Annotated in this window: 64 protein-coding genes (1 of these 64 running past the window's edge); 50 read left to right on the top strand and 14 right to left on the bottom strand. The window is 45.8% G+C overall.

Annotated features, from left to right (window positions below; all coding sequences use genetic code 11):
- The 3 genes in view from L1D23_RS18975 to L1D23_RS18965 are tightly spaced (at most 11 nt apart) and all read right to left on the bottom strand, a layout consistent with a single transcriptional unit that may run on beyond the window.
- Positions 1-801, bottom strand: the 5' portion of a protein-coding gene (locus L1D23_RS18975; protein ID WP_239870459.1) for a hydrolase. It extends 177 nt beyond the left edge of the window; only the first 801 of its 978 coding nucleotides appear in the window; the start codon lies at positions 799-801; its stop codon lies beyond the left edge, outside the window.
- Between the two features lie 11 nt (positions 802-812).
- A complete protein-coding gene (locus tag L1D23_RS18970; RefSeq protein WP_239870456.1) occupies positions 813-1,289 on the bottom strand; it encodes a TIGR02444 family protein in 477 nt (158 codons plus the stop codon).
- Positions 1,286-3,208, bottom strand: coding sequence for an ABC transporter ATP-binding protein (locus tag L1D23_RS18965; RefSeq protein ID WP_239870453.1), 1,923 nt, complete (start codon positions 3,206-3,208; stop codon positions 1,286-1,288). Before L1D23_RS18965 ends, L1D23_RS18970 begins: the two co-directional genes overlap by 4 nt.
- Before the next feature lie 167 nt (positions 3,209-3,375).
- On the opposite strand from L1D23_RS18965, the gene kefG reads away from it, so the two are divergent.
- The 7 genes from kefG to L1D23_RS18930 all read left to right on the top strand — a co-directional run bounded on the left by kefG (position 3,376) and on the right by L1D23_RS18930 (position 10,108).
- Positions 3,376-3,969 (top strand): glutathione-regulated potassium-efflux system ancillary protein KefG, encoded by a 594-nt coding sequence (gene kefG, locus L1D23_RS18960; protein WP_064488782.1) that lies wholly within the window; start codon positions 3,376-3,378, stop codon positions 3,967-3,969.
- Positions 3,959-5,755, top strand: coding sequence for a glutathione-regulated potassium-efflux system protein KefB (kefB, locus tag L1D23_RS18955; RefSeq protein ID WP_239870377.1), 1,797 nt, complete (start codon positions 3,959-3,961; stop codon positions 5,753-5,755). Before kefG ends, kefB begins: the two co-directional genes overlap by 11 nt.
- A 67-nt stretch (positions 5,756-5,822) precedes the next feature.
- Positions 5,823-6,017, top strand: a complete 195-nt coding sequence (locus L1D23_RS18950) for a YheV family putative zinc ribbon protein (protein WP_029236219.1) — start codon at positions 5,823-5,825, stop codon at positions 6,015-6,017.
- A gap of 96 nt (positions 6,018-6,113) precedes the next feature.
- On the top strand, positions 6,114-6,680 hold the full coding sequence (gene slyD / locus L1D23_RS18945) for a peptidylprolyl isomerase (RefSeq protein ID WP_006963227.1): 567 nt from the start codon (positions 6,114-6,116) through the stop codon (positions 6,678-6,680).
- A 126-nt stretch (positions 6,681-6,806) separates the two neighbouring features.
- Entirely contained in the window at positions 6,807-7,748 is a 942-nt protein-coding gene (locus L1D23_RS18940; protein ID WP_099609054.1) for an isoaspartyl peptidase/L-asparaginase, read from the top strand.
- 133 nt (positions 7,749-7,881) lie between these two features.
- On the top strand, positions 7,882-9,198 hold the full coding sequence (locus L1D23_RS18935) for an adenylosuccinate synthase (protein ID WP_239870374.1): 1,317 nt from the start codon (positions 7,882-7,884) through the stop codon (positions 9,196-9,198).
- Positions 9,199-9,469: 271 nt separating this feature from the next.
- Positions 9,470-10,108: a tetratricopeptide repeat protein gene (locus L1D23_RS18930; RefSeq protein WP_239838657.1), complete on the top strand. Its 639-nt coding sequence runs from the start codon at positions 9,470-9,472 to the stop codon at positions 10,106-10,108.
- An 84-nt stretch (positions 10,109-10,192) separates the two neighbouring features.
- Here the strand turns inward: L1D23_RS18930 and L1D23_RS18925 are convergent, their stop codons facing one another.
- Entirely contained in the window at positions 10,193-11,596 is a 1,404-nt protein-coding gene (locus L1D23_RS18925) for an amidohydrolase (RefSeq protein ID WP_239838658.1), read from the bottom strand.
- A 253-nt stretch (positions 11,597-11,849) separates the two neighbouring features.
- Here L1D23_RS18925 and rnr point away from each other — a divergent pair, with 253 nt between their 5' ends.
- The 30 genes from rnr to rplQ all read left to right on the top strand — a co-directional run bounded on the left by rnr (position 11,850) and on the right by rplQ (position 29,154).
- Entirely contained in the window at positions 11,850-14,306 is a 2,457-nt protein-coding gene (gene rnr, locus L1D23_RS18920) for a ribonuclease R (RefSeq protein WP_239870371.1), read from the top strand.
- A gap of 12 nt (positions 14,307-14,318) precedes the next feature.
- Complete coding sequence (gene rlmB, locus L1D23_RS18915) at positions 14,319-15,056, top strand: 23S rRNA (guanosine(2251)-2'-O)-methyltransferase RlmB (RefSeq protein ID WP_239838660.1); 738 nt, start codon at positions 14,319-14,321, stop codon at positions 15,054-15,056.
- Positions 15,057-15,502: 446 nt separating this feature from the next.
- Positions 15,503-15,814 (top strand): 30S ribosomal protein S10, encoded by a 312-nt coding sequence (gene rpsJ, locus L1D23_RS18910; protein WP_001181007.1) that lies wholly within the window; start codon positions 15,503-15,505, stop codon positions 15,812-15,814.
- A 14-nt stretch (positions 15,815-15,828) separates the two neighbouring features.
- The gene (gene rplC, locus L1D23_RS18905; RefSeq protein ID WP_006963219.1) at positions 15,829-16,458 is read left to right on the top strand and encodes a 50S ribosomal protein L3; all 630 of its coding nucleotides are present in this window, start codon (positions 15,829-15,831) and stop codon (positions 16,456-16,458) included.
- A gap of 17 nt (positions 16,459-16,475) precedes the next feature.
- Positions 16,476-17,078: a 50S ribosomal protein L4 gene (gene rplD / locus L1D23_RS18900; RefSeq protein WP_006963218.1), complete on the top strand. Its 603-nt coding sequence runs from the start codon at positions 16,476-16,478 to the stop codon at positions 17,076-17,078.
- Positions 17,075-17,377 carry a 50S ribosomal protein L23 gene (gene rplW / locus L1D23_RS18895; RefSeq protein ID WP_093278415.1) on the top strand — a complete coding sequence of 101 codons (303 nt, stop codon included), beginning with the start codon at positions 17,075-17,077 and terminating at the stop codon, positions 17,375-17,377. The genes rplD and rplW overlap by 4 nt, the downstream gene beginning before the upstream one ends.
- Positions 17,378-17,393: 16 nt before the next feature.
- A complete protein-coding gene (rplB, locus tag L1D23_RS18890) occupies positions 17,394-18,218 on the top strand; it encodes a 50S ribosomal protein L2 (RefSeq protein ID WP_006963217.1) in 825 nt (274 codons plus the stop codon).
- A gap of 21 nt (positions 18,219-18,239) precedes the next feature.
- Positions 18,240-18,518, top strand: a complete 279-nt coding sequence (rpsS, locus tag L1D23_RS18885) for a 30S ribosomal protein S19 (RefSeq protein WP_004745876.1) — start codon at positions 18,240-18,242, stop codon at positions 18,516-18,518.
- A gap of 10 nt (positions 18,519-18,528) precedes the next feature.
- The gene (gene rplV / locus L1D23_RS18880) at positions 18,529-18,861 is read left to right on the top strand and encodes a 50S ribosomal protein L22 (protein WP_006963216.1); all 333 of its coding nucleotides are present in this window, start codon (positions 18,529-18,531) and stop codon (positions 18,859-18,861) included.
- Between the two features lie 19 nt (positions 18,862-18,880).
- Positions 18,881-19,579 (top strand): 30S ribosomal protein S3, encoded by a 699-nt coding sequence (gene rpsC, locus L1D23_RS18875; RefSeq protein ID WP_005471060.1) that lies wholly within the window; start codon positions 18,881-18,883, stop codon positions 19,577-19,579.
- Positions 19,580-19,590: 11 nt separating this feature from the next.
- A complete protein-coding gene (gene rplP, locus L1D23_RS18870; protein ID WP_004410459.1) occupies positions 19,591-20,001 on the top strand; it encodes a 50S ribosomal protein L16 in 411 nt (136 codons plus the stop codon).
- Positions 20,001-20,192 (top strand): 50S ribosomal protein L29, encoded by a 192-nt coding sequence (gene rpmC / locus L1D23_RS18865; RefSeq protein ID WP_004410456.1) that lies wholly within the window; start codon positions 20,001-20,003, stop codon positions 20,190-20,192. The genes rplP and rpmC overlap by 1 nt, the downstream gene beginning before the upstream one ends.
- On the top strand, positions 20,192-20,446 hold the full coding sequence (gene rpsQ / locus L1D23_RS18860) for a 30S ribosomal protein S17 (protein ID WP_206371606.1): 255 nt from the start codon (positions 20,192-20,194) through the stop codon (positions 20,444-20,446). The genes rpmC and rpsQ overlap by 1 nt, the downstream gene beginning before the upstream one ends.
- 164 nt (positions 20,447-20,610) lie before the next feature.
- Positions 20,611-20,982 carry a 50S ribosomal protein L14 gene (gene rplN / locus L1D23_RS18855; protein ID WP_004745883.1) on the top strand — a complete coding sequence of 124 codons (372 nt, stop codon included), beginning with the start codon at positions 20,611-20,613 and terminating at the stop codon, positions 20,980-20,982.
- A gap of 13 nt (positions 20,983-20,995) precedes the next feature.
- A complete protein-coding gene (gene rplX / locus L1D23_RS18850) occupies positions 20,996-21,313 on the top strand; it encodes a 50S ribosomal protein L24 (RefSeq protein ID WP_045974710.1) in 318 nt (105 codons plus the stop codon).
- 23 nt (positions 21,314-21,336) lie between these two features.
- Positions 21,337-21,876 carry a 50S ribosomal protein L5 gene (gene rplE / locus L1D23_RS18845; RefSeq protein ID WP_008072340.1) on the top strand — a complete coding sequence of 180 codons (540 nt, stop codon included), beginning with the start codon at positions 21,337-21,339 and terminating at the stop codon, positions 21,874-21,876.
- 17 nt (positions 21,877-21,893) lie between these two features.
- On the top strand, positions 21,894-22,199 hold the full coding sequence (gene rpsN / locus L1D23_RS18840; protein WP_006963211.1) for a 30S ribosomal protein S14: 306 nt from the start codon (positions 21,894-21,896) through the stop codon (positions 22,197-22,199).
- 29 nt (positions 22,200-22,228) lie between these two features.
- A complete protein-coding gene (gene rpsH / locus L1D23_RS18835; RefSeq protein ID WP_045974708.1) occupies positions 22,229-22,621 on the top strand; it encodes a 30S ribosomal protein S8 in 393 nt (130 codons plus the stop codon).
- A gap of 12 nt (positions 22,622-22,633) precedes the next feature.
- The gene (gene rplF / locus L1D23_RS18830) at positions 22,634-23,167 is read left to right on the top strand and encodes a 50S ribosomal protein L6 (RefSeq protein ID WP_045974707.1); all 534 of its coding nucleotides are present in this window, start codon (positions 22,634-22,636) and stop codon (positions 23,165-23,167) included.
- Positions 23,168-23,176: 9 nt separating this feature from the next.
- A complete protein-coding gene (rplR, locus tag L1D23_RS18825; protein WP_045974706.1) occupies positions 23,177-23,530 on the top strand; it encodes a 50S ribosomal protein L18 in 354 nt (117 codons plus the stop codon).
- Between the two features lie 14 nt (positions 23,531-23,544).
- Entirely contained in the window at positions 23,545-24,048 is a 504-nt protein-coding gene (rpsE, locus tag L1D23_RS18820) for a 30S ribosomal protein S5 (RefSeq protein WP_004745894.1), read from the top strand.
- Positions 24,049-24,055: 7 nt separating this feature from the next.
- Positions 24,056-24,232, top strand: a complete 177-nt coding sequence (rpmD, locus tag L1D23_RS18815; protein WP_006963207.1) for a 50S ribosomal protein L30 — start codon at positions 24,056-24,058, stop codon at positions 24,230-24,232.
- Between the two features lie 5 nt (positions 24,233-24,237).
- Positions 24,238-24,672 carry a 50S ribosomal protein L15 gene (gene rplO, locus L1D23_RS18810; RefSeq protein ID WP_006963206.1) on the top strand — a complete coding sequence of 145 codons (435 nt, stop codon included), beginning with the start codon at positions 24,238-24,240 and terminating at the stop codon, positions 24,670-24,672.
- 20 nt (positions 24,673-24,692) lie between these two features.
- Complete coding sequence (gene secY / locus L1D23_RS18805; protein WP_239838662.1) at positions 24,693-26,027, top strand: preprotein translocase subunit SecY; 1,335 nt, start codon at positions 24,693-24,695, stop codon at positions 26,025-26,027.
- Positions 26,028-26,054: 27 nt separating this feature from the next.
- Positions 26,055-26,168, top strand: a complete 114-nt coding sequence (gene rpmJ, locus L1D23_RS18800) for a 50S ribosomal protein L36 (RefSeq protein ID WP_000868186.1) — start codon at positions 26,055-26,057, stop codon at positions 26,166-26,168.
- Positions 26,169-26,317: 149 nt separating this feature from the next.
- The gene (rpsM, locus tag L1D23_RS18795; RefSeq protein ID WP_005383154.1) at positions 26,318-26,674 is read left to right on the top strand and encodes a 30S ribosomal protein S13; all 357 of its coding nucleotides are present in this window, start codon (positions 26,318-26,320) and stop codon (positions 26,672-26,674) included.
- 18 nt (positions 26,675-26,692) lie between these two features.
- A complete protein-coding gene (gene rpsK / locus L1D23_RS18790; RefSeq protein WP_001118870.1) occupies positions 26,693-27,082 on the top strand; it encodes a 30S ribosomal protein S11 in 390 nt (129 codons plus the stop codon).
- 27 nt (positions 27,083-27,109) lie between these two features.
- The gene (rpsD, locus tag L1D23_RS18785) at positions 27,110-27,730 is read left to right on the top strand and encodes a 30S ribosomal protein S4 (RefSeq protein WP_006963204.1); all 621 of its coding nucleotides are present in this window, start codon (positions 27,110-27,112) and stop codon (positions 27,728-27,730) included.
- A 24-nt stretch (positions 27,731-27,754) separates the two neighbouring features.
- Positions 27,755-28,747: a DNA-directed RNA polymerase subunit alpha gene (rpoA, locus tag L1D23_RS18780; protein ID WP_004410407.1), complete on the top strand. Its 993-nt coding sequence runs from the start codon at positions 27,755-27,757 to the stop codon at positions 28,745-28,747.
- 26 nt (positions 28,748-28,773) lie between these two features.
- The gene (gene rplQ, locus L1D23_RS18775) at positions 28,774-29,154 is read left to right on the top strand and encodes a 50S ribosomal protein L17 (protein WP_005383141.1); all 381 of its coding nucleotides are present in this window, start codon (positions 28,774-28,776) and stop codon (positions 29,152-29,154) included.
- Between the two features lie 71 nt (positions 29,155-29,225).
- Here the strand turns inward: rplQ and L1D23_RS18770 are convergent, their stop codons facing one another.
- Entirely contained in the window at positions 29,226-29,705 is a 480-nt protein-coding gene (locus L1D23_RS18770) for a DUF2780 domain-containing protein (RefSeq protein ID WP_239870367.1), read from the bottom strand.
- Between the two features lie 96 nt (positions 29,706-29,801).
- The gene (locus L1D23_RS18765) at positions 29,802-30,422 is read right to left on the bottom strand and encodes an FKBP-type peptidyl-prolyl cis-trans isomerase (protein ID WP_239838664.1); all 621 of its coding nucleotides are present in this window, start codon (positions 30,420-30,422) and stop codon (positions 29,802-29,804) included.
- Between the two features lie 234 nt (positions 30,423-30,656).
- Between L1D23_RS18765 and L1D23_RS18760 the strand changes: the two genes are divergently transcribed.
- On the top strand, positions 30,657-31,226 hold the full coding sequence (locus tag L1D23_RS18760; protein ID WP_239870349.1) for a LysM-like peptidoglycan-binding domain-containing protein: 570 nt from the start codon (positions 30,657-30,659) through the stop codon (positions 31,224-31,226).
- On the opposite strand, the gene L1D23_RS18755 is transcribed toward L1D23_RS18760, so the two are convergent.
- The 4 genes from L1D23_RS18755 to cpdB all read right to left on the bottom strand — a co-directional run bounded on the left by L1D23_RS18755 (position 31,227) and on the right by cpdB (position 35,264).
- A complete protein-coding gene (locus L1D23_RS18755) occupies positions 31,227-32,090 on the bottom strand; it encodes a DMT family transporter (protein WP_239870346.1) in 864 nt (287 codons plus the stop codon). It abuts the gene before it with no gap.
- 2 nt (positions 32,091-32,092) lie between these two features.
- The gene (locus L1D23_RS18750) at positions 32,093-32,545 is read right to left on the bottom strand and encodes a GNAT family N-acetyltransferase (RefSeq protein ID WP_239870329.1); all 453 of its coding nucleotides are present in this window, start codon (positions 32,543-32,545) and stop codon (positions 32,093-32,095) included.
- A 70-nt stretch (positions 32,546-32,615) separates the two neighbouring features.
- On the bottom strand, positions 32,616-33,185 hold the full coding sequence (locus L1D23_RS18745) for a Crp/Fnr family transcriptional regulator (RefSeq protein WP_239870326.1): 570 nt from the start codon (positions 33,183-33,185) through the stop codon (positions 32,616-32,618).
- A 117-nt stretch (positions 33,186-33,302) separates the two neighbouring features.
- Complete coding sequence (gene cpdB / locus L1D23_RS18740; protein WP_239870323.1) at positions 33,303-35,264, bottom strand: 2',3'-cyclic-nucleotide 2'-phosphodiesterase; 1,962 nt, start codon at positions 35,262-35,264, stop codon at positions 33,303-33,305.
- Between the two features lie 262 nt (positions 35,265-35,526).
- Between cpdB and cobA the strand changes: the two genes are divergently transcribed.
- The 5 genes from cobA to cysC are packed head-to-tail and all read left to right on the top strand — an operon-like array spanning position 35,527 to position 41,166.
- The gene (gene cobA, locus L1D23_RS18735; protein WP_239870730.1) at positions 35,527-36,393 is read left to right on the top strand and encodes a uroporphyrinogen-III C-methyltransferase; all 867 of its coding nucleotides are present in this window, start codon (positions 35,527-35,529) and stop codon (positions 36,391-36,393) included.
- A 34-nt stretch (positions 36,394-36,427) separates the two neighbouring features.
- A complete protein-coding gene (gene cysD / locus L1D23_RS18730) occupies positions 36,428-37,360 on the top strand; it encodes a sulfate adenylyltransferase subunit CysD (protein WP_227495665.1) in 933 nt (310 codons plus the stop codon).
- A gap of 17 nt (positions 37,361-37,377) precedes the next feature.
- The gene (gene cysN / locus L1D23_RS18725; RefSeq protein WP_239870320.1) at positions 37,378-38,790 is read left to right on the top strand and encodes a sulfate adenylyltransferase subunit CysN; all 1,413 of its coding nucleotides are present in this window, start codon (positions 37,378-37,380) and stop codon (positions 38,788-38,790) included.
- A gap of 23 nt (positions 38,791-38,813) precedes the next feature.
- Positions 38,814-40,538, top strand: coding sequence for an SLC13 family permease (locus tag L1D23_RS18720; protein WP_239870727.1), 1,725 nt, complete (start codon positions 38,814-38,816; stop codon positions 40,536-40,538).
- 10 nt (positions 40,539-40,548) lie between these two features.
- The gene (gene cysC / locus L1D23_RS18715) at positions 40,549-41,166 is read left to right on the top strand and encodes an adenylyl-sulfate kinase (RefSeq protein ID WP_239870317.1); all 618 of its coding nucleotides are present in this window, start codon (positions 40,549-40,551) and stop codon (positions 41,164-41,166) included.
- Positions 41,167-41,215: 49 nt separating this feature from the next.
- On the opposite strand, the gene L1D23_RS18710 is transcribed toward cysC, so the two are convergent.
- The 4 genes from L1D23_RS18710 to L1D23_RS18695 form a co-directional block, all read right to left on the bottom strand.
- Entirely contained in the window at positions 41,216-41,677 is a 462-nt protein-coding gene (locus L1D23_RS18710) for a chemotaxis protein CheX (protein ID WP_006963190.1), read from the bottom strand.
- A 15-nt stretch (positions 41,678-41,692) separates the two neighbouring features.
- Entirely contained in the window at positions 41,693-42,151 is a 459-nt protein-coding gene (gene zur / locus L1D23_RS18705) for a zinc uptake transcriptional repressor Zur (RefSeq protein WP_239838671.1), read from the bottom strand.
- 166 nt (positions 42,152-42,317) lie between these two features.
- Positions 42,318-45,935 carry a response regulator gene (locus L1D23_RS18700; RefSeq protein ID WP_239870301.1) on the bottom strand — a complete coding sequence of 1,206 codons (3,618 nt, stop codon included), beginning with the start codon at positions 45,933-45,935 and terminating at the stop codon, positions 42,318-42,320.
- Between the two features lie 21 nt (positions 45,936-45,956).
- Positions 45,957-46,994 (bottom strand): two-component system response regulator, encoded by a 1,038-nt coding sequence (locus L1D23_RS18695; RefSeq protein WP_239870299.1) that lies wholly within the window; start codon positions 46,992-46,994, stop codon positions 45,957-45,959.
- Positions 46,995-47,990: 996 nt separating this feature from the next.
- Here L1D23_RS18695 and dusA point away from each other — a divergent pair.
- The 7 genes from dusA (at position 47,991) to L1D23_RS18660 (ending at position 55,005) form a co-directional block, all read left to right on the top strand.
- Entirely contained in the window at positions 47,991-48,992 is a 1,002-nt protein-coding gene (dusA, locus tag L1D23_RS18690) for a tRNA dihydrouridine(20/20a) synthase DusA (RefSeq protein WP_239870296.1), read from the top strand.
- 170 nt (positions 48,993-49,162) lie between these two features.
- Entirely contained in the window at positions 49,163-49,372 is a 210-nt protein-coding gene (gene pspG, locus L1D23_RS18685) for an envelope stress response protein PspG (RefSeq protein ID WP_006963183.1), read from the top strand.
- Positions 49,373-49,462: 90 nt separating this feature from the next.
- A complete protein-coding gene (locus L1D23_RS18680; protein WP_239870276.1) occupies positions 49,463-50,137 on the top strand; it encodes a TIGR04219 family outer membrane beta-barrel protein in 675 nt (224 codons plus the stop codon).
- A gap of 146 nt (positions 50,138-50,283) precedes the next feature.
- Positions 50,284-50,514 carry a hypothetical protein gene (locus L1D23_RS18675; protein WP_239838676.1) on the top strand — a complete coding sequence of 77 codons (231 nt, stop codon included), beginning with the start codon at positions 50,284-50,286 and terminating at the stop codon, positions 50,512-50,514.
- Positions 50,515-50,640: 126 nt separating this feature from the next.
- The gene (locus L1D23_RS18670) at positions 50,641-52,500 is read left to right on the top strand and encodes an assimilatory sulfite reductase (NADPH) flavoprotein subunit (protein ID WP_239870273.1); all 1,860 of its coding nucleotides are present in this window, start codon (positions 50,641-50,643) and stop codon (positions 52,498-52,500) included.
- Entirely contained in the window at positions 52,500-54,236 is a 1,737-nt protein-coding gene (gene cysI, locus L1D23_RS18665) for an assimilatory sulfite reductase (NADPH) hemoprotein subunit (RefSeq protein ID WP_239870239.1), read from the top strand. The genes L1D23_RS18670 and cysI overlap by 1 nt, the downstream gene beginning before the upstream one ends.
- Positions 54,229-55,005 (top strand): phosphoadenylyl-sulfate reductase, encoded by a 777-nt coding sequence (locus L1D23_RS18660; protein ID WP_004743371.1) that lies wholly within the window; start codon positions 54,229-54,231, stop codon positions 55,003-55,005. Before cysI ends, L1D23_RS18660 begins: the two co-directional genes overlap by 8 nt.
- Positions 55,006-55,607 lie beyond the last annotated feature (602 nt).

The following is a 55,607-nucleotide window of genomic DNA, read 5'->3' as shown; positions in this document are numbered from 1 at the left end:
GTCTTTGGCATGAATGATTTGTGTCGGTATGCGAATGTCTTTGAGTCGATGAATACCGGAGCACCTCTGATAGTAATCCTGTGCGTCTTTAAAGCCATGTAAAGGAGCGGTAATCAAATCATCAAATTCAAACAGTTTGGTGACTCGCTTTATGCTTTGGTAAGAGACATCGAGCTCGCCTTTAATTAGGTGATGTTTACGCAGAGCATTTTTCTTCAAAGATGAGAGCAGGTACGTTTTATACACCTTGGAGAATCCTTTCTCGATGCGCTCTGAACAGGCCGATAGATCGAGTGGTGCCGAGACGATGGTCGCCGCAGAAAGTAGTGGCTCTTGATTGTATTGCGCGAGATAGTTAGCCAGCATGTTGCCACCAAGAGAAATCCCTACCGCGACTTTGGTTTGATTTGGTAGTTGTTGATTTAGCTGCTCAAGGAACAAGCGTGCGTCTTCTACTTCCCCTGAATGATACGCACGTGCACGGTGGTTCGGTTTGCCGCTGCAGCCGCGAAAATGCATCATCACAGACAGCCAGCCATGTTGAGAAAATGCGTGCATCAGGCCATTGGCATAAGGGCTGTAAAAGCAGCCTTCTAGCCCATGAAACAAGACAAAAACAGGTTTTTTCTTAGCCTTCTCAGTTTGCCAGTCTTCACTCCAAGCGAGATCGAGAAAATCACCATCCGGAGTATTCAGGGTCTGCCAAAGCGGTTCAAACAGTGCTTTCTTACGAATGAAACGCGGTGCCAGAGTTTGCAGATGCGGATTGGCTAATCCTTTGGCAGCAATAAATTGAGTCATAAGAACGCCTATCAGTGGGTGAGGTCATCGATGGAATGGGTAAAAATGTCGTGCAAATGTTCTCCGCCAAGCTGACGACAATATCTCAACGTCAGCGGCTCAGCTTGGTTAGTCTGTAATTCTATACTGTTGATGCAATCGACCAGATCAGACTGCTGTTGCTTTTCGAGTTGTAATTCGAACTGTAAGGATTCTCTGTAGAGGGTGTCTGGGACGTGGGATTTGAGTTTACGGCGTAGGTCTCGATAGCTGTGTAACAGGGTTTCTGAACGACCTAAACATTCTTCAACCTTGTGCCAGTCCTCATCGAGAAAGGTAGCCTGCTGCTCATCAAGCCATTTGAGTAGCAGCAGCAGGTTAACATTACCTTTGAACTGGTTTTGTAAATTGAGGCACGCATCTTTCACTTCTCGAACACTGTAATATTGCAGGCTGAACTGCCATAAGCGTTCTAGGGTTAGCGAAACTGATACGTGCTTTGAGCTCATTGACCGTTAAACTCCTGTTCCATCTGCTCCAGCTCTTCCTGCAGTGCCATCCATTCCATTTCGACGTCTTCCAGTTCGGCTTTAGCCTGACTCTGAGCAGTTAATACCTGATTAAGTTTAGCTTTATTTTCCGCTTCATACAGTGAGTTATCAGATAATTGCGTTTCTGCTTCCGCTAATTGATGACCTAGGGTCTCCATCTTAGCTTCAAGCTTGGTGAGTGTTTTGCGAACAGGAGCAGTCTGTTTACGGAATTCTGCTTCACGACGCTTCTGCTCTTTCTTGGCGGCAGCACTGTTGGTAGTGCTCTTGTCTGGTTGCACAGATTGTGCTTCGCGGCGTTCAGCTTTCTGCTGCTCTGTCAGCCATTTGTAGTAATCATTGAGATCGCCATCAAACGGTGCGACCTGATGATCATGCACCAAATAGAGGTCATCAGTGGTCGCACGCAGCAAGTAACGGTCGTGCGAGACAATTACCATTGCGCCTTCGAATGTTTGTAGCGCCAGCGTCAGGGCTTGGCGCATGTCCAAGTCCAAGTGGTTGGTCGGTTCATCAAGCAGTAATAAGTTTGGCTTTTGCCAGACAATCAACGCCAACACGAGGCGAGCTTTCTCACCCCCGGAGAAAGGAGCCACTTTTTCCAGCGCTTTGTCACCTTGGAATCCAAAGCTACCCAGATAGTTGCGCAGCTCAAGTTCGTTCTTGTCTGGCGCAATTTGCATCATATGCTGGAGGGGTGTTTCTTCTGGGTGTAAGGTTTCTAGCTGGTGCTGAGCGAAGTAACCAATCTTAACTCCTTGAGAGTAAGTCAGATCACCACCTTGTGGGTTCAACTCACGAGAAAGCAGTTTGATCAGAGTTGATTTACCTGCGCCGTTGCGTCCGAGTAGGCCTATGCGACTGCCAGGAACCAGATTGAGGCGGATTTTCTCTAAGATCAGGTTGTCACCATAACCCGCTGAGACCTCATCCATCATAATGATAGGGTTGGGCAACGCATCCGGGTCACGGAACTCAAAGCTGAACGGGTTATCAAATTGCGCAGGGAGAACCTTCTCCATTTTCTCCAGTGCCTTTATGCGGCTTTGTGCTTGGCGGGCTTTGGAGGCTTTATAACGGAAACGGTCGATATACTTCTGCATATGCGCCATTTGCTTCTGCTGTTTCTGAAATTGCGCTTGTTGCAGGAGCAGTTTCTGGGCACGTTGGTCTTCAAACGAGGAGTAGTTGCCGGTGTACTCATTCATCTGCTCATTTTCGATATGAATAATGCGGCCAACGATTGGGTCGAGGAAGTCTCGGTCGTGCGAAATCAGGACGAGTGTTCCCGGGTAGTTTTGCAGCCAGCGCTCTAACCACATCACGGCATCAAGATCTAAGTGGTTGGTTGGCTCATCGAGCAACAATAAATCTGAGCGACATAACAGGGCTTGGGCAAGGTTGAGGCGCATACGCCAACCACCTGAGAACTGAGTCAGATTCCAATTCATCTGTTCTTGGCTAAAGCCTAAACCATCAAGTAATTCAGCTGCGCGAGCGCGAATGCTGTAGCCCCCAATAGTTTCAATCTTGCCGTGTAATTCGGCTACGAGTGTACCGTTATCGGCTTGCTCTGCTTGGAGGAGCTGCGCTTCCAGTGCACGATATTCACGATCACCATCAATGACGTATTCCAGCGCCGGACGTTCCAGTGCTGGTGTTTCCTGTGCTACCCAGGCCATCTCCCAATGCGAAGGCTTACTGAAGTTACCGGCATCAATCGACAATTCGTCTTTAATTAATGCGAATAGGGTAGATTTACCGCAGCCGTTTTTTCCCACTAAACCGACTTTGTCGCCCGGTTGAATGGTTGCTGAGGTTTGATCCAGTAGTGGCTTACCGCCACGCAACAGCTGGATGTCAGAAAAGGTAATCATAATCTTGCGCTTTATTCTTGCTCGTATCGCGTCGAATAGTAGGGGGAATGAGATAAAATGTCGATCATTGCGTTATGCTTAACAACAACGTATAACAAACTGATAACGATAAAATTGTACCTAAGCCCAGCTTAGGTATTGAAAACAAAAGGATGGCTGCTTACGGAATGGCTGTAAACGATTTAAATACTGAGTCGCCTGAAAAACCGAAAGTGCTTGTGATTTATGCTCACCCTGAATCGCAAAGCTCTGTCGCGAACCAAGTGATGATTAAGAAGATAACTGCGCTTGATCACGTCACTGTGCATGATCTCTATGCTTATTACCCAGACTTTTTTATTGATGTGGATGCCGAACAGCAGCGTCTACTTGATCATGATGTGATCGTTTTTCAGCATCCTTTATATATGTATTCTTGCCCAGCGCTGCTTAAAGAGTGGATGGACCGCGTGTTGGGTAAGGGGTTCGCTTATGGAAAGGGCGAAGCATTGAAGGGTAAATATTGGCGCAGTGTGATTACCACGGGCGGTAATGAAGAGGCTTTTGGCAGCGAGGGATACAACAAGTATCCACTGTCAGAGATTTTACAACCGTTTGAGTTGACTGCAGCCTTGTGTCAGATGGCGTGGATTGAGCCTCTGGTGCTCTACTGGGCCCGCAATGTTTCTGATATGGACCGTTATCAGCACGCAGAGAAGTATCGCCAGTGGCTGCTCAACCCGACTATGACTTCAACCTCAGGAGAAATTCATGGCACTTGAAAATGATTTTCTTCAGAGCAGCGTGATCTTTCTTACCTCAGCAGTCGTTGCAGTGCCATTAGCCCAACGCTTAGGTCTCGGCTCAGTACTGGGTTATTTGCTGGCAGGCATTATTATCGGCCCATGGGGGCTAGGCCTTATAAGCGATGTTGAAGCGATTCTTCACTTTGCGGAATTTGGTGTCGTTCTACTACTGTTTTTGATCGGTTTAGAACTGAACCCCAAAAAATTGTTGCAGATGAAAGGGCCTATTCTTGGGCTCGGCGGTGCGCAAGTGGTGATTACCACCGCGGTGCTGGCAAGCGTGACTAATCTAGCCGGGGTCAGTTGGCAAACGAGCTTAGTCATCGGTATGGGGCTGGCGTTATCGTCAACCGCTATTGCTCTGAAAGTGATTGAAGAGCAGGGCTTGGCAGGCAGTGAAGCGGGGCAGTCAGGGTTTGCCGTTCTGCTGTTTCAAGATATTGCGGTCATCCCCATGTTGGCAATTCTCCCCGTTCTGGCAGGAAACACCGCAGGCGACTGGCTCGATGCGATGTGGATGCTCGGTGGTGTTATTGGTCTTCTGGTTGGCGGCCATTTTCTACTTCGCCCCTTATTCCGCTATGTAGTGCTAAGTGGAGTTCGTGAACTATTTACCGTTGCAGCACTGCTGTTAGTTATCGGAATTGCACTGCTGATGCAGCAACTCGGCCTGTCTATGGCACTGGGTACTTTCCTTGCTGGTGTCCTCCTTGCAGAGAGTGAGTATCGCCACGAGTTGGAGATCGCTATTGAACCATTCAAAGGGCTACTGCTAGGTTTATTCTTTATTGCGGTCGGTATGGCGGTGAACTTAGGCTTGCTAGCTCTGGAGCCATGGAATGTACTGATGGCGGTGTTCGGGCTAGTGGCTGTCAAGGCGGTCATTCTTTACTTCTTAGCCCGCTTGGCAGGTAGTAAACCCAAAGCTCGTAGTAAGATGGCGGCCATTCTTAGTCAGGGTGGTGAGTTTGCCTTTGTCATTTTTACCGCCGCAAGCGCGGAAGGCTTATTGGCACAGGAACAAACCGCTTTCCTACTGGTTGTGGTGAGTCTGTCTATGGTCACCACTCCGCTGTTATTGATGGCGCAAAGCAAGTGGTATGCCCGTGGCTTGAACTTTGATGAATCAGGAGCGTTACGCACTGATGTCGTTAACCGTGAACCAAGAGTGATTATTGCTGGATTTGGTCGTTTTGGTCAGATCGTTGGCCGACTGATGTACGCCAACAAAATTCGCGTGACGGTACTTGAAAGTGACGCCAGTCAGATCCAATTACTTAGGAAGTATGGTTACAAGGTATTTTATGGTGATGCCACGCAGCTAGACTTACTGCGCGCTGCTGGAGCGGATAAAGCGGAAGCTATGGTGATTTGTACCGACTCGCCGGATGAGATCATGAAGATCGTCGATTTGTGTCAGTACCATTTCCCACATCTTAAATTACTGGCGCGGGCACGAAGTCGGGTTGAAGCCTATCAGCTTCTGAGCCACGGGGTAGATAACTACTCAAGGGAAACTTTCCTTGGGGCGTTGGACCTAGGCCGTCAAGCGTTAACCGAGCTCGGTATGCATCCATATCAGGCCAAGCGAGCCGAAGCGCACTTTAGAAAGTTAGATAATGCGATGCTGAAAGAATTACTGCCTCAGCATCATGAAGACAAGCAATTGGCCATGAGAGCCAAAGAAGCCCGAAAAGAACTGGAAGAAATCTTTGGTCGCGAGATGGAAAAAGATCAGCAATCAAAGAACTTCTGGGATTAAATCCAAACCTTCCCCGAGCATGGTAAACATTTAACGCTGGTGAAGGTTTATGTTGTGGAATGAACAAATGAAAAAAAGATTTATCGCTGGAGCGAGCTGCCCAAAATGTTCTCAGCAAGACACCTTACGCTGGTGGATAGAAAATAATATTGAGTTAGTTGAGTGTGTTGAATGTGAATATCAGGATCAGCGCAAACCGCAGTCTGTGGAGAAAACTGAACACTCGCAACAAGAGATGATCGGTATTTTTAAGCCGGATTGATTGAGTTTCTTTATTTGATCCCCATAATACCCTACATAGAAAATTGTTATTCGGAGCAATTCAATTGCTCCGTTTCTTTATCTCCTTGGAGTCATTATGAAAATTGAAAAGAACGTAGTAGTAAGCCTTGCTTACCAGGTGAAACTGGAAGATGGCGCAGTGGTTGATCAGTCAACAGCAGAAGCACCACTGGATTACCTACACGGCAACAACAACCTGATCACAGGTCTTGAAACTGCACTGGAAGGTAAAGAAGCGGGCGCTCAGTTTTCAGTAACAGTGTCTCCAGAAGAAGCGTACGGCGATCATAACGACGCGCTTGTTCAACGTGTACCAGCGAATGTTTTCCAGGGTGTTGACCAGATTGAAGTGGGCATGCGTTTCCTAGCGGATACGGACCAAGGTCCAATCCCAGTAGAAGTGACAGAAGTTGACGGTGATGAAGTGGTGGTTGACGGCAACCACATGCTTGCAGGCCAAACGCTGACATTTGACGTTGAAGTTGTTGCTACACGTGAAGCGACAGCAGACGAGATCGAACATGGCCATGTTCACCAAGCGGGTGCACACGATCACGAAGGCGGTTGTTGTGGCGGTGACCATGACCACGCTGAAGAGAAGAAAGATGGCTGCTGTGGTGGCGGTAGCTGCGGTTCTCACTAACAGAGAAAAGACCGCCTGAGTACTGTGCTCAGGTGTTGATTTTAAAGCGCAAGCTAAGTGATTAGCTTGCGCTTTTTGTTTATCTAAGGTGTGATGAGAGCAAAGCACACTGCAAAGGAGTAGGACGTGAGCAAACCATTTTCAATCGCTATTCATGGCGGCGCGGGAACAATTTTACGTGAACAGATGAGTGACGAGTTAAAGGCGGACATTCTCAACGATTTAGAAAAGTCCGTTCGTGCTGGTCATGAGGTTCTTGCTCGTGGCGGTGATGCTTTGGATGCCGTCGTTGCCGCAGTGAAGGTGCTGGAGGATTCGGTCAACTTTAACGCTGGTCGAGGCTCAGTGTTAACGCACAAGGAAATTGTTGAGATGGACGCCTCTGTCATGCACGGTAAAGACGCAAATGCAGGCGCAGTGGCAGGCGTGCGCCATATCCGTAACCCGATTGAGCTCGCTCGTGATGTGATGACAGACAGTAACCATGTGCTATTGATCGGAGAAGGGGCCGAAGAGTTTGCCTTTGAGCAGGGCCATCAATACACCGAACAAGATTACTTCTTCACTGACCGACGCTATGACCAGTTGCAGTCCATGAAAGAGAAAGGCTTATTTGCCTTATCCGAGTCGAAATACCCAGATGACAAGAAATACGGCACAGTCGGTGCTGTTGCGCTGGATAAGCAAGGCAATTTAGCAGCAGCCACCAGTACTGGTGGTGTGACCAACAAAAAGTACGGTCGAGTGGGGGATTCGTCCATCATTGGCGCGGGTACGTTTGCGGAAAATGGTAACGTGGCGGTATCGACCACCGGAATGGGGGAATACTTTATTCGCAAGACTGTCGCGAGCGATGTGGCAGCGCGAATGCGTTACCTCAAGGAAGATGTGCATACGGCCTGCGAGACTGTGGTCCAAGGCGAGTTGAAAGCCATGGGTGGCGAAGGGGGGCTGATCGCCATTGATGGTGATGGACGTGTTCACTTTGCAATGAACAGCAGTGGTATGTACCGAGCGAGCATTGGCACAGATGGCAGCCTGCTAGTGAAGATTTATGCCGATGAGTAGGGTCAAAACGACCCCTAATAGTAGTACTAACAAAGGGTTAGTGCTTCATTACACTTCTATGATTAAAAAATGACTGCAAGAAGTGTGATTCAGTGCTAGAATCCATTTTTAACTAGCAATCAGACTTGGAAAGATGGGAAATAACGTAGTCGTTCTGGGCACCCAATGGGGTGACGAAGGTAAAGGTAAAATCGTAGACCTTTTAACTGAAGATGCAAAATACGTGGTTCGCTACCAAGGCGGTCACAACGCAGGTCACACTCTAGTCATTGACGGTGAAAAAACCGTTCTTCACTTAATTCCATCAGGTATTCTTCGCGATAACGTAAAATGTGTTATCGGTAATGGCGTAGTACTATCGCCTGAAGCTCTCCTTAAAGAAATGAAGCCTCTTGAAGAGCGCGGTATTCCAGTACGCGAGCGTCTTTTCGTTTCTGAAGCTTGTCCTCTAATTCTTCCGTACCACATCGCTATCGACAACGCGCGTGAAATCGCTCGTGGCGCGAAAGCTATTGGTACAACGGGTCGTGGTATCGGTCCAGCTTACGAAGATAAAGTGGCTCGTCGTGGTCTACGCGTTGGTGACCTGTTCGATAAAGAGATGTTTGCCGAGAAGCTAAAAGAAGTGATGGCTTTCCATAACTTCCAGCTAGAGCACTTCTACAAAGCGGAAACAGTGAGCTACGAAGAAGTCCTTGAGCAATGCATGAGCTACGCAGATCTTCTTACTTCAATGGTTATCGACGTCACTGACGAACTAGACGCAGCACGTAAGCGCGGCGACAAGATTATGTTCGAAGGCGCTCAAGGTACGCTACTTGATATCGACCACGGTACTTACCCATACGTAACGTCTTCTAACACGACGGCTGGTGGTGTTGCTGCGGGTTCTGGTTTCGGTCCTCGTCACATCGGTTACATCCTTGGTATTACTAAGGCTTACTGTACTCGTGTTGGTTCAGGTCCATTCCCAACTGAGCTTTACGATGGTCAAGACAAGCAAGACCCAGTAGGTAAGCACCTAGGTGATGTCGGTCATGAGTTTGGCGCAACAACGGGTCGTCTACGTCGTACAGGTTGGTTCGATGCAGTGGCAATGCGCCGCGCAATCCAAATCAACTCGCTAACAGGTATGTGCCTAACTAAGCTAGACGTTCTTGATGGTCTGAAAGAGATCAAGATCTGTACTGGTTACAAGATGAAAGATGGCTCTATCCTAGAAGTTTCTCCAATGGCTGCAGAGTCATTCGAAGAAGCAACGCCAATCTACGAAACTATGCCAGGTTGGTCTGAGACAACCTTTGGTGCTAAATCTTTAGAGGCGCTTCCACAAGCAGCTCTGGATTACATCAAGCGTATTGAAGAACTTACGGGTGTTCCGGTAGACATTATCTCTACAGGTCCAGACCGTAACGAGACAATCATCAAGGTTCATCCTTACAAAGCTTAATTCTGGTCGCTTTCTGTGATTTAAAAACCAGCGTGGAAACGCTGGTTTTTTTATGCTCAATATTTATGCATTATCTATACTGACAGTGGCAAGTTTTTGCCAGTCTTCGGCAATTTTGATTAAAGAGTTAGCAGTCATTGCCGATACAGGTATCAAGATTGCCGTTTGTACGGTTAATCCTCAATATACAGGTTGCTAAGAACCCAGCTTGTATTGCCTGTCGTGGTGAGTAGACGGGTGGAGACATTATCGAAGTCAAAGAGTGCAGACAATGAAGCTAAGAAAGTTAGCTGCTTCGATGGTATTTTTGTTTGGGGCCTCCATGGCTAATGCCAATGAACTTACTGAGATTGGTGAGCCGATTCCCATCTATACCGAAGCTGAACTGATTAAACTGATCAACGAAAATAAACATTTAGAACAGGTCAAAGCAGACAGTTGCCAATTGGTTGAAGACATTGTTGCTCGTGCAACGAGGATCAGCCTGCCATCGTACGAATTTTTGTATGGGGATATGTTAGCGTGGGGTGTCTGTGTCGAGCAGGATGTCGAACTGGGCTTGTACTATATGGAAAATGCAGCGCATCAGGGCTTGCCAGCAGCACTGGAACAGCTCGGGCGTTATTATTCGCGCGGTACCTTAGTTCAGCAGGACAAAGAGCGTGCGATCCCCTATTTGCGTGAAGCGGCTGCAATGGGTAACCTTAAGGCACGTATTCACTTAGCGGAGCTGTTACTGCGTGACTATGGCAGTCCGCTGGATTACGAAGATGCCTATCGCTGGCTATACAACTCAGTGACAGCTGATCAGCGCACGCACAAACGTATTTCGATTCTGCGCCAAGGCTTAGAGCGGAGAATGCCACAAAATATTATTGCCAGAGCCAAAAAACGCGATACCTTCTGGTAACTCATCGACCTGACTGCACTCAGAGCGTGAATGAAAAGAAAATGCCCAGCACTTGCTGGGCATTACTGCTTTAAGATAGGGGGATTATTGTACGACTTCCCCTGATTCAATCACGGTCTCTCGTACGACTTCTGTAAACTCAAGCGCTTCTTTACGAATCGCTGCTTCATTTACGGTTAGCATCTTGCGATCTTCCATCAGGATTTTTCCGTCAACAATGGAATGGCGGACGTTGCCAGAATTTGCAGAATAAACCAATGCAGAGTATGGATTGTATACGGGCACCATGTTTGGTGCTTTGGTATCGACCACGATGATATCCGCTAGCTTTCCTTCCTCTAGTGAGCCGATTTTGTCTTCCATATGCAGTGCTTTTGCTGCGCCCATGGTCGCCATATCGATCACTTTAATTGGTGGCATAGCTGCACGGTCTTTGTTAACCAGCTTATGCACTTTAGCGACCTGATTGAATTCATCAATGGTGCTTAGCGTGTTGCCAGACATTGGGCCATCAGTGCCTAAACCAATACGAACGCCTTGATCGTACATCTTAAGCGCTGGTGATACGCCTTTCGCTGACTTAATGTTGGCACTCATGTTATGGGCAACGCCCATATCCGATTGCTTGACCAATTCAATGTCTTTGTCATCGACGAGAATCATATGTGCGCCAACTAAGTTTTTGTTGAGTGCGCCAATGCTATCCATGTACTCAACGGGAGACATTCCTTCAGCACGCTCAGCGATTTTTTCTTCTTCACGATGCGATTCTGCAAGGTGAATCATGACTGGAACATCCTTCTCCAGTGATAGTTTGGCAATTTTCTGCAGAGTTTCTGTTGTATTGGTGTAAGGTGCATGCGGGGCGAATGCGGGTGTAATGCGAGGGTGGTCTTTGTACTCTTCAATAAAGTTGAGCGCGTACTGAATACCTTCTTCTGCATTGGCTGCATCAGCAACAGGGAATTTAATCACTGTTTCGCCAAGAATGGCTCGCATGCCGATTTTATCGACAGTTTTAGCCACTTCGTCTTCAAAGTAGTACATGTCGGCATAAGTCGTCACGCCGCCTTTGACCATTTCGACGTTACCTAGGTTGGCACCAATGCGTACCATATCACGGGAGACGAGCTTAGCTTCAAGCGGGAAGATATAACGGTGTAGTCGGTCAGGAACATCGTCCGCTAGCGAACGAAAGACAGTCATTGATACGTGAGTGTGCGTGTTAATCAGGCCTGGCATCACGATATCACCATCAACATCGAGTGTTTTCTTAGCTTGGTATTGTGATTCAAGCGATTGGTCACCAACGGCCAAAATCTTATTATCTTTGATCACAACAGTGCCTTTTTCATACACCTGCTTGTCATGATTCATGGTTAATACCATCGCATCTGTGATCATCAGATCGACTTTCTCGGCGGCAGAAACGGATAAGGAACATAACCCTGCAACTGCAGCGGAAAGTAAAGTACGCTTAATACTCATAACGAAACCTAAATAAAATATAAACAGTAAAATTTGACTGGATAATAGAGTGAAATTTCACTTTTGCAATCGTTTGCTTTGTCATTTTCATCAAAGTGTGATCTTTGAATTTTGTTGTAAAAGATCGTGATCAAAGATGTTAACAGATGAAAACACAATAGAATTTGGCTTTTTAATCTATCTATCCTGTAGCTTAGTAAGTGAGTCGGATATACTAGCTTTAATTACCTTCCTTGTTTAATTAGGCGCGCCTATGTCAGAAAGCACACCAAACGATCCATTTGCAGCTCGTGAATCAGAAAATTATGAAAACCCTGTTCCAAGCCGGGAGTTCATTCTTGAGTTTCTCGCACAGGCGGGTGTTCCCTTGAATCGCAATGACTTGTTTGAAGCCCTACATTTAGAAGGCGAAGAGCAGTATGAAGGTTTACGTCGTAGACTGAGAGCGATGGAGCGTGATGGTCAATTGGTGTTTACGCGTCGTCAATGCTACGCCTTGCCGGAAAAGCTCGAAATGGTCAAAGGCTACGTGATTGGCCACAAGGACGGCCACGGTTGGGTTCGTCCAGAAGGCAGTGTTGGTAAAGATAATGACATAGTGCTGCCACATCATCAGATGAAGAACATCATTCATGGTGACTATGTACTGGTGCAACCAACGGACAACTCTAAGCGAGGGCGAAAGGAAGGGCGACTTGTTCGCGTTTTAGAAGAGCGAGCAACGCAGATTGTGGGTCGTTTCTTCCTTGAGTATGGCTACTCATACGTTGTCCCTGATGATTCACGTATCAGCCAAGATATTCTGATTCCAAATGATCAGCGAGCCGGGGCTCGTATGGGGAACGTTGTGGTGATTGAAATCACTGACCGTGGCTCTCGCTCTCGCGGCATGATGGGAAAAGTCATTGAGGTGCTAGGTGAAAATATGGCACCGGGCATGGAAACACAAATCGCAATCCGCACTCACCAAATTCCCCATGAGTGGCCTGAAGCTGTCGACAAGCAAATTGAGGGGCTGGGTGAAGAGGTTCCAGAAGAGGCGAAACAAGGCCGTGTTGATCTTCGTGAGCTACCACTAGTGACTATCGATGGTGAAGACGCGCGTGATTTCGATGATGCAGTTTTCTGTCAGAAAAAGAAAAGTGGCGGTTGGCGCCTATGGGTGGCGATTGCCGATGTGAGTTATTATGTCCGCCCTGATAGCGCTTTAGATAAAGAAGCGATTAACCGCGGTAACTCGGTTTACTTCCCATCGCAAGTGGTGCCTATGCTTCCGGAAGTATTGTCTAACGGCTTATGTTCTCTTAACCCGCAAGTTGATCGCTTATGTATGGTGTGTGAGATGACCATCTCTGAGACGGGTAAGTTATCTGGCTATAAGCACTACGAAGCGGTGATGAACTCACATGCTCGTCTGACTTACAACAAGGTGAGCGATATCCTTGAAGGAGATGAGGAACTGCGTCAAAGATATGAGCCATTAGTTCCGCACTTGGAAGAGCTGCATAAGATGTACAAAGTGCTTAAGCACGCTCGAGATAATCGTGGTGCTATCGAGTTTGAAACGGTCGAGACTAAGTTCATCTTTAATGCTGAGCGTAAGATTGACAGCATCGAACCGGTAATCCGTAATGATGCGCATAAGATTATCGAAGAATGTATGATTCTTGCCAATATTGCTTCTGCTTCCTTGGTTGAAAAAGCAAAAGAGCCAGCACTGTATCGCATTCACGAATCTCCGGGTGAGCTGAGATTACAAGGTTTCCGTGACTTCTTAGGCGAATTAGGTTTACATCTCAATGGTGGTTTAGAGCCTTCACCGACAGACTATGCAGATTTGGTCAAGCAGATTGGTGAACGTGCGGATAAAGAGTTGATTCAAACCATGTTGCTTCGCTCAATGAAGCAGGCGGTGTACAACGCCGATAACTGTGGTCACTTTGGTTTGGCATTAAAACGCTACGCGCACTTTACTTCCCCTATTCGCCGCTATCCGGACCTCTTGCTTCATCGGGCAATCAAATACCTGATTGCAAAAGAGAATGGCACGCTGAAAGATCGTTGGACACCTACAGGTGGCTTCCATTACTCCTTTGATGATATGGACTTCTATGGTGAGCAGTGTTCGATGACAGAGCGTCGTGCTGATGATGCAACGCGTGAAGTGTCTGACTGGCTTAAGTGTGAATATATGCAAGATCATGTCGGAGAAGAGCTGGATGGTGTAATAGCCAATGTCACCGGTTTTGGTTTCTTCGTGCGTCTGACAGAGTTACATATTGACGGGTTGGTGCATATTTCGACGCTTGCTAATGACTATTATCAATTTGACCCTATTGGCCAAAGACTTATTGGTGAAAGCTTTGGCGCTATTTATCGGCTTGGTGATGCTGTTAAAGTCAAAGTACTTTCCGTCAACCTCGATGATCGACAAATAGACTTTGAATTGATCGAAACAAATCGTAAGCTACGCGGCAAAGGAAAAACCGCTAAGAAGCGTGCTGCTGAGGCGCAGAAAAAAGCCAAAGCGAAAAAGAATGCGGCTGCGACTGGTCGACGTTCAGTAGATAAGGCCAAACCTTTGGTTGAACCAACCAAACGCCCAGACGCAGGCCCCGAAGAAGGTAAAAAAGCCTCGAAGCAGTCAGATAAAGCACGTAAGAAAAAGCCACGTAATAAAGCTAAGAAAGCACGTAGCAAGAAACAGTAATCGGATAAAGTAATGAGTAACGAATTTATTTACGGGATTCACGCAGTAAAAGCGGTATTGGCAAAAGAGCCAGAGCGCTTTGTTGAAGCCTTTGTATTAAAAGGTCGTCAAGATGACCGTTTAATGCCAATCCTAAATGAGCTCCAGATGTGTGGCGTGTCGATTCAACAAATGACACGTAAGACTCTTGATGATAAAGCTCGTGGCGCTAACCACCAGGGCATTATGGCCAAGGTGAAGCCGGCCAAGCAGCTAAATGAAAATGATCTCGATGACATCCTTGCCCAACATTCTGCACCATTATTACTGGTATTGGATGGGGTCACCGATCCGCATAACCTCGGCGCGTGTTTACGAAATGCCGATGCGGCTGGTGTAGCTGCGGTGATCGTCCCTAAAGATAAATCAGCAAACATTAACGCGACAGTCAGCAAAGTTGCTTGTGGCGCAGCAGAAACGGTGCCTTTGGTTCGCGTAACCAACCTTGCTCGGACTATGCGTGCGTTGCAAGAGCAGGGGATCTGGTTTGTCGGTACGGCCGGTGAAGCGACACATGACATCTACCAAGCTAAGTTAACTGGGCCTCTTGCTATCGTCATGGGAGCAGAAGGTGATGGCATGCGTCGCCTGACACGTGAAACCTGTGATGACCTAATTAAAATCCCAATGGCAGGCAGTGTGTCGAGCTTGAACGTTTCTGTTGCTTCTGGAGTGTGTCTGTTTGAAGCGGTGCGTCAACGACTCGTTTGACTTTACACACAGGACTACCTTCCTAATAACAAAACGCAGATCGGCTAGCTCCGTCTGCGTTTTTGCTTCTGAAATCCACCTTCATATCTGTTCTGGTTTATTTTTCAAACAAACCTTGCACATAAAATTGTGATCTGTATAATGCGTCGCACTGGTTAAGCCAGTTGTGAACCAATGAGCAATGAGGAGCGAGCAAATCAGATTGATTTGCAAGGTAATGTAAACTCAGCTTATGTTCGCGGTTAATACAATTAGCTATCTTTTCTTCGGAAAAACTATCCCCAAAGGTGACTTTGGCATGTAGGGGTAGTTAATCGAAAATTAACTGACAATGCGTCCTAATCTTGGATGCTACGGTTTCACATAAATCAATCGGCATTCTCTCGCTTTTGCGAGTTTGAGTGGCGATATTGTTTGTGTAATATTTAATTTTGGAGCTCTGTCTCATGCAGAACCAACGTATCCGTATCCGCCTAAAAGCTTTCGATTACAAACTGATCGATGCTTCAACAGCGGAAATCGTTGAAACAGCTAAGCGCACTGGCGCACAGGTTCGTGGTCCAATCCCACTACCTACTCGTAAAGAGCGTTTCACAGTTCTTATCTCTCCACACGTTAACAAAGATGCTCGTGATCAGTACGAAATCCGTACTCACAAACGTCTAATCGACATCGTTGAGCCAACAGACAAAACTGTTGATGCTCTGATGCGTCTAGACCTTGCTGCGGGCGTTGACGTACAAATTAGCCTAGGTTAAGGGAGATTAGAAGAATGATTGGTCTAATCGGTCGTAAAGTGGGCATGACCCGCGTATTTACTGAAGAAGGCGTTTCTATCCCAGTAACAGTTGTTGAGGTTGAAGCTAACCGTGTTTCTCAAGTGCGTACACTTGAAACTGACGGCTACGCAGCAATCCAGGTAACTACTGGTGCTAAGAAAGCTAACCGTGTTTCTAAGCCAGAAGCTGGCCACTTTGCGAAAGCAGGTGTTGAAGCTGGTCGCGGTCTTTGGGAATTCCGTTTGGAAAACGGTGAAGAGTTTGAAGTTGGTGCTGAACTAACTGTTGAACTGTTCAACGAAACTAAGAAAGTAGACGTTACTGGTACATCTAAAGGTAAAGGCTTCCAAGGCGCTGTTAAGCGTTGGAACTTCTCTACTCAAGATATGACTCACGGTAACTCATTGTCTCACCGTGCTCCTGGTTCTATCGGTCAATGTCAGACTCCAGGTCGCGTATTTAAAGGCAAGAAAATGGCAGGTCACATGGGTGCTGAGCGTGTAACGACTCAAAACCTAGAGATCGTACGTGTTGACGCTGAGCGCAACCTGCTTCTTATTAAAGGTGCAGTCCCTGGCGCAACAGGCGGTAACGTGATCGTTAAACCAGCTGTTAAAGCATAACGTCTCAGGAGTAAGTAATGGAACTAATGGTTAAAGGTGCTGATGCACTAACTGTTTCCGAAACTACTTTCGGACGTGAGTTTAACGAAGCTCTTGTACACCAAGTAGTTGTTGCGTATGCAGCAGGTGCTCGTCAAGGTACTCGTGCTCAAAAAACACGTTCAGAAGTTGCAGGCGGTGGCGCTAAGCCATGGCGTCAAAAAGGTACTGGCCGTGCACGTGCTGGTACAATCCGTAGCCCAATCTGGCGTACAGGTGGTGTTACTTTTGCTGCGAAACCACAAGATCACAGCCAAAAAGTAAACAAAAAAATGTACCGTGGTGCTATGAAGAGCATTCTTTCTGAGCTTGTTCGTCAAGAGCGTCTAATCGTTGTTGATAACTTCTCAGTAGAAGCACCTAAAACTAAAGAGCTTGTAGCTAAGCTTAAAGAGCTTGAGCTAACTGACGCGCTTATCGTGACTAGCGAAGTAGATGAGAATCTATTCCTAGCTGCTCGTAACCTATACAAAGTTGACGCACGTGACGTTGCTGGTATCGACCCAGTATCGCTAATTGCGTTTGACAAGGTTGTAATTACTGCTGAAGCAGTTAAGCAAGTAGAGGAGATGCTAGCATGATCACTGAAGAGCGTATCCTAAAAGTTCTACGTGCACCGCACATCTCTGAAAAAGCAACTATGGCAGCTGAGAAAGCGAACACTATCGTTTTCAAAGTAGCTAAAGATGCTACTAAAAAAGAGATCAAAGCAGCTGTAGAAAAGCTATTTGAAGTTGAAGTTAAGTCTGTGAATACTCTTATCAATAAGGGTAAGACCAAACGTCAAGGTCTACGCCAAGGTCGCCGCAGCGACGTTAAGAAAGCGTACGTTACTTTGAAAGAAGGTCAAGATCTTGACTTCGTTGGCGGCGCGGAATAACAGGAGTAGTTGAGAAATGGCTATTGTTAAATGTAAGCCGACTTCCCCTGGTCGTCGTCACGTTGTTAAAGTTGTTAACGCTGACCTACACAAGGGCAAGCCATACGCACCTCTTCTAGAGAAAAACTCTAAGAACGGTGGTCGTAACAACAACGGTCGTATTACAGTACGTCACATCGGCGGTGGTCACAAGCACCACTACCGTGTCATTGACTTCAAACGTACTAAAGACGGTATCCCAGCGAAAGTTGAGCGTCTAGAATACGATCCAAACCGTAGCGCTAACATCGCTCTAGTTCTGTACGCAGACGGTGAGCGTCGTTACATCCTAGCACCTAAAGGTGTTCAAGCTGGTGATGCTATCCAGTCTGGTGCAGATGCACCAATTAAAGCTGGTAACGCACTTCCAATGCGTAACATCCCAGTAGGTTCAACTGTACACAACGTTGAACTTAAGCCTGGTAAAGGTGGTCAGCTAGCTCGTTCGGCTGGTGCATATGCTCAAATCGTTGCTCGCGACGGTGCATACGTAACTATCCGTCTACGTTCTGGCGAAATGCGCAAAGTACTTTCTGAAGGCCGTGCAACAATCGGTGAAGTTGGTAACTCTGAGCACATGCTACGTGAACTTGGTAAAGCTGGTGCTAGCCGCTGGCGTGGTGTTCGTCCAACCGTTCGTGGTGTTGTGATGAACCCAGTAGACCACCCACACGGTGGTGGTGAAGGCCGTACTTCTGGTGGTCGTCACCCAGTTTCACCATGGGGTCAGCCAACTAAAGGCTTCAAGACTCGTAAGAACAAACGCACCGACAAGTACATCGTACGTCGTCGTAACAAGTAATCTATATAAAGAGGAATCGCCATGCCACGTTCTCTCAAGAAAGGTCCATTTATTGACCTACACTTGCTGAAGAAGGTAGAGAAAGCGGTGGAAAGCGGAGACAAAAAGCCTATTAAGACTTGGTCCCGTCGTTCAATGATCATCCCTACGATGATCGGTTTGACCATCGCTGTCCATAATGGTCGTCAGCACGTACCAGTTTTCGTTACCGAAGAAATGATCGGTCACAAACTGGGTGAATTTGCACCAACTCGTACTTACCGCGGCCACGTCGTGGATAAGAAAGCTAAGAAGCGTTAAGGAGTAGATGATGGAAGCACTAGCTAAACATAACTTTGCTCGCATTTCGCCTCAGAAAGCTCGCTTAGTTGCGGATCAAATCCGTGGTAAATCAGTTGACCAAGCTCTAGAAATCCTAACTTTCAGCAACAAAAAAGCTGCTGACCTAGTTAAGAAAGTTCTTGAGTCAGCTATCGCGAACGCGGAGCACAACGAAGGTGCAGATATTGACGATCTAAGTGTCGCAAAGATCTTCGTAGATGAAGGCCCTATCATGAAGCGTATTATGCCTCGTGCTAAAGGTCGTGCGGATCGTATCTTGAAGCGTTCAAGCCACATCACTGTTGTTGTAGCAGATCGCTAAGAGACTAGGAGAGTAAGCAATGGGTCAGAAAGTACATCCAAATGGTATTCGTCTTGGCATCGTTAAGCCTTGGAATGCTACATGGTTTGCTAACACCAAAGATTTCGCTGACAACCTAGACGGCGACTTCAAGGTACGTCAGTTCCTTACAAGTGAACTGAAAAAAGCGTCTCTATCACGCATCGTTATCGAGCGTCCTGCTAAGAGCATCCGTGTGACTATTCACACTGCTCGTCCAGGTGTTGTTATCGGTAAGAAAGGTGAAGACGTTGAGAAGCTACGCGCAGCAGTAGCTAAAATTGCAGGTGTACCAGCGCAAATTAACATCGCTGAAGTACGTAAGCCTGAACTAGATGCGCAACTTGTTGGTGACAGCATCGCGTCTCAGCTAGAGCGTCGTGTGATGTTCCGTCGTGCTATGAAGCGCGCGGTACAAAACGCTATGCGTCTAGGTGCTAAAGGTATCAAAGTAGAAGTAAGTGGTCGTCTAGGCGGCGCTGAAATCGCACGTTCAGAGTGGTACCGTGAAGGTCGTGTACCTCTACACACTCTACGTGCTGACATTGATTACGCAACTTCTTCGGCTCACACTCAATACGGTGTAATCGGCATTAAAGTTTGGATCTTCAAAGGTGAGATCCTAGGCGGTATGCCAGCAGCTAACGCTGTAGAGCCTAAAGGCGACAAGCCTAAGAAGCAGCGCAAAGGCCGTAAGTAAGGAGTCGACAGATGCTACAACCTAAACGTACTAAGTTCCGTAAGGTTCAGACTGGTCGTAACCGTGGTCTAGCTAAAGGTACTGATGTAAGCTTCGGCGAATTCGGTCTTAAAGCAACTGGCCGTGGCCGTCTAACTGCTCGTCAAATCGAAGCGGCACGTCGTGCAATGACACGTCACGTTAAGCGTCAAGGTAAAATCTGGATCCGTGTGTTCCCAGACAAACCTATCACAGAAAAACCACTTGAAGTTCGTCAAGGTAAGGGTAAAGGTAACGTTGAGTACTGGGTAGCCCAAATCCAACCTGGTAAGGTTATGTACGAAATGGGTGGTGTACCTGAAGAATTGGCTCGTGAAGCGTTCCGTCTAGCGGCGCGTAAACTGCCATTCAAAACTACGTTTGTAACTAAGCAGGTGATGTGATGAAAGCACAAGATCTACGCGAAAAAAGCGTTGAAGAGCTTAACGCTGAGCTATTGAATTTGCTACGCGAACAGTTCAACTTGCGCATGCAAGCTGCAACTGGTCAGCTACAGCAAACTCATACTCTGAAAGCTGTACGTCGTGATATCGCACGTGTGAAAACCGTATTGACTGAGAAGGCAGGCGCATAATGAGCGACAAAATTCGTACTTCATTTGGTCGTGTAGTTAGCAACAAGGCTGACAAGTCTATCACTGTTGCTATCGAGCGCATGGTTAAACACCCAATTTACGGCAAGTTCGTAAAGCGCACGACTAAAGTTCACGCACATGACGAGAACAACGAGTGTGGCCTAGGCGATACTGTTGAAATTCGTGAATGTCGTCCACTGTCTAAGACTAAGTCTTGGACTTTGGTTAAAGTTGTAGAAAAGGCGAAGATCTAATCTTCACTATTCTATAAACAAAAAAACGGCTCCAAAATTATTTTGGGGCCGTTTATTTTTTGACTACCCAATCACAGAAAAGGGTGGTACAATTCGCGTCCCTTTTAAAGAGGCAGCCCGACCCGTGATGGGTCTAGTTATTAATATTTAGCGGAGCACTAACAATGATCCAAATGCAAAGTACACTTGACGCAGCTGATAACTCTGGCGCGCGCAAGGTAATGTGTATTAAGGTCCTGGGTGGCTCACACCGCCGTTATGCACATATCGGTGACGTCATCAAAGTTACTGTTAAGGAAGCAATTCCTCGCGGTAAAGTTAAGAAAGGTGACGTTCTGAAGGCGGTAGTAGTGCGCACCCGTAAAGGCGTACGTCGTCCAGACGGTTCTGTCATTCGCTTCGACCGTAATGCTTGCGTATTGTTGAACGACAACACTGAGCAACCAATCGGTACACGTATCTTTGGCCCTGTGACGCGTGAACTTCGTGGCGATAAGTTCATGAAGATCGTTTCACTGGCTCCAGAAGTTCTGTAAGGAGCACGTAGAAATGGCAGCTAAAATCCGTCGTAACGACGAAGTAATCGTTCTTGCTGGTAAAGACAAAGGCAAGAAAGGTAAAGTAACTAAGGTTCTAGCAACTGGTAAAGTTATTGTTGAAGGTATCAACCTTGTTAAGAAGCACCAAAAGCCGGTTCCGGCTCTAGGTCAACAAGGTGGCATCGTTGAGCAAGAAGCAGCTATTGATGCTTCTAACGTTGCAATCTTTAACTCAGCTACTGGTAAAGCTGACCGTATCGGTTTCCGTTTTGAAGATGGTAAGAAAGTACGTTTCTTTAAATCTAACAACGAAATCGTTTCTAACTAATAGAAGTAATTTGGAGTTCTACTATGGCGAAACTGCATGATTACTACAAGTCGTCTGTAGTCGCTGAACTGACCAAAGAGTTCAGCTACACAAGCGTCATGCAAGTCCCTAGAATCGAGAAAATCACCCTAAACATGGGTGTTGGTGAAGCAATCAACGATAAGAAACTGCTAGAAAACGCAGCTGCTGATATGGCAACGATCTCTGGTCAAAAGCCACTTATCACTAAAGCGCGTAAATCTGTTGCAGGTTTCAAAATCCGCGAAGGCTACCCTATCGGTTGTAAAGTAACCTTGCGTGGCGAACGTATGTGGGATTTTCTTGAGCGTTTAATTAACATCGCTCTTCCACGTGTACGTGACTTCCGTGGTGTTAGCGCTAAGTCTTTTGACGGACGCGGTAACTACAGCATGGGCGTTCGCGAGCAAATCATCTTCCCGGAAATCGACTTTGATAAAGTTGATCGAGTACGCGGTCTAGACATCACTATTACGACGTCTGCTGGTACTGATGAGGAAGGCCGTGCTCTGCTGGCTGCCTTTAACTTCCCATTCCGTAAGTAAGGTGAAGGGTTACTGTTATGGCTAAAAATTCAATGAAAGCACGTGAAGCAAAACGTGCGAAGCTAGTAGCTAAGTTCGCTGAAAAGCGCGCTGCGCTTAAAGCTATCATCAGCGATGTAAACGCATCTGAAGAAGATCGTTGGAACGCAGTTCTTAAATTGCAATCTCTTCCACGTGATTCAAGTGCATCACGTCAGCGCAACCGTTGTAACCAAACTGGTCGTCCACACGGTTACCTACGTAAGTTCGGTCTAAGCCGTATCAAAGTTCGTGAAGCTTGCATGAAAGGCGAGATTCCTGGACTTCGTAAGGCTAGCTGGTAATTGCCACTTAATCATTTGGAGTAAATCATATGAGCATGCAAGATCCGATTTCGGATATGCTGACCCGCGTTCGTAACGGTCAGGCAGCAAACAAAGTTGCTGTTAAAATGCCTTCTTCAAAGCTTAAAGTTGCAATTGCTGCACTACTAAAAGCTGAAGGTTACATCACTGATTTCGCTGTAGAAGGCGAAGCTAAACCTGAGCTAGAAGTTACACTTAAGTACTTCCAAGCTAAACCAGTAATCGAGCAACTTAAACGTGTTTCTCGTCCAGGTCTACGTGTTTACAAGAAGAAAGATGAGCTTCCTTCTGTAATGGGTGGTCTTGGTGTTGCTATCGTTTCAACTTCCAAGGGTCTTATGTCAGACCGCGCTGCACGTAAAGCAGGTCTTGGTGGTGAAATCATCTGCTACGTAGCTTAATAGGAGTAGACTATGTCTCGTGTTGCTAAAGCACCTGTCGCTATTCCAGCTGGCGTAGAGGTGAAACTAAACGGCCAAGAAATCACTGTAAAAGGTGCTAAAGGCGAACTATCTCGCGTTCTTAACGATGCGGTAGTTGTTGCTCAGGAAGAAAACAATCTTACTTTCGGTCCACGCGAAGGTGTTGCTAACGCATGGGCGCAAGCAGGTACTGCTCGCGCTCTAGTTAACAATATGGTTGTTGGCGTTACTGAAGGCTTTACTAAGAAGCTAACTCTTAAGGGTGTTGGTTACCGTGCTGCTATCAAAGGCAACGCTGTAGGCCTAACTCTTGGCTTCTCTCACCCAGTTGAGCATGAATTGCCAGCGGGTATTAAAGCTGAGTGTCCAAGCCAAACTGAAATCGTGATCACTGGTTGTGACAAACAACTTGTTGGTCAGGTTGCGGCTGACATTCGTTCTTACCGTGAGCCTGAACCTTATAAAGGTAAAGGTGTTCGTTACGCAGATGAAAATGTGCGTACTAAAGAAGCTAAGAAGAAGTAAGGTAACACTATGGATAAGAAAGCATCTCGCATCCGTCGTGCTACACGCGCACGTCGTAAGATTGCAGAACTGGGTGCAACTCGCCTAGTAGTACACCGTACTCCTCGTCACGTGTACGCTCAGGTTATCGCATCAAACGGCTCTGAGGTTATCGCAGCAGCTTCTACTGTAGAAAAAGCGATCCGTGAGCAAATTAAGAACACTGGTAACATCGATGCAGCTAAAGCAGTAGGTAAAGCTGTTGCAGAACGCGCTCTTGAAAAAGGCGTTGATTCAGTTGCATTTGATCGTTCTGGTTTCCAATACCACGGTCGAGTGGCGGCGCTAGCAGAATCTGCTCGCGAAGCTGGTCTGAAATTCTAAGGTAGGGTTGGAAGATGGCTAAAGAACAACAAGTTCAAGCGAATGATTTGCAAGAAAAGCTAATCGCAGTTAACCGTGTTTCAAAAACGGTTAAAGGTGGTCGAATCATGAGCTTTACTGCACTAACTGTAGTTGGTGACGGTAACGGTCGTGTAGGTTTCGGTTACGGCAAAGCACGTGAAGTACCTGCAGCGATCCAAAAAGCAATGGAAAAAGCGCGTCGTAACATGACTACGATCGCTCTAAACGAAGGTACTCTTCACCACCCGGTGAAAGGTCGTCATTCGGGCTCTAAAGTTTACATGCAGCCAGCTGCTGAAGGTACGGGTGTAATCGCAGGTGGTGCGATGCGTGCAGTACTAGAAGTAGCAGGTGTACACAACGTACTATCTAAAGCATACGGTTCTACGAACCCTATCAACATCGTTCGTGCAACGATCGATGCACTAGGTAGCATGAAGTCGCCAGAAATGGTTGCTGCTAAACGTGGTCTAACTGTTGAATCTATTTCGGAGTAAGAACACCATGGCAACTATTAAAGTTACTCAAACTAAAAGCTCAATCGGTCGTCTACCTAAGCACAAAGCGTGTTTAAAGGGGCTAGGCCTTCGTAAAATCAACCATACTGTAGAACTTGAAGATACTCCGTGTGTACGCGGCATGATCAACAAGGTTTTCTACATGGTTAAAGTTGAGGAGTAATCAGAATGCGTTTGAATACTCTATCACCGGCTGCGGGTTCTAAGCCTTCTGCGAAGCGCGTAGGTCGTGGTATCGGTTCTGGCCTTGGTAAAACCGGTGGTCGTGGCCACAAAGGTCAAAAGTCACGTTCTGGCGGTTCAGTTCGTCCAGGTTTCGAAGGCGGTCAAATGCCTCTGAAACAACGTCTACCAAAATTCGGTTTCACTTCTCGTAAGAGCCTAGTGTCTGCTGAAGTTCGTCTAGCTGAGCTAGCGAAAGTTACTGGTGACGTCGTTGACCTAAACAGCCTTAAAGCTGCTAACGTTATCACTAAGAACATCGAATTTGTAAAAGTTGTTCTATCTGGTGAAATTAACAAAGCAGTGACTGTTAAAGGTCTACGTGTGACTAAAGGCGCTAAAGCTGCAATCGAAGCTGCAGGCGGTAAAATCGAGGAATAATCTCGAGGAACGAGGTACAGATGGCTAAGAAACCAGGACAAGATTTTCGTAGTGCTCAGAGCGGCTTAAGTGAACTAAAGTCGCGCTTGTTATTCGTAATTGGTGCACTTTTAGTATTCCGAGCTGGCTCTTTTGTGCCGATTCCTGGTATTGACGCAGCTGTACTTGCCGATTTGTTCGAACAGCAAAAAGGTACCATCGTTGAAATGTTTAACATGTTCTCCGGTGGTGCTCTTGAGCGTGCATCTATATTAGCGTTGGGTATCATGCCGTATATTTCGGCATCGATTGTTGTCCAACTGCTAACTGTAGTTCATCCAGCGTTAGCTGAACTCAAAAAAGAGGGTGAAGCAGGCCGTCGTAAGATCAGCCAATATACACGCTACGGCACGCTTGTACTTGCAACATTCCAGGCTATTGGTATTGCAACTGGCTTACCAAACATGGTCGACAATCTGGTTGTTATCAACCAAACCATGTTTACGCTAATTGCTACCGTAAGTTTAGTAACCGGCACCATGTTCTTAATGTGGTTAGGTGAACAAATTACAGAGCGTGGTATTGGTAACGGTATTTCGTTACTGATTTTTGCAGGTATTGTTGCTGGATTGCCTTCAGCAATCGGTCAAACAATCGAGCAAGCGCGTCAAGGTGAATTGCATGTACTTCTTCTGCTGTTGATTGTTGTACTTGCTTTTGCAGTAATTTACTTCGTTGTTTTCATGGAGCGTGGCCAACGTCGAATCGTTGTTAACTACGCGAAGCGTCAACAAGGTCGTAAAGTATTTGCTGCACAAAGTACTCACTTGCCACTTAAAATTAATATGGCAGGTGTTATTCCGGCAATCTTTGCGTCAAGCATTATCTTGTTCCCAGGAACATTGGCGCAGTGGTTTGGTCAGAATGGTGAGAGCAGCGCGCTCGGTTGGTTAACTGACGTGTCTTTGGCTCTTAGCCCAGGTCAACCTCTGTATGTAATGCTTTATGCTGCAGCGATTATTTTCTTCTGTTTCTTCTACACGGCGTTGGTATTCAACCCGCGTGAAACAGCAGATAACTTGAAGAAGTCTGGTGCATTCGTACCCGGCATCCGCCCAGGTGAGCAGACAGCGAAATATATTGATAAAGTAATGACGCGTTTAACCTTAGCTGGTGCGCTTTACATTACCTTTATCTGTCTGATTCCGGAGTTTATGATGGTCGCGTGGAACGTACGTTTCTACTTCGGCGGTACATCTCTACTTATCGTAGTAGTTGTCATCATGGACTTTATGGCACAGGTACAGACTCATCTGATGTCTCAACAGTATGATTCTGTGTTGAAAAAGGCAAACCTGAAAGGCTACGGCCGATAACTCAGGTTTCATTTACGGAGTTTAGCAATGAAAGTTCGTGCTTCCGTTAAAAAAATCTGCCGTAACTGTAAAGTTATCAAGCGTAACGGTGTTGTTCGCGTGATTTGCAGTGAGCCAAAGCACAAGCAGCGCCAAGGCTAATTAGCAGAAATTTTTACTTGAAATATAAGGTAGCGTCGAGTATATTCCTCGGCCTACCTTTTGCGTGCAAAAGAAGTAGTATTCCGCAGCGTATCCATAACGGGCTTTGCTGCGGCTAATTCTTTTATAGAAACACTTAGGAGTGAATAATGGCCCGTATAGCAGGCATTAACATTCCTGATCAGAAGCATGCTGTAATCGCTCTAACAGCGATTTACGGTATTGGTAAAACTCGCTCTCAAGCTATCCTAGCTGAAGTGGGTATTGCTGAAAATGTTAAGATCAGTGAACTAACTGAAGAGCAGATCGATCAACTGCGTGATGGTGTAGCTAAGTACACTGTAGAAGGTGATCTACGTCGTGAAGTATCAATGAACATCAAGCGTCTTATGGACCTTGGCTGTTACCGTGGTCTTCGTCATCGTCGCAGTCTACCACTACGTGGACAGCGTACTAAAACCAATGCTCGCACCCGTAAGGGTCCGCGTAAGCCGATCAAAAAATAATCGGGAAGGTAGAGTACAATGGCTAAACAACCAACTCGCGCTCGTAAGCGCGTACGCAAGCAAGTTGCAGATGGCGTTGCGCACATCCATGCGTCTTTCAACAACACAATCGTAACTATTACTGACCGTCAAGGTAACGCTCTAGCGTGGGCTACTGCAGGTGGTTCAGGTTTCCGTGGTTCTCGTAAGTCTACTCCGTTCGCTGCACAGGTTGCTGCTGAGCGTTGTGCTGAAATGGCTAAAGAGTACGGTCTAAAGAACTTGGAAGTTATGGTTAAGGGTCCAGGTCCAGGTCGCGAATCTACTGTTCGTGCACTGAACGCTGCTGGTTTCCGCATCACAAACATCGTTGATGCTACACCAATCCCTCATAACGGTTGTCGTCCACCTAAGAAACGTCGCGTATAACGTTTTTTAGATTACTGGAGAAAGATCATGGCAAGATATTTGGGTCCTAAGCTGAAGCTTAGCCGTCGTGAAGGCACTGACTTATTTCTTAAGTCTGGTGTTCGCGCGATCGATACCAAGTGTAAAATTGATAACGCACCAGGTGTACACGGCGCTCGTCGCGGTCGTCTATCTGAGTATGGCGTTCAGCTTCGTGAGAAGCAAAAAGTTCGTCGTATGTACGGCGTTCTAGAAAAACAATTCCGTAACTACTACAAAGAAGCAGCTCGCCTTAAAGGCAACACTGGTGAAAACCTACTTCAGCTTCTTGAAGGTCGTCTTGATAACGTAGTTTACCGCATGGGCTTTGGTGCAACTCGCGCAGAAGCACGTCAGCTAGTTAGCCACAAAGCTATCCTAGTTAACGGTAAAGTTGTAAACGTTCCTTCTTTCAAAGTTGCGGCTAACGACGTTGTTTCAATTCGCGAGAAAGCTAAACAGCAGTCTCGTATCAAAGCGGCTCTAGAAGTTGCAGAACAACGTGAAAAACCAACTTGGATTGAAGTAGATGGTGGTAAGATGGAAGGTACGTTCAAGCGTTTGCCTGAGCGTTCAGATCTGTCTGCTGACATCAACGAACAATTGATCGTCGAGCTTTACTCTAAGTAAGGTTTAAACTAAAGAGAGGACACAATGCAGGGTTCTGTAACAGAATTTCTTAAGCCACGTCTTGTTGACATCGAACAGGTTAGCACGACTCACGCAAAAGTAACTCTTGAGCCATTAGAGCGTGGTTTTGGCCATACTCTTGGTAATGCACTTCGCCGTATTCTTCTATCTTCTATGCCAGGTTGTGCTGTAACAGAAGTAGAAATTGAGGGCGTACTTCATGAGTACAGTACAAAAGAAGGCGTTCAAGAAGATATCCTTGAAATCCTACTAAACCTTAAAGGTTTGGCTGTACGTGTTGCCGAAGGCAAAGATGAAGTGTTCATTACTTTGAACAAATCAGGCTCGGGCCCTGTGGTTGCAGGTGACATCACCCATGATGGTGATGTAGAGATCGCTAACCCTGAACACGTTATTTGTCACCTTACTGATGACAATGCTGAGATCGCAATGCGTATCAAAGTTGAACGTGGTCGTGGTTATGTTCCAGCTTCCGCTCGTATCCATACTGAAGAAGATGAGCGTCCAATTGGTCGCCTACTGGTTGACGCTACGTACAGCCCAGTAGACAAAATTGCTTATTCTGTAGAAGCGGCTCGTGTAGAGCAGCGTACAGACCTAGACAAGCTTGTTATCGACATGGAAACGAACGGTACCCTAGACCCTGAGGAAGCAATCCGCCGCGCAGCTACTATTCTAGCTGAGCAATTGGATGCGTTCGTAGATCTTCGCGATGTACGTGTACCTGAGGAGAAGGAAGAGAAGCCAGAATTCGATCCGATCCTACTGCGTCCTGTAGACGATCTTGAACTAACAGTTCGCTCTGCTAACTGTCTGAAAGCAGAAGCGATTCACTACATCGGTGATCTTGTACAGCGTACTGAGGTTGAGCTACTTAAAACGCCTAACCTTGGTAAAAAATCTCTTACTGAGATTAAAGACGTACTTGCATCACGTGGTCTGTCTCTGGGTATGCGCCTAGAGAACTGGCCACCAGCGTCTATCGCTGAAGATTAATCGATACTAGTTAGAAGGATTAGGTCATGCGCCATCGTAAGAGTGGTCGTCAACTCAACCGCAACAGCTCACATCGCAAAGCGATGTTCAGCAATATGGCTAGCTCTCTAGTACGTCATGAAGTTATCAAGACTACATTGCCAAAAGCAAAAGAGCTACGTCGCGTAGTTGAGCCTTTGATTACACTAGCTAAGACTGACAGTGTTGCTAACCGTCGTCTAGCGTTTGCACGTACTCGTGACAACGAAGTAGTTGCAAAACTATTTAACGAACTAGGTCCACGTTTTGCTGCTCGTCAGGGCGGTTACACTCGTATCCTAAAAGCTGGTTTCCGTGCTGGTGATAAAGCTCCAATGGCTTACATTGAGCTTGTAGATCGCCCAGCTGCTGAAGAAGCTGCTGAGTAATCAGGTTCGTACGAACGAAAAAGCCGAGCATTAGCTCGGCTTTTTTGTATCTGCTGATTATTTGACTCTTATTATTCTTTCCACAGCTCTTCTAGAGACGCCATTAACCCAGAGCTGGCTCCTTGTCCTGATAAGTACTCGAGTATGATTGGCGTGAACTGGCTGATCATTGATGACTCTAGCCCTATTTTCGCAAAAATATCGTTCACTGCACTTATTGATTGGACTTGGTCTGTTATCCCGCCCAGCGAAGACAAGCTCGATAGACCTGGTATAGATTCTGTTAGTTCAGCGCTTTGATTCGCGGGCAGTTGATTCTGAGCCAAAGATAGCAGCGCTGCCGAGCCTGTTGCGGCTTGCTCTGCGCTGATCGATAGGTTGCTTGCCAATGCGTTAGTCAATGGTGATTGACTTTGAGTGTCTGACATTTTTTCGCCCAGTAGGCCAGTTAACGCGTTTGAGTCGATGTTTTCTTTTCCGAGATTGAGAAATGCGTAACTGGAGAAACTTGTTGAAAGGATAATTGGAAGTAGTACTAAGGCTTTGTTCATAGTGATTCCTTGAGGGATAAAGCAAAACATTACCAGTGTAGACAAAAAAAGCGACGCAATGCGTCGCTTTATTAAGAATACTGAATTCGTTTTGAATTACAGAATGTCTAATAGTTCTACTTCGAATACTAGTGCAGCAAATGGAGGGATAGCTGCGCCAGCGCCACGCTCTCCGTATGCTAGGTCTTGCGGGATGTATAGTTTCCACTTAGAACCAACAGGCATTAGCTGCAGGGCTTCAACCCAACCTTTGATCACGCCAGTTACTGGGAACTCAGCCGGTTGACCACGAGACACAGAGCTGTCGAATACAGTGCCGTCTGTTAGCTCACCGTGGTAGTGAACACGAACTTGCTTGTCTGAAGTTGGGATTTCACCAGTACCTTCTGTAAGGATTTCATACTGTAGACCTGACTCTAGAACCGTTACTTCTGGGCGTAGAGCGTTGTCTTTTAGGAAGGTTTCACCATCAGCTGCAGCTGCTTTTGCTGCTTCTTGACGAGCAGATTCAGCACGTTGATGCAGATCTTGAAGTGCTGCATTGATCTCGTCGATTTCAATTGCAGGCATGTCGCCTACTAGAGCCGTGGCGATACCTGCCGCGATAGCGTCAACATTAAGACCTTCTAAACCAGAACCTGCCAGTTGTTGGCCCATCTGTAGACCAATGCCATAGCTTGCTTTCTGTTCTACAGTTTCAAATTTAACTTCAGACATGATGTCTCTCTATTTTTGATGTATTGAGGTGGCACAGGATACCAGCATTAGTGCTGGGATGAAATGGGCTCGCTTTGAAGCAACGACAAGTGTTGCAATGTGGGATTTACCTCTTATTTTTCGGTTGAGATTGGCAAATTTAACCTACGTATTACCTAACTCATTGAAAATTCCTATACTAGAGTGCGCTTCGTTTTTATACTTGTAGTCATAGATCTTGGGAGACCTAGTACAGTGAATCGCAGAAAGAAGAAAGCCAAACAGGTAGATTATGCTGAGATAATCCAGAAAAAATTCTCACAGGTGGATTGGAAAGGTATGGTTGAGCAAGCCAAGCAGGCTTGGTCTCGTTTGCCTAAACTACACCAGCGTGCGCTTATGATTCTGGTCCCTGTCGTTTTCCTCTTGCTTATACTTCCTACTCCTGAGCCGACAATTGATCAGCCACAATCAGAGCCGTCATCAAAACAGCGTGTTCAAGTGAATATCAATACCACAGGCCTGAGTGAGCAGTCTTCTAAGCAGCAAGACAGCTTAAAGTCTGAGGTTTGGCAAGAATATACGGTTAAGAAAGGTGATACGCTAGCTCAAGTGTTTCGCAATAATGACTTAGCGATGGCGGATTTAAATGCTTTAGTTCGTGTTGAAGGCAGTGATAAGCCACTGAGCTATATTAAAGCGGGTCAACTGGTGCGCTTTAAATTGGCGGATGACGGTAGCTTAGACATTCTTCAACTTGAGAAAAGCGCTAAGTCGGTGATGTTCTTCCGTTTGTCTGATGGTGGGTTTGGACGTAGTAAGTAGTTAACTGTTTACAATACGCTGTCGAAATCGTCGCCTTATTGGTAGCAAAGGGGCGATGATCAGCATGATTCCCACGGCAGTAATCCAATCCGGAATTTCGTTAAACCACCAGATTCCAAACAGAGTGACAAACACTAATCCAGAATACTCTGCTAAACCTATCTCCCCGGCTGGCGCTTTTCGGTAAGCCAATACAGCTAGACCATTATAAACAAGAATCAGAAGTGCTCCGGCGGCGATTAATCCTAACTGGGAGGCGTTGATTGGTTGCCATGACCAAACAGCCAGAATGCCGGCAACGGGAAGTGATAGCAGTGAAGTCCAAAACAAGGTACTTATCATGGATTGTTGCTCGGGTAGTTTACGTGCTGAAACATTAAATAACGCCAGCGTGGTTGCCGTACCGAGTGCAAAAAAGGCAGCCCAATGAAATTGTGAAGGTCTGAGAACAATCAGCACACCAACAAAGCCTAATAGTGTGCCGAGCACTTTGGAATGAGAAGGTTTTTCTCCCATCATCAACACTGAAATGGGCAGCATTAACAAAGGTGCGGCATAGAACACGGCATTAGCACTGGTTAATGTCATATGAGTAATGGCAACCACCATGCAACCACTGCCAATCAAAACGAGATGAGCGCGAAAGATATTGAGGCTAGGTGAATGCAGTTGGCGTGTGGTCTGTGCTTCTTTTCTCCACAGCGGGTAGATCACCGCCACTGAGATTAACTGGCGAATAAAAATGTACTGAAACGGGCTCACGCTGCCATCAAGCAATTTGACCATCACATCTGACAGTGATGCCGTGAGATTACCTGCAATGAGTAACCACAGAACAATGGCTTGAGGAGAGAGCCCGGTCATAACTACCGACTAAACTTCATGTCGATGTGTGGAATATTGTCCTCTAGGTACATCTCGGAGGTGCGCTGAAAACCATGGCGGTTGTAATACGTTTCTAGATGTTCCTGAGCACCAATCTCAATATCTTGTCCCGGCCACAGCTTGTCACACTCTAATAGCGCTTGTTCGATCAACTGATGGCCTAACCCGTCACCGCGGTGAGCTTGCGTGGTAGCCACTCGACCAATACTGACTGAAGGGTAGCTGACGTTTCTCGGTAGAAGTCGTGCGCAAGCAACCAGTTCGTCTTCTTTGTAACCCATTAAATGATGTACGTTTTCTAAGCTATCTTTGCCATCCAGTTCAGGATAAGGGCAGGTTTGTTCGACGACGAAGACATCGACTCTCAGCTTAAGTAATTGGTATAACTGGTGAGTGGTTAATTGGTCAAAAGGAAGAAGTTGCCAAGTGATCATAGCATTGCTCGGTTTCTTTATTATGAAGATCTAAGTTAGCAGTGATGAACCCTGTCAGCATTAACAAATGTTAACTTTGCATTCGCTTTTTAATTCGGCTCAGGCTAATCGGTGTAATACCTAGATACGCGGCTATCTGATAGTCGGTTAGCCTTTCAGGTAAGTGCGGGTAATGCTGGCAGAACAGTTCATAACGTTCTTCTGGGGTATACAACAGCATAAAGCGTTCTTTGTTCTCTTTGTACATCAACTGAGTTTCCAGTAGCTTGAGATACACGCTATGTTTTTGACTGCGCCATTGGCGAAGTGTTTCTACTGGAAGTGAGAAGAGCACACAAGAGGTCAGAGATTCTAGTAGGTATGGCGAAGGCTGTTGCTTGATTAAACTTTCGAAGCCGATGATCCAGTCGTGTTCCCAGTAAAATTCCTTGCTGAATTCCTTACCTTTATCAGTGAGATAGGCAGAATGGCAAATTCCTTCGATGAGAAAAAAGATTTCGTCGGCGAGTTGACCTTGGTGAAGCAATATATGTCGGGTTGGGAGCTCAATAAGCTGAGCTGAGTCAAGCAATTGGGCTATTTCATTGTGATTGAAGCCTGTGGCTTGTAGCTGTTCCGTAAAGCGTTCGGTGGGCTGCATGAATTTTTATCATCAACTAACACATGCTTAGAATTCTAACCGAATAAGTATGATTCGCTAACTTGTGATGAAAAAAAGCCGCGATAGACATCGCGGCTTGAAAGCAATATCACATGCTTACTTTTGCAGGTCGATCTGATAAACCGCAAAACCAATTTCGTCTGTAGCGACATGTTTCATTGGGTATTGACCTTTCTTCTCAATGAAATCTGCTGCTTTGTCACTTGGTGATGTTTCAAAGCGGATATCGAGTTTGTTGTCAGACTTAATTGGAGCGAATGTCCAGTTGTTGTCTGCGCTTGGCGTGACTTCGCCTTTTTCTTTACTTACTCGGCTAATGTAAGAAGCAATAACAGAGCGGTTTTCATCCGGAGAATCAAACGCGACAAACTCACTACCAGTACCTGGGAACTTGTTGCTGTAGGCACGGTAGTTGTTAGTCGCGATTAGGAAGTCTTGCTCCATATCGATTGGCTTACCTTGGTAAGTTAAGCCAACGATACGTTCAGCGCCTTCATTAACCAGCTTACAGTCACCATCATATTTGGCGGGTTGAGTCACATCAATCTGGTATTCAACACCGTCAATGACATCAAAGTTATAAGTACGGAAGCCATCCCAATTGATCAGTTGCTGCGGTGCAGTGCTGTTCACATCGATTTGCTGGAACTGGCCCGCTGTACACTCAAGCCACTCTTTCACTTCCTTGCCTTTGACCTTCATCGCAACAAGCGTATTCGGGTATAGGTAAAGGTCAGCTGCGTTACGGAAAGTAAGCTGCCCTGACTCTACTTCAGTGAAGTTTGCTGGGTCATTTTTACGACCGCCTGCTTTAAATGGCGCTGCGGCAGAAAGAACTGGAATATCAGAAAGATCAGGGTCGCCTTGAATGAAGCGTTCAACGTAATCTTTTTGCGCTAGGTTAACAATTTGTACGGTCGGGTCATCTTGAACCAGAGCTAGGAAGCTGTACATAACATCATTAGCTTTACCAATCGGCTGGTTGACGAAATCCAGAGTACCTTTATGGTCTGCTTCTAGTGCTTTCACCATGTCAGGGTCGGCTTTAGCCAGCGACTTTTTGGCCACTTCGTCATAGATAGGACGAGCTTCAGACTGACCCTTAACAACGGTCCACTTTCCTTGCTTTTCTTTTAACTCTAAATCAATAACGCCAACGTGGCTGCCCCAACGGCCTGGCATGACTGAAGCGACGCCGTTAATAGTACCTTGTTGATTATCCACACCTTGGATGTTGTCAAAGCCTTTACCAGGGAAGACAGCATGTGAGTGACCAAAGGCGATCGCATCAATGCCTTCAACTTCTGATAAGTAGTAAGTTGAGTTTTCTGCACCTGCTTTGTAAGGATCAGATGCTACGCCAGAGTGTGGAATGGCAACGATCACATCCGCACCTTCTTTTTTCATCTGAGGGACAAGCTCTTCTGCAGTTTCTTTGATGTCCTTCGCAAATACCTTGCCTTCTAGGTTTTTCTTATCCCAAACCATTATTTGTGGTGGGACGAAACCAATGTAGCCCACTTTGATTTCATGTTCTACGCCATCAACATCTTTAAAAGTATGAGTTTTGATGATGTAAGGCTTGAAGTAGTGCTTGCCTGTTTTCTTATCAAACACGTTTGCGCTGATGTAAGGAAAGTCAGCGTCATTGATGGTTTCTGCAAGGAACTCGAGACCATAGTTAAACTCGTGGTTGCCGATATTACCGACATCGTAGTTTAGTTGGTTCATCGCTTTGTAAACAGGGTGTACTTCACCTGGCTTGATGCCTTTGTCGGCCATGTAGTCACCCATAGGGCTGCCTTGGATAAGGTCACCATTATCAACCAGTACGCTGTTCTCTACCTCGGCCTGAGCTTGCTTAACCAGCGTTGCTGTACGAGTCAGACCGGTTTTCTGAGTCGGTTTATCTTTGTAGTAGTCGTAGTCCATGACGTTAGTGTGAATATCCGTGGTTTCTACGATGCGTAATTTGATCGTTTCAGCCATAGCAGGGCCAGCCATAGTTAGCATGCCACCCAGTACGGCAATCGAAAGAGGTTTCACTGCGACTTTCATTTTATAAGCTCCGATAGCGTTATTGTGAGACGCTGCATAATGTAACAAAACGATGTGCAACGGATATTTCACTCATTAATAAACTGTGACCTAGAGCGATTACTTTATGCCGTTCTGCTTGTTAGATCTCATCTGTACCTCAGCATTAACCATATTGCATTCTAGTCTTATCAGAAAAAGGTATAAAAAATGAAATTTTAGAATTTCAGGTAATATATCTAGAGCGCCATAATGCTTTCAGCGATAGGAAAGGAATTACATGATGGCGAGCAAGGATACAGTTTCTCAATTTCCACTCAACAACCCACGAGCAGAGCAAGACCAAGCTGTTACTTCAGTGAGTATTGGCAAGAGTGTGTTGACCCCGGGTGAAGTAGCGCTTATTGGTGCCGGTCCGGGGGATCTTGAATTGCTGACCATCAAAGCACTGCGCTTTTTACAGCAGGCGGATGTTGTACTTTACGACTATTTAGTCTCCGATGAAATCATGGCACTAGTACCGAGCGATACGATTTTAGTCTGTGTTGGTAAGCGTGCTGGACATCATAGTGTTCCCCAAGAAAAAACCAATCAGCTACTGGTGGACTTTGCTCAACAAGGACATCGTGTTGTGCGTATCAAAGGTGGCGATCCATTTATCTTTGGCCGTGGTGGTGAAGAACTGGAAGTCTTGGCCGATGCAGGCGTTTCGTTCCACGTTGTGCCTGGCATTACCGCTGCTGCTGGTGCTACCGCCTATGCCGGCATCCCATTGACGCATCGTGATTACGCGCAGACGGCGATGTTTATCACTGGTCATCTTAAAGCTGAAAGTGACCAAATGGACTGGTCAACGCTGGCTCGTGGCAATCAGACTCTTGTGATTTATATGGGGCTGATGAAGTCTGAATACATTCAAGGTCAGTTGATTGAACATGGCCGCTCACCAGGCACTCCGATTGCGATCATCGAACGCGGAACACAATCCTGTCAGAAAGTTTTTAAAGGTCAGCTGTCACAGCTGGCAACCCTTGCTCAAGATGCTGAGTCACCGTCACTGATCGTGATTGGTGAAGTGGTGTCTTTATCAGAAAAATTAACGTGGTTTGGAACACAGCAAGAACCATTACAACAGCGCCAATTCGCGTAATGCCCATTTATTTAGAATTTGTCAGACGCTCCCAGTGAGCCGCAAAGGAAGCACTAACATGGACCAAGAACGTTTAACCCATCTCAAGCAGCTAGAAGCGGAAAGTATTCATATTATCCGCGAAGTTGCCGCAGAGTTTGATAATCCGGTGATGATGTACTCCATCGGTAAAGATTCCTCAGTCATGCTGCATCTTGCTCGTAAGGCTTTTTACCCAGGTAAGATCCCGTTTCCTCTACTTCACGTCGATACCGACTGGAAGTTTAAGGAGATGATCAAATTCCGCGACAAAACCGCAGAAAAATACGGCTTTGAGCTTTTGGTTCATAAGAACCCAGAAGGCCTTGCGATGGGATGTAGCCCATTCGAACATGGCTCGTCCAAGCATACTGACATCATGAAAACTCAAGGTCTTAAACAAGCGTTGAATAAGTATGGTTTTGATGCGGCTTTTGGTGGTGCCCGCCGCGATGAAGAGAAATCTCGTGCGAAAGAGCGTGTCTATTCTTTCCGTGACAAGAACCATACATGGGATCCAAAGAATCAGCGTCCTGAGTTATGGCGTACTTACAACGGCCAGATCAACAAAGGTGAAAGCATCCGTGTGTTCCCACTATCCAACTGGACTGAGCTGGATATCTGGCAATACATCTATTTGGAAAACATCGAAATTGTTCCGCTTTACCTAGCTGATAAGCGCCCAGTCGTTGAGCGTGATGGCATGCTTATCATGGTGGACGATGAGCGAATGAAGCTACAACCAGGTGAAGTGATTGAAGAGAAAAACGTCCGTTTCCGTACTTTAGGATGCTACCCGCTGACCGGAGCGATCGAATCAGACGCCAATACACTGACGGGCATTATTGAAGAAATGCTGGTTGCGACATCGAGTGAACGACAAGGCCGTGCGATCGACCACGATCAGTCGGGATCGATGGAATTGAAGAAACGACAAGGTTATTTCTAAGGATCTAAGGAAAGATTATGAACAGTGCAGTTGAAGCTCAATTAGCTGAACTTGGTATCGAAGGTTACCTGACTCAGCATCAACACAAATCGCTACTTAGATTCCTCACATGTGGTTCAGTAGATGATGGTAAAAGTACATTGATTGGTCGTCTACTCCACGACTCAAAGCAAATTTATGAAGATCAGTTGGCCGCCGTTCACTCGGATAGCCAGCGTGTCGGTACCACCGGTGAACGTCCAGACCTAGCGCTTTTGGTTGATGGCTTGCAAGCTGAGCGTGAGCAGGGGATCACGATTGATGTCGCGTACCGCTATTTCTCTACCCAGAAGCGTAAGTTCATCATTGCCGACACGCCAGGGCATGAGCAGTACACGCGCAACATGGCGACAGGCGCTTCGACTTGTGATCTTGCAGTCATTTTGATTGATGCGCGTAAAGGGGTATTGGATCAAACTCGTCGTCACTCTTTCATCTCAAACTTGCTTGGCCTTAAGCACTTTGTGGTGGCAGTGAACAAGATGGATCTGGTTGAGTATTCACAACAACGCTTTGAAGAGATCCGTGACGAATACCTGTCGTTCTCAGAAAATCTACAAGGCGAAACCGATATTCAGATCATTCCACTGTCTGCGCTAGAGGGCGACAATGTGGTGGAAGCGAGTGATAACCTGAGCTGGTTTGAAGGGCCATCTTTACTCGATCTTCTAGAAAATGTCGATGTTGACCAGATCAAAGAAGAGGGTGATTTCCGTTTCCCTGTTCAATATGTCAATCGTCCAAACCTCGACTTCCGTGGTTTTGCGGGCACGATTGCCTCAGGCAATGTCAAAGTAGGTGACCGCATCAAAGCTCTGCCTTCAGGTAAGAGTTCGAAAGTGGCGCGTATTGTGACTTTTGATGGCGACCTAGAGCAAGCTCAAGCGGGCCTTGCGGTAACGCTGACATTGGAAGATGAGATCGATATCAGTCGTGGTGACTTGATCGTACTTGAACATGCTCAAGTTGAGTCAAGTAACCGACTGCTTGCTGATGTGGTGTGGATGACAGAACAGCCATTGCAGGCCGGCCGTGATTACGATGTGAAGATTGCGGGCAAGAAGACGGTAGGTCGCGTTGAAGCCATTCGTCACCAGTACGACATCAACAACCTGTCTATGCACAAAGCAGAAGAGCTACCACTGAATGGTATTGGTTTGTGTGAGTGGACATTGAATGAGTCGGTCGCCATCGACAATTACGATGCCGTGCAAGATACCGGTGGCTTCATCATCATCGATCGCCTGACTAATGTAACCGTAGGTGCGGGTTTGGTACGCGATGCCTTGGCTGAGCGTCAGCGTTCTCCTCAGGAGCGAATGGGGGCTTTTGAAAACGAGCTAAAAGCTCTGATTCTTAAGCACTTCCCTGAGTGGGATGCGAAAATCTAACCGAGCGGAGCAGGTAGAATATGATGTGGCAGCAAGGATTCGTGTTGGCAGTGTTGTTAGGTATCGTTACGTGCCTGATCACAACACGAATTAAGCCAAGTTTCATATTTGCAGGAGCAGCGTTTATAGCGTTTCTTGCGGGCATGATTGAACTTGGTGATGTTGCCACTAACTTTACCAATTCCTCTCTGTTAACGCTGGTGTTGCTGATTCTTGCCTCCAGCGCGTTGGAAAAAACACGGCTGATTAGTTGGGTCAGCCGTTCCTTATCGACAGGTAAGCTTGGCGCTGTTGTCGCTAAGTTGGGCTTATCGACGGCATTGCTTTCGTCGTTTACTAACAACACCGCTGTGGTGGTATCTTTGATCGGCGCCATCAAGCGCAATCAAACTCATGCACCATCAAAGCTACTGATACCATTGTCTTATGCTGCGATCCTTGGCGGTACACTGACCTTGATTGGCACGTCAACCAACTTGATCATCAATAGCTTTGTCGAAGATGCAGGATTGCCAAGTCTTGGCTTTTTTACGCCAACCATGATCGGGTTATCTGTACTGGTGGCGGGCTTGTTGATCTTGATTCCGTTGAGTTACTTACTGCCAAACTATGAAGATAAACATCAGGAAGAGTTGCCATATTTTCTGGAAACGATTGTTGAACCAGGTTCGCCTTTGGTTGGGCGGAGCATCAGTGAAAACAACCTACGTGCATTGAGAAAACTGTTCCTAGCGGAAGTGATACGTGGTGGTAAAACCATGGCATCGGTGGAACCGGATTTTGTCTTACAGGCCAAAGATCGCTTGTTGTTCTGTGGTGATATCGAAAGCGTTGCGACACTTCAGGAAATTCAAGGCTTGACGCTGTTTGGTCAACATCACCTCAACGGCCAGAGCTTTGTTGAAGTGGTGGTGAGCTCTTCGGCTAGCTTCTGCAATAAGACTCTCAAGTCCAGCCATTTTCGTGATCGCTTTGATGCGGTTGTCGTCGCTATTCGTCGTGGCCACGAAAGATTGCAGGGTGGATTGGGTAACATAGAACTCAATGCCGGTGATACTTTGGTGTTAGCGCCGGGAAAACGCTTCGAGCAGGAGCGTAAGGCGCACCGCAAAGAGTTTGTTTTAGTCAATGACCTGGATTCGAGTGCTCGTCTAGATGCGAATAAATCAAGCCTAGTACTACTTGGGTTTGCAGGCGTGATTGGTGCAGCTTTGCTGAATGTTGTTCCATTGATTAAAGGCTTGTCGGTATTTCTTCTTGCGGCGATGTTTTTCGGCGTGATTCAGATGGGAGAGCTTAGACGTCGCTTTCCTGTCGATATCGTTGTCATTGTCGGCTCTGCTTTATCGATCGCCCAGCTGATGATGTCCTCTGGTTTATCCGCCACATTGGGCGCGATGTTTATGGAAACCTTCAATGGTTGGGGGGCATTTGGCGCTTTGGTAGCGACTTACCTGTTTACTCTAATACTGACCGAGCTGGTGACCAATAATGCAGCTGCCGCGCTCGCGTTTCCACTTGGCTACAGTATGGCAATTGGCTATGGCGTCGACCCTATGCCATTCATTATGGCGGTACTGTTTGGTGCCAGTGCCAGCTTTATTTCACCTTATGGTTACCAGACTAACTTACTCGTTTACAGCGTAGGTAACTATAAGCTTGCAGATTACATCAGAGTCGGTATTCCAGTATCCATTGTTTACTCGGTGCTGGTATTGGCTTTGATCCCTCAATTTTTCCCGTTTTAAGGACATAATTATGACCACGGAAACGCCGACCAAAGATGAAAACATTGTTTGGCATCAGCATAATATTGATAAGGCTTTCAGAGCCAAACTAAAGCAACAAAAACCGGTTGTGCTTTGGTTTACAGGTTTATCTGGCGCAGGGAAATCGACGGTTGCAGGAGCGTTGGAAAACAAACTGGCAGAGCAGGGCTATCACACTTATCTACTCGATGGTGACAATGTGCGTCATGGTTTGTGTAGTGATCTTGGTTTCTCTGAGCAGGATCGCCGTGAGAACATCCGACGTATTGGTGAGTTAGCCAAACTGATGGCTGATGCGGGCTTAATTGTTTTGTCGGCTTTTATTTCCCCGCATCGTGCTGAGCGTCAACTGGTAAGAGATTTATTGCCAGACGGAGAGTTCCTGGAAGTCTTCGTCAATACATCATTGGAAGTGTGTGAACAGCGTGATCCTAAAGGGCTATACAAAAAAGCTCGCGCGGGAGAGATCGCTAATTTCACTGGGATTGATTCTGAGTATGAAGCGCCACTAGCCCCTGAGATTGACTTGCTTGCGGGTGAGAAATCCATCGATGCGCTGGTGGAGGATTGCTTAACCGCGCTTAAGCAGAGAAACATCATCGCATAAAGCAAAAAAGCTTCCCAAGGAAGCTTTTTCTTTATCTGTCAGGGGCGAGTTATTCGAAACAAATTTCGATAAACGCGTTACCCCATTGAGATGTGAATGGCATGATGATGATCGCGCCTTCACATTTGTGGCGGATGGTGTGGCCCTTGCCTGATACTACGATTGGCGTTGCCATATCGAAATCGAAGCCGCTTTCGGAAAGGATACGTTTTGCACCACCAGCGACCATGTTAGTGATTTCACCCACCATGTCGGTAATTTCGTCGTTCAAACCGTTAGGGCGTTCACCTAACATGTTTTGCATAATTTCTAGAGCCAGATTTTCATCAAATGTGATAGACATAGAACCGCGTGTCTGCTGACCTACCATCCCAATTAAACCTGAAACATCACCGCGAGCAATTTCATCTTTTTTTACTCGAGGTTTCTGTGGCTTCAATTCCAGAGAAGCCATCGTTTTTAGAACGTTCATCAGAGAAGCTAAAAACGGGTTTACAAATTCAGCGCGCATAATCTTCTTCTATTCTTATTCCGTCTGTTCATTTGAACATGACTGACAAATGCCATGAGATTCAATCACGTGGTTTGTGATCGTAAAGCCATGTTTTTCTGCGTTATTTTCCAGTAAAGCTATCAAGCTCTCATCTTGGAGTTCAATAACATTACTGCATTTATCGCAAATCAGTAAATGTGAGTAGTGCTTATGAGCATTACAAGAGCTGCACTGAATAAAGCTATTGGTCGATTCAACACGATGGATAAACCCTTGCTCTAAAAGAAAGTCGAGTGCGCGATACACCGTTGGTGGTTTCGCTTGCGGTTCACTCTTTTTTAGCTCTTCCAATAACTCGTATGCGCTTGATGCTTTGGGGCTTGAACAAATGAGCTCAAAAACCCTTTTTCTTTGAGGCGTTAGTCTAACCCCTCGTGATGCACACATTTCTTCAATCTGCTTTATTAGCTTGTGGTCCAAATCTTTCACCATAACCATTGGACTTTAGTAATAATATACCATTTCTTGATGGATTTCGTTTATCAAGAGGTATTTTCTGATAAGACAGTCAGTGAGTTAACCTATCTAATTGCGGTTACGGTAACTGGATCTGCTTTAAGTGCTATAAGTTACCTTATCTGTTAATAAAACGATACTGTTACGGCGCATTGGCATTACTGACTTTGTGCGCTCTGTTGGATAAAATCTCCTGGCCTAATTCGAAATCAAACTCCTCCAAGGCGCTGTTGAGCTGGGTAAAATCAGATTCAGATAACCCAACTAATGAGCTTGAAGTGATATCGTTTATGATCGAAAGGGCGTGGGTGTCGTTTTCATCCACGGCCTGCTTGAGCTGGTTAAATAGTGATTCACTGAACGTCTCTTCAGTTAAAGAGGGAGTTGGCTTTTCACTCGTTAGCTGACTGGAATGGATATTGTTGACTAAGGTAGCCAGTACTTTGATGACACGCTGGCGTAAGTCTCGATTTTTGCTGTCCTGTTCGAGTTCTTGACAAAGTTCATGCAGGGTCGTTGCTCCAATGTTACCAGCAACGCCTTTCAAAGAATGAATATTGCGTTGTCGTGTCGTGCTGTCTGGATCAGAGATGGCAATTTCTACCGCTTTGGGATCGGCATAAGTACTGGCAAAACGCAGAATGAGTCTGATGTATAAATCTGCATTCCCGCTGGCACGAGTCAATCCCGATGTTATATCGAGTCCAGTAATGTCGGGGACTTGCTTGGTGGGCTGCCCCTTTGCCATCACTAACTGTTGCGGATGTTTAGGTGTAATCCATTTTGCTAGGGTACTGAACATAGCGCCAACATCGATAGGCTTAGCGATAATGTCATTCATGCCTGCATTTTTGGCTTTTTCTTTATCTCGCTCCATAACGTTAGCCGTCATAGCGATAATGGGGATGTGTGGGTCGTCGAGCTTCTGACGAATGAACTCCGTGGCTTCATAACCATCCATCACAGGCATTTGGCAATCCATCAGGATGCCATCGAAGTTATGGCGCTTATAGAGATCGACAGCAACCTGCCCATTTTCAGCCACCATGACATGAACTTGCTGGCCTTCAAGCAGTTCAGTGGCCAGCTCTTGGTTAATCTCATTGTCTTCGACGAGCAGCAACTGAGCGCCAGCCAGTTGTTGAGCATTAGCGAGCTGTGTCTGCTCTTCTACATCGCTTCGGCTGACACGACTGCCTTCAACGCCGTATAGCGTCACAATGGCATCGAAAAGATGTGAGGAGGTGACAGGTTTATCCAGAATTGATGGTGGTGTTAGCTGGCGCTGGATGAAGGCATCGGTTAGCTCTTCGCGGCCATAGGCTGTTAGCATTAAGAGTTTTGGCTGAGCTGGTTCCGCTAGTCTGCCCCACATGATTTCCGCTAAATCGATGCCGTCCTTGACAGGCATTTGCCAGTCCGAAATCACTAAATCATAAGGTTGTTCATTGGTGATCGCTGTTTCTAACTCATCCAGAGCGCTATCGACATTGGTGACGCAGGTGGTTTCAAACTGAAGGGATTGAAGAATGTCTTCTACGATCAATCGTGCGCTGGCATTGTCATCAACCACCAGAATTTTCAACTGGCCGAGTTCTTTCGGTACTAATAATGGTTCTTGCTTCAATGCATGACTAACGCCTAGTTGGACAGTAAAGGTGAAGGTAGAGCCCTTACCTTGCTCACTGGCCACATCAATATCTCCGCCCATCAGCTGACAAAGCTCTTTACTGATAGCCAGGCCAAGACCTGTCCCTCCATATTTGCGTGTGGTTGAGCTATCTGCCTGAGTAAACTTGTTAAACAGTTTATTGCATTGTTCCGATGTCATGCCGATCCCACTGTCAGACACAGAGAACTTGAGGGTGATATTGTCGCCTTCTTTTTTATCTAGAGTGATGCTGATTTTAATTTCACCTTGTTCGGTAAACTTGACGGCGTTGTTAGCCAAATTAATCAGGATCTGCCCAAGACGAAGAGGATCGCCGACTAAGGCGGTGGGCACATCGCGATCAATATGGATCAACAGTTCCAGTCCGCGCTCGGAGGCACGTAAACCAACGAGGTTAGAAATATTGTCGAGAACATTTTCCAGATGGAAATCGACGTTTTCGATATCCAGTTTACCCGCTTCAATTTTTGAGAAGTCCAAGATATCGTTGATCAAACCGAGAAGAGAATCGGCGGAAAGTTTTACTTTCTGGATATAGTTACGTTGCGCTTTAGAAAGGTCTGTTTTCAGGGCGAGATAGCTCATTCCGATAATGGCATTCATTGGTGTGCGGATTTCGTGACTCATATTGGCGAGAAAGTCCGATTTCGCTTTGTTTGCCGCATCGGCTTCATCTCTCGCCAATGACAATTTATCGGCGAAACGTTCTAGTGCAGCATGGGACTTGTGGGCGAGTAAGCCAAGTAGCAGTAAGGTCACTACAAAGATAGCGCCACCGATAGCCAGATAGCGGGCAATGGCACCGGAACTTTCCACCGTATTGAGTTGCTCTTGATAGACAGGTTGAATGAAAGATTGTAATCGTTCGTATGTTTCTTCTAGCTGAGCGATTTGCTGTGAAGTAATACTGCGTGCTGAAGTTAATTGATTGAACAGCGTGTAGTAGCTGTTAGTCAAGGTTTGTATTTGGTCGACATTGATCTTTTCTTCATCGGTCGGCACTTGAGCTGATAGGTTATCGAGAAGACGCAGAGAATATTCGAGATAATCATTCACTTGGTTAGCAATCGCTTGTTGGCGCGTTGGTGAAAGTGATAATGAATAGTCGCGATCAAGTTGTTGTGCTTCACTGATCGAAGATTGGAGAACGAGTAAATTAGAGCTCACCGCCAGACGTTCACTGATGGCTATTTGAGTGCTAGAAACCGCTTGTTGCGATGTTCTGAGGATATCCTGAAGATGGTTACGCAAGTCGGTGGCTGAGCGCGCCATCTCATCACCAGAGCGATTGACTTGGCTGAGAATGCTTTGTTGAAGTTTGTCGCCGATGTTGGACCAGCTTCTTAGTTGGACTAATGACGTTAAATAACGGTTTTTGGCGTTTTTAACCAGTGTCAGTTTGTTCATACTGGTTTGTTCGGTCAGTTTATCTTCCAGTAAGTTAATGAGCTGGTCGATTTTCTTCAACTCAAACTGTGCTTGGTTGAGCTCCTGCTGGTCTTTAGTGAGTACATATGACTTCTGATGGTTTTGTGAATTGGCAATTAAACCGACTAACCAGTGTGCTCGTATTGCGTTATCAGAATCTTCATCGACCTGATCGCGCAACGCTTCAATACTCACGATGCCATTTTCTACGAATTCTTCGTGCAGTTGTTGCAGGGCATCGATGGCATTAGCTGCTTGCTCGGCGACACTTGTCATTTCCTTACGTGTGGTGTTTTCGCTCTGGTTGAGTTGGATGTACTGGGTAAAATCTTGGCGATAATCGACAAGTGCATCTGTAATTTGTGCATCAATCCCATTGGCGATGGCGATCTCTGATAAAGCCTGTGCTTTATCTATTTGGTGGTAAATATCATCAGAGAGCTCATCTTGAGGCAGGCGAATATAGCTCTGTTCAAGCATTTTCACGCTATCTAATGTTGATAATAGCTGGGCATTACCAGCATATTGCTCCACGGTCTCAAAGCGTTGATTGAGGCTCATCCATCCAATGCTGCCGACCACCAGCAACATGACAGAGGCAATGACAAAACCGGTAAGAATGCGCTTAGAATCGAGCGCATAGTCTTGTACTTGATTCATTCTCTACCTTAGCCGAAGCGCTTAAAATTCGTCTTTAAAGGACTCTTTGATTTTTAGGATTTCATCTAGTTGGCTGATGAAAATAGGCACTAAATTGGGGTCAAAATGCGCGCCAGCGCCTTCTTCAAGCAGTGCCACTGCCTCTTCAACAGGCCAAGCTTTCTTGTAGGGCCGCTCACTGGTTAGAGCGTCAAACACGTCGGCAATCGCGACAATTCGGGCACTTAAAGGAATGGCTTCTCCTTGAGTGCCATGTGGGTAACCACTGCCATCCCATTTCTCATGGTGATACAGGGCAATTTCTTTCGCCATTTGCAGCAACAGCGAATCACTGTCTCCAATAATGTCAGCGCCGAAGTTGACGTGCTTTTGCATGACTGCCCACTCATCACCATCGAGTTTCCCTGGTTTACCTAAAATATGATCAGGGATGCCAATTTTGCCGATGTCGTGCATTGGCGAAGCTTGAAAAACCAGTTCTACCCAGCGTTTGCTGACATCCAGTTGCTCAGCCAGAATACGTGAATAATGACTCATGCGGACAACGTGCATGCCTGTTTCATTGTCTTTGTATTCAGCGGCACGGCCCAAGCGTTGAATGATTTCAAGGCGACTGCGCTCCAGTTGTTCGGTCCGCTGTTTCACCTGAACCGATAACGCTAGATTTTGATCGTACAGTGCGATGTGTGTTTTTACTCTAGCTTTGACTATGGGCGGGCTGACAGGTTTGGTAATGTAGTCGACAGCACCAATCTCAAAGCCTTTTTGCTCGTCCACCACTTCCGCTTTAGCAGTCACAAAGATCACGGGAATATCGCAAGTGAGTGGGTTGGACTTTAGAATCGAGCACACTTCATAGCCATCCATTTCTGGCATCATGATATCGAGTAAGATCAAATGAGGTCGTGGAGAGCTATTGGCTATTTTTAGCGCTTTCGCACCGCTGGTGGCTGCCTTTATCTTAAATTCATCGGAAAGAATACCAGACAGAGTATGGATATTGTCTGGAATATCATCGACCACCAGTATGGTGGGTTTGTCTAATGTTTCAGAGACCATAAGAGTAAGTCCTTTTACTATGCGCTCTTAATATGTATCAACAGATAGAATAGTGAATATTTATAAATAGTTGCAGCGTTAATTAACCAATCAGATGAGTCAAATTCATGAACAGTGAAGCATGTACAAGTTTGCCGATAAAGTCAGACTCAGGGTTAGGAATGGTGAGCCTGCTGGTAAATAAGCTTAAAGGGATGTATTCAGATGTACATGTAGGTAGTTTTATTAACACTAGTTTAGAGTTTTCAGTTAGTTAATATATGTTCATTTGTGTGCTGAGTAGTGTAATAGGTAAAAACATAGCTTTCTGCTTAATTAAGTTGCATATGCACTTGTGCTCTTATTGCTCTTACCGTATGGTTGATTCCGTCCCTGAACGGGATGATATGAAACTGTAACATTCATGTATCTTTCATTTAATTCAGATATTTATGCTGGCCGATAACTCCAAGGGCCAGCTTTTTTTTGCGTGGACCTTATGTAATCCAAGATGATTGAGTTCACATATTCGAAGTGGTTTATGTGGGGACGCGACTCTAAATCTAGGTGTAATACGCAAAATCGTGCGATGAACAACGAAAAAACCAATATGAAATTGATCTCATATTTAATTTTACTACTATAAAGGTCCCTATGGGTAATTTGTCAATCATTTCATTTGCTTCATGGAACGGTGCTGGCCTTCAATTCATTTTCGGCCAGCATTTTTTTTGAAGTTTACTTTCTATTCTTGACTTGTTTTCCCCTTATCATGAGAACTGGTACATTAATTCAACGATATTGATGCTGTCACCGTCTAGTCCGAAAAGCGCCGCACAACGCTTATCCCTTCACTTTGAGACACTCTTTTCCTGAATGTTTTTTCTTGTCTGTGTATAATCCACCGATTATTTTTGACCACGCCACTTTGAAGCTCACGCTCTGGCAAAAATTGCTATTAGTTGTGATAGTGAATATTCATACATAGCAGTGGTATAAGATTTCGAGTAACACCTTATGAAACCTGAAAATACTAGTAAATACGCGGCTAATCGCTTTTCCATTGCACCCATGTTGGATTGGACGGATAGACATTGTCGCTACTTCCATCGACTGCTAACGAGCGAAACTTTGCTTTATACCGAGATGGTGACGACGGGGGCGATTATTCATGGTAAGGGTGATTTTCTGGCCTATAACCAGGAAGAACATCCGGTAGCACTTCAGTTAGGTGGCTCAAACCCTCAGGATTTGGCAACGTGCGCGAAATTGGCGCAAGATCGCGGCTACGATGAAATCAACCTCAACGTTGGTTGCCCGTCTGATCGTGTGCAAAATGGTCGTTTTGGTGCGTGTCTGATGGCAGAACCACAGCTGGTGGCAGAATGTGTCGCTGCAATGCGCGATGTCGTGGATGTTCCAGTGACGGTAAAAACTCGTATTGGTATTGATGATCAGGACTCTTATGAGTTTCTGACCGATTTTGTATCAATGGTTTCCGAGAAGGGGGGCTGTGAGCAATTTACTATTCACGCGCGCAAAGCTTGGCTTTCTGGTCTAAGCCCAAAAGAGAATCGTGAGATCCCACCGCTTGATTATCCACGTGCTTATCAGCTGAAGAAAGATTTTTCACACCTGACAATTGCCATTAATGGCGGTGTTAAGACACTGGAAGAGAGCAAGGAGCATTTGAGACATCTTGATGGGGTTATGGTAGGCCGTGAAGCATACCAGAATCCATATATTCTAGCGGAAGTTGATCAGCAGATTTTTGGATTAGATAAGCCTGTCAAGAAGCGCACTCAAGTTGTGGAAGAGATGTACCCGTACATTGAAAGCCAGCTAGAGAAAGGGGCATACCTTGGCCATATTACTCGTCATATGTTGGGTTTGTTCCAGAATATGCCGGGGGCGCGTCAATGGCGTCGTTATATCAGTGAAAATGCTCACAAGCCAGGCTCTGGCATTGAGGTTGTTGAGACAGCATTGAGTAAAATTCCTAAAGAATTGAATGTGTAAATTTTACCATTTAATAGTATTAAGTTGGTTTATTTCACCAATCAAGAAAATCAATAAAAGAGACACCTGAAGAGACGTCTCTTTTTATTTTATTTAAAATCAAATACTTATGTGTTTTTCTTTAACTTGGCCTGCTTTCTGCTATGTGAAAGCTAACTAAGGAGAAAGATATGTTTGAACTCATCTTTGTATTGGTCTTTATTGCAACATTGTTGGTGACAGGTCTTACCATGTTCACGGTTTTTGCTGCGGCAGGGTTTGCTTTGATGGTCATGGTGCTACTCGGCATGGTCGGTGCGGTGATTAAACTGATTCCGTGGTTGATTGTTATCGCGGTGGGTATTTGGTTCTTTAAAAACTACGTGTACAGCCATCGTTAATCCACGCAGTAATTTGACATAAATCGTTGTGTGGGTGTGCTACTATCGCTCTCATATCTCTAACCTCAATGAGCTCGGGAGCTAAAATAGATGAACAGATCTGCATTGGCAGTGATCACTGCCGCTGCGCTATCGATGGCAAGTTCAGCAGCAATGGCAGAAAGTTCTGTCGTTGCAAAAGTTGGGGCTGAAGCATGGTGGGTAGATACAGAAGTCAATGAAATCCGCCGTGATAAAGAAGTCACTCCAAGCGTTTATGCGGCGATCGAGCACGACATCAAATATGTGCCGAATGCACGAATCAGAACCACCAGTGTTGATAATGAGTTTATGGCGTTTGATAAGCTTGATCTCACGTTATATTACCAAGTGATGGAACATGAGCTGATGCATTTTGATGCTGGTATTACGTTCAGTGATATGAGTAATACAAAGTACAAGAATGCAGAAACAGGCCAAACTAAAGATTTTAATGAGTTGCTGTGGGCCTTCTATGGTTACGCGGAAATCACAGTGCCAGACACGAACTTTGATATTATCGGTGAAATGAACTTTGGTGATAGCAGTGGTATTAAGAGCACCGACCTGATGGCGGGTATGCAGTATCGAATGCCATTGAATAACTCCACGCTCACCTTCCGAGGAGGGTATCGTGTTATTGATCTTGAGTCCGATGAGTTTAAACCTACGTTGGAAGAGAGTACTTTAGGCAAACCTTTCATGATGGCGAACGGCTTCTTCGTCGGTGCTGAATACAGTTTCTAACGGAATTATTTTTCTAAAAACGCTGCGTAATATCGCAGCGTTTTTTTATGCCTATTAGTTATATTTTCACTTTTCTTTTAGCAGTTTTTTGTCTTTCGGCCATGCTTATTAAGGATTCTTATCAATAATTTTAGAGAAGGATTCTCATGACTATCAATGAGCTTAGAAATCTTTACCGAGAAAATCAGTTAGTTGAAGCCATCATCGAACCTTCAGCTCAGGAAGGAACATGGATTGTCGAGTTTCGCCACGCTCGCGGTGGCTTTGTGTTATTAACCGACTCCCATGGGGAAGAGTGTCACTATTTGGATCTGGATCTAGCATCAAAGTCTGCGATGGCTGTCGGTTTCAGACAGGTACGCGTTGAGGCGAAGTAAGCTTGCCTGCTTAAACTTTCGGCTTTCTTTAATTCCAAAAGTTATAAAACATTCATTTCTATTCTTTCTTGTTATTAAAGGGAGTGGTTAATCTATCATCACGCAATGAATAGGGATGTCGAGACCATGTCTTTAAACAAGAACGTGTCCTCTCAAGGAAACACACCACAAGAATTACCGTCAGTCGCTTCTCCTTTAAATGATCAACAACTGGATACGCTACAACAAACCGTCTCAGAACTGTCACCTCAACAGTTGGCGTGGGTCAGTGGTTATTTTTGGGGGCTATCACAAGTTCAACCTCAAACAGCAGGCGCTGCAGCACCTATCAGTCAGGCTGCTGCGGCTGTAGCTGCAAAACCAGCAGGCAAGCTTTCTATTATCTTTGCCTCTCAGACGGGGAACGCCAAGGGCGTTGCTGAAGCGCTTGAGCAAGAAGCAAAAGCTCAAGGCATAGCTGTCGAGCTGTTTGATGCTAGCGATTACAAAGGAAAAAATCTGGCGAAGGAAACGCACGTCATTATTGTTGCCTCCACCAACGGTGAAGGTGAAGCTCCAGATAATGCGACTGAGCTGCATGAATTCCTTCAGTCTAAGAAGGCACCTAAATTACCCAACCTGAAATACGGTGTGATTGGTCTGGGTGACTCGAGTTATGAATTCTTCTGTCAGACAGGTAAAGATTTCGATTCTTACCTATCTAAACTTGGCGCGACATCGTTTATTGAACGAGTCGATCTTGATGTGGACTATGAAGCGCTCGCCGCTGAGTGGCGGGCAGCAGCGCTAGAGAAGGTCAAAGAAGCGCTCTCTTCTAATTCTGAGGCTGAGGTTGTACAGCTTCCAGTGGGTCAGGCTGCACTAGGTCATTCTCCATATAACAAGCAACATCCTTATACAGCGACGCTGCTTACGAACCAAAAAATTACAGGGCGTGATTCAGGCAAAGATGTACGCCACGTAGAGATCGATCTTGAAGGCTCGGGTTTAACATATCAGCCCGGAGATGCCCTTGGGGTTTGGTTTGAAAACAGCTCAGCTCTTGCAAATGCTATCCTGGCGAAAGTTGGGTTGTCTGGTGTTGAAAGTGTTGATGTTGATGGTGAGAGTATTTCCATCCACAGTGCGCTGGTAAGTAAGTACGAAATCACTTCTGCAAACCCCCAGCTTGTGAGCAAGTTTGCAGAGCTATCAGGTAGCAAGAAATTGCTCAAGTTATTGGAAGATAAAGACAAGTTACGAGAATATGCAACTAACACTCAAGTAGTTGATGTTCTGGCGGAAAAGAAAACCAAACTATCCGCTGAGGAACTTGTTGGATTGCTGCGCCGATTGACCCCTCGCCTCTATTCTATTGCTTCTAGTCAAAGTGAAGTGGATGAAGAAGTCCATCTTACAGTAGGCGTTGTTGAATATAACAAGGGAGGTGAAAAGCGTTTTGGTGGCGCGTCTAGCTTCCTTTCTCATCGTTTAGAAGAAGGTGGTGAAGTGAAAGTGTTTGTTGAGCACAACAATAACTTCAAGCTACCTCAAGATGACAATACCCCAATGATCATGATTGGCCCAGGTACAGGTATCGCACCTTTCCGCAGCTTTGTTCAAGAACGAGATAACCGAGATGCTGAAGGTAAAAATTGGCTGTTCTTCGGTGACCGCACCTTTACGCAAGACTTCCTTTATCAGGTGGAGTGGCAGAAGTACCTTAAGTCTGGAGTGCTAAATCGTCTTGATGTGGCATTCAGCCGTGACCAAGCAGAGAAAGTTTATGTGCAACATCGTATTCTGGAAAACGCTGAACAAGTTTGGCAGTGGATCCAAGAAGGCGCTTACCTCTATGTGTGTGGCGATGCAACACGCATGGCGAAAGATGTGCACGAAGCCTTGATTCATGTTGCGGAGCAACAAGGTCAGCTATCACGCGATGATGCGGAAGAATTTATCAATGAACTACGTAAAGCGAAACGTTATCAAAGGGATGTGTACTAATGACTTTTTCTACTGAGAATAATAAGCAGCTTGTATTAGGCGAAGAGTTAGGAAAGCTTTCTGATAACGAGCGTCTAAAAACGCAAAGCAACTTCTTACGCGGTACCATTGAGCAAGACCTACAAGACAGAATTACAGGTGGTTTTACTGCCGACAACTTTCAGTTGATTCGTTTCCACGGTATGTATCAGCAAGATGATCGCGACATTCGTAATGAACGTGCAAAGCAAAAACTTGAGCCGCTACATAATGTCATGCTGCGTGCTCGTATGCCGGGTGGCATTATCAAACCGGATCAGTGGCTAGCGATTGATAAGTTCGCGACTGAGCACTCTCTTTACGGCAGTATTCGCCTGACGACTCGTCAAACCTTTCAGTTTCACGGAGTTCTTAAGCCGAATATTAAGTTGATGCACCAAACCCTAAACAGTATTGGTATTGATTCGATTGCCACAGCGGGTGATGTTAACCGTAACGTCTTGTGTACGACTAACCCAATTGAGTCAGAGCTACATCAAGAAGCCTATGAGTGGGCGAAGAAAATCAGTGAGCATTTACTACCTAAGACTAAGGCATACGCCGAAATTTGGCTGGATGGCGAGAAAGTAGAGACAACAGAAGGTGACGAGCCAATCCTTGGTAAGACTTATCTTCCTCGTAAGTTCAAAACCACGGTTGTGATTCCTCCACAGAACGATGTTGATGTTCATGCAAATGATCTTAACTTTGTGGCGATTGGTGAGAATGGCAAGCTGGTGGGCTTTAATGTGTTAGTTGGGGGTGGTCTTGCAATGACCCACGGTGATACTTCCACTTATGCCCGTCGTGCCGATGACTTTGGGTTTGTTCCGCTAGACAAAACGCTTGATGTTGCAGCGGCAGTCGTTACCACTCAGCGTGACTGGGGTAACCGTTCGAATCGTAAGAATGCGAAAACCAAGTACACCTTAGATCGTGTCGGTATCGATGTGTTTAAAGCTGAAGTAGAAAAGCGCGCTGGTATTAAATTTGCTGAAAGTCGACCTTATGAATTTACTGACCGTGGCGATCGTATCGGTTGGTTTGAAGGTATCGATGGTAAACATCACTTAGCACTGTTTATCGAAAATGGTCGTCTACTGGACTTCCCGGGTAAGCCTCTTAAGACAGGGGTTGCTGAAATTGCCAAGATCCATAAAGGTGACTTCCGCATGACGGCCAACCAAAACTTAATTGTTGCTGGTGTGGCTAAAAGCCAAAAAGCCAAGATCGAGAAGATTGCCCGCGAACACGGTTTAATTGATGATAGTGTGAGTGAACAGCGCAAAAACTCAATGGCGTGTGTCGCTTTCCCAACTTGCCCACTTGCGATGGCTGAAGCCGAACGTTTTTTACCTCAGTTTGTCACTGATGTAGAAGCTATCCTTGAAAAGCACGGTTTACCAGAAGAAGACAACATCATTTTACGTGTGACAGGCTGTCCAAATGGCTGTGGCCGCGCTATGTTGGCTGAAATTGGTTTAGTCGGTAAAGCTCCCGGACGTTATAACCTCCACCTAGGTGGTAACCGAGCGGGTACACGCATCCCAAAGATGTACAAAGAGAACATTACCGATAAGCAGATTCTTGAAGAGGTCGATCAACTGGTTGGTCGTTGGGCGCAAGAACGTGAAACGGGTGAAGGGTTTGGTGATTTTGCAATTCGTGCTGGAATCATCCAAGAGGTAAAAGTATCGATGAGGGATTTACATGCTTGATTCTGTCGCTTCTAAACCTCAGTTAGCGAAACTTCTCTCATTAACTAAGACGGAACAGATACTCCAGCTTGGTCAAATTAATGCAGAGTTAGAGCAGCTAACAGCACAGCAAAGAGTGGCTTGGGCACTTGAAAACCTTGAAGGTCAGTTCGCTGTTTCTTCTAGTTTCGGTATTCAGGCAGCGGTTATGTTGCACCTAGTTACTGAGCAAAAGCCTGATATTCCCGTTATCTTGACTGATACTGGCTATCTGTTTCCAGAAACCTACCGCTTTATTGATCAGCTGAGTGAGCAGTTGACGCTAAACCTTAAGGTCTATCGCGCAAAAGAAAGTGCTAACTGGCAGGAAGCGCGTTACGGAAAATTGTGGGAACAAGGTATAGAGGGAATAGAGAAATACAACAAACTAAATAAAGTCGAACCGATGAGGCGAGCTTTAGATGAGCTTGAAGTAGGAACTTGGTTCTCAGGTTTACGTCGTGAGCAATCTAAATCACGAGCAAGTTTACCAATCTTATCGATTCAAAATGGTGTGTTTAAGTTCTTGCCTGTGATCGATTGGACGAATAAAGATGTTCATTATTACCTAGAGCAAAACGGACTTTCTTATCATCCCCTAAGAGATGAAGGTTATCTATCCGTTGGTGATACCCATACAAGCAAAAAGTGGGAGCCAGGTATGAGTGAAGAAGAAACTCGATTCTTTGGATTGAAGCGTGAATGTGGTCTTCACGAAGACGATAGTGAGCAAGATGGTTCGGGGATTTAGTTTTTCCCTCTATATATAGATAAAAAGGCCGCGAGAGCGGCCTTTTTTGCGTGAAAAACAGCGATTGTGGATAACTCTGTGAATATTTTGTTGGCTTAATTGGGGTAAAGTTGGATAAATAAGGCTTTGGGCGAAAGTTAGCCTGTTAAACGTTGTTTTTGCATTTTTTTCAAAATAACGCTTGCCAATGTGAGCGCTATCTCTATAATGCCTCCTCGTCGACAGGGCAAGGGCTCACAAGGGTCCAAGCTAAATCGACAGGTTAACTAGCTAAGCAGAAACGCTTAAGAAAAAAGTTTGAAAAAGTGGTTGACACTAAAACTTAAAACGCTAGAATGGCCGCCTCTTCCGAAGTGGTGAGAGCCACAAGAAGAGAAGCTCTTTAACAATATAAACCTATCAATCTGTGTGGGCACTCGTTGATGATAATCCAATTCGATACTTCGGTATCAAATTAGGTTTCAATGATACGAAGTGACCATTGAATCTTCGGATTCAGCACAGTCAATTCAAACATTACTTTATGTAATGTTCAGTATTCATTGAGCCGAACAAAATCTTAAATTGAAGAGTTTGATCATGGCTCAGATTGAACGCTCGCT

Source organism: Vibrio sp. Isolate24 (assembly GCF_022398215.1).
Taxonomy (GTDB): Bacteria; Pseudomonadota; Gammaproteobacteria; order Enterobacterales; family Vibrionaceae; genus Vibrio; species Vibrio coralliilyticus_A.
Note: the sequence above shows the minus strand (reverse complement) of the source record. Positions and strands in the feature narration are given on the sequence as shown.

Bases quoted from the DNA above. Each gene is read 5' to 3' on its own strand.
- L1D23_RS18970 (WP_239870456.1), bottom strand. From the start codon at position 1,289: ATGAGCTCAAAGCACGTATCAGTTTCGCTAACCCTAGAACGCTTATGG.
- L1D23_RS18965 (WP_239870453.1), bottom strand. From the start codon at position 3,208: ATGATTACCTTTTCTGACATCCAGCTGTTGCGTGGCGGTAAGCCACTA.
- kefG (WP_064488782.1), top strand. From the start codon at position 3,376: ATGGCTGTAAACGATTTAAATACTGAGTCGCCTGAAAAACCGAAAGTG.
- kefB (WP_239870377.1), top strand. From the start codon at position 3,959: ATGGCACTTGAAAATGATTTTCTTCAGAGCAGCGTGATCTTTCTTACC.
- L1D23_RS18950 (WP_029236219.1), top strand. From the start codon at position 5,823: ATGAAAAAAAGATTTATCGCTGGAGCGAGCTGCCCAAAATGTTCTCAG.
- slyD (WP_006963227.1), top strand. From the start codon at position 6,114: ATGAAAATTGAAAAGAACGTAGTAGTAAGCCTTGCTTACCAGGTGAAA.
- L1D23_RS18935 (WP_239870374.1), top strand. From the start codon at position 7,882: ATGGGAAATAACGTAGTCGTTCTGGGCACCCAATGGGGTGACGAAGGT.
- L1D23_RS18930 (WP_239838657.1), top strand. From the start codon at position 9,470: ATGAAGCTAAGAAAGTTAGCTGCTTCGATGGTATTTTTGTTTGGGGCC.
- L1D23_RS18925 (WP_239838658.1), bottom strand. From the start codon at position 11,596: ATGAGTATTAAGCGTACTTTACTTTCCGCTGCAGTTGCAGGGTTATGT.
- rnr (WP_239870371.1), top strand. From the start codon at position 11,850: ATGTCAGAAAGCACACCAAACGATCCATTTGCAGCTCGTGAATCAGAA.
- rlmB (WP_239838660.1), top strand. From the start codon at position 14,319: ATGAGTAACGAATTTATTTACGGGATTCACGCAGTAAAAGCGGTATTG.
- rpsJ (WP_001181007.1), top strand. From the start codon at position 15,503: ATGCAGAACCAACGTATCCGTATCCGCCTAAAAGCTTTCGATTACAAA.
- rplC (WP_006963219.1), top strand. From the start codon at position 15,829: ATGATTGGTCTAATCGGTCGTAAAGTGGGCATGACCCGCGTATTTACT.
- rplD (WP_006963218.1), top strand. From the start codon at position 16,476: ATGGAACTAATGGTTAAAGGTGCTGATGCACTAACTGTTTCCGAAACT.
- rplW (WP_093278415.1), top strand. From the start codon at position 17,075: ATGATCACTGAAGAGCGTATCCTAAAAGTTCTACGTGCACCGCACATC.
- rplB (WP_006963217.1), top strand. From the start codon at position 17,394: ATGGCTATTGTTAAATGTAAGCCGACTTCCCCTGGTCGTCGTCACGTT.
- rpsS (WP_004745876.1), top strand. From the start codon at position 18,240: ATGCCACGTTCTCTCAAGAAAGGTCCATTTATTGACCTACACTTGCTG.
- rplV (WP_006963216.1), top strand. From the start codon at position 18,529: ATGGAAGCACTAGCTAAACATAACTTTGCTCGCATTTCGCCTCAGAAA.
- rpsC (WP_005471060.1), top strand. From the start codon at position 18,881: ATGGGTCAGAAAGTACATCCAAATGGTATTCGTCTTGGCATCGTTAAG.
- rplP (WP_004410459.1), top strand. From the start codon at position 19,591: ATGCTACAACCTAAACGTACTAAGTTCCGTAAGGTTCAGACTGGTCGT.
- rpmC (WP_004410456.1), top strand. From the start codon at position 20,001: ATGAAAGCACAAGATCTACGCGAAAAAAGCGTTGAAGAGCTTAACGCT.
- rpsQ (WP_206371606.1), top strand. From the start codon at position 20,192: ATGAGCGACAAAATTCGTACTTCATTTGGTCGTGTAGTTAGCAACAAG.
- rplN (WP_004745883.1), top strand. From the start codon at position 20,611: ATGATCCAAATGCAAAGTACACTTGACGCAGCTGATAACTCTGGCGCG.
- rplX (WP_045974710.1), top strand. From the start codon at position 20,996: ATGGCAGCTAAAATCCGTCGTAACGACGAAGTAATCGTTCTTGCTGGT.
- rplE (WP_008072340.1), top strand. From the start codon at position 21,337: ATGGCGAAACTGCATGATTACTACAAGTCGTCTGTAGTCGCTGAACTG.
- rpsN (WP_006963211.1), top strand. From the start codon at position 21,894: ATGGCTAAAAATTCAATGAAAGCACGTGAAGCAAAACGTGCGAAGCTA.
- rpsH (WP_045974708.1), top strand. From the start codon at position 22,229: ATGAGCATGCAAGATCCGATTTCGGATATGCTGACCCGCGTTCGTAAC.
- rplF (WP_045974707.1), top strand. From the start codon at position 22,634: ATGTCTCGTGTTGCTAAAGCACCTGTCGCTATTCCAGCTGGCGTAGAG.
- rplR (WP_045974706.1), top strand. From the start codon at position 23,177: ATGGATAAGAAAGCATCTCGCATCCGTCGTGCTACACGCGCACGTCGT.
- rpsE (WP_004745894.1), top strand. From the start codon at position 23,545: ATGGCTAAAGAACAACAAGTTCAAGCGAATGATTTGCAAGAAAAGCTA.
- rpmD (WP_006963207.1), top strand. From the start codon at position 24,056: ATGGCAACTATTAAAGTTACTCAAACTAAAAGCTCAATCGGTCGTCTA.
- rplO (WP_006963206.1), top strand. From the start codon at position 24,238: ATGCGTTTGAATACTCTATCACCGGCTGCGGGTTCTAAGCCTTCTGCG.
- secY (WP_239838662.1), top strand. From the start codon at position 24,693: ATGGCTAAGAAACCAGGACAAGATTTTCGTAGTGCTCAGAGCGGCTTA.
- rpmJ (WP_000868186.1), top strand. From the start codon at position 26,055: ATGAAAGTTCGTGCTTCCGTTAAAAAAATCTGCCGTAACTGTAAAGTT.
- rpsM (WP_005383154.1), top strand. From the start codon at position 26,318: ATGGCCCGTATAGCAGGCATTAACATTCCTGATCAGAAGCATGCTGTA.
- rpsK (WP_001118870.1), top strand. From the start codon at position 26,693: ATGGCTAAACAACCAACTCGCGCTCGTAAGCGCGTACGCAAGCAAGTT.
- rpsD (WP_006963204.1), top strand. From the start codon at position 27,110: ATGGCAAGATATTTGGGTCCTAAGCTGAAGCTTAGCCGTCGTGAAGGC.
- rpoA (WP_004410407.1), top strand. From the start codon at position 27,755: ATGCAGGGTTCTGTAACAGAATTTCTTAAGCCACGTCTTGTTGACATC.
- rplQ (WP_005383141.1), top strand. From the start codon at position 28,774: ATGCGCCATCGTAAGAGTGGTCGTCAACTCAACCGCAACAGCTCACAT.
- L1D23_RS18770 (WP_239870367.1), bottom strand. From the start codon at position 29,705: ATGAACAAAGCCTTAGTACTACTTCCAATTATCCTTTCAACAAGTTTC.
- L1D23_RS18765 (WP_239838664.1), bottom strand. From the start codon at position 30,422: ATGTCTGAAGTTAAATTTGAAACTGTAGAACAGAAAGCAAGCTATGGC.
- L1D23_RS18755 (WP_239870346.1), bottom strand. From the start codon at position 32,090: ATGACCGGGCTCTCTCCTCAAGCCATTGTTCTGTGGTTACTCATTGCA.
- L1D23_RS18750 (WP_239870329.1), bottom strand. From the start codon at position 32,545: ATGATCACTTGGCAACTTCTTCCTTTTGACCAATTAACCACTCACCAG.
- L1D23_RS18745 (WP_239870326.1), bottom strand. From the start codon at position 33,185: ATGCAGCCCACCGAACGCTTTACGGAACAGCTACAAGCCACAGGCTTC.
- cpdB (WP_239870323.1), bottom strand. From the start codon at position 35,264: ATGAAAGTCGCAGTGAAACCTCTTTCGATTGCCGTACTGGGTGGCATG.
- cobA (WP_239870730.1), top strand. From the start codon at position 35,527: ATGGCGAGCAAGGATACAGTTTCTCAATTTCCACTCAACAACCCACGA.
- cysN (WP_239870320.1), top strand. From the start codon at position 37,378: ATGAACAGTGCAGTTGAAGCTCAATTAGCTGAACTTGGTATCGAAGGT.
- L1D23_RS18720 (WP_239870727.1), top strand. From the start codon at position 38,814: ATGTGGCAGCAAGGATTCGTGTTGGCAGTGTTGTTAGGTATCGTTACG.
- cysC (WP_239870317.1), top strand. From the start codon at position 40,549: ATGACCACGGAAACGCCGACCAAAGATGAAAACATTGTTTGGCATCAG.
- L1D23_RS18710 (WP_006963190.1), bottom strand. From the start codon at position 41,677: ATGCGCGCTGAATTTGTAAACCCGTTTTTAGCTTCTCTGATGAACGTT.
- zur (WP_239838671.1), bottom strand. From the start codon at position 42,151: ATGGTGAAAGATTTGGACCACAAGCTAATAAAGCAGATTGAAGAAATG.
- L1D23_RS18700 (WP_239870301.1), bottom strand. From the start codon at position 45,935: ATGAATCAAGTACAAGACTATGCGCTCGATTCTAAGCGCATTCTTACC.
- L1D23_RS18695 (WP_239870299.1), bottom strand. From the start codon at position 46,994: ATGGTCTCTGAAACATTAGACAAACCCACCATACTGGTGGTCGATGAT.
- dusA (WP_239870296.1), top strand. From the start codon at position 47,991: ATGAAACCTGAAAATACTAGTAAATACGCGGCTAATCGCTTTTCCATT.
- pspG (WP_006963183.1), top strand. From the start codon at position 49,163: ATGTTTGAACTCATCTTTGTATTGGTCTTTATTGCAACATTGTTGGTG.
- L1D23_RS18680 (WP_239870276.1), top strand. From the start codon at position 49,463: ATGAACAGATCTGCATTGGCAGTGATCACTGCCGCTGCGCTATCGATG.
- L1D23_RS18675 (WP_239838676.1), top strand. From the start codon at position 50,284: ATGACTATCAATGAGCTTAGAAATCTTTACCGAGAAAATCAGTTAGTT.
- L1D23_RS18670 (WP_239870273.1), top strand. From the start codon at position 50,641: ATGTCTTTAAACAAGAACGTGTCCTCTCAAGGAAACACACCACAAGAA.
- cysI (WP_239870239.1), top strand. From the start codon at position 52,500: ATGACTTTTTCTACTGAGAATAATAAGCAGCTTGTATTAGGCGAAGAG.
- L1D23_RS18660 (WP_004743371.1), top strand. From the start codon at position 54,229: ATGCTTGATTCTGTCGCTTCTAAACCTCAGTTAGCGAAACTTCTCTCA.